The 56,939-nt window shown below is 42.2% G+C and carries 61 protein-coding genes and 11 pseudogenes (2 of these 72 cut by a window edge); 19 read left to right on the top strand and 53 right to left on the bottom strand.

Going from position 1 to position 56,939, the window contains the following annotated elements; genetic code table 11:
* Both JCM19039_RS07215 and JCM19039_RS07210 read right to left on the bottom strand, forming a co-directional pair.
* Positions 1 to 224, bottom strand: partial view of a GTP pyrophosphokinase family protein gene (locus JCM19039_RS07215; RefSeq protein WP_042425461.1) — the beginning only. The gene continues 442 nt to the left of window position 1, outside the view; only the first 224 of its 666 coding nucleotides appear in the window; the start codon lies at positions 222 to 224; its stop codon lies off the left edge, out of view.
* A gap of 10 nt (positions 225 to 234) precedes the next feature.
* On the bottom strand, positions 235 to 612 hold the full coding sequence (locus tag JCM19039_RS07210) for a hypothetical protein (protein ID WP_042425456.1): 378 nt from the start codon (positions 610 to 612) through the stop codon (positions 235 to 237).
* Between the two features lie 79 nt (positions 613 to 691).
* Between JCM19039_RS07210 and JCM19039_RS24275 the strand changes: the two genes are divergently transcribed.
* The 5 genes and pseudogenes from JCM19039_RS24275 to JCM19039_RS07190 all read left to right on the top strand — a co-directional run bounded on the left by JCM19039_RS24275 (position 692) and on the right by JCM19039_RS07190 (position 3,447).
* A complete protein-coding gene (locus tag JCM19039_RS24275) occupies positions 692 to 841 on the top strand; it encodes a hypothetical protein (protein WP_193744167.1) in 150 nt (49 codons plus the stop codon).
* The gene (locus tag JCM19039_RS07205) at positions 838 to 1,299 is read left to right on the top strand and encodes a CYTH domain-containing protein (RefSeq protein ID WP_042425450.1); all 462 of its coding nucleotides are present in this window, start codon (positions 838 to 840) and stop codon (positions 1,297 to 1,299) included. Before JCM19039_RS24275 ends, JCM19039_RS07205 begins: the two co-directional genes overlap by 4 nt.
* Before the next feature lie 69 nt (positions 1,300 to 1,368).
* Positions 1,369 to 2,007, top strand: coding sequence for a lytic transglycosylase domain-containing protein (locus JCM19039_RS23075; protein WP_152550121.1), 639 nt, complete (start codon positions 1,369 to 1,371; stop codon positions 2,005 to 2,007).
* 131 nt (positions 2,008 to 2,138) lie between these two features.
* Positions 2,139 to 2,524, top strand: a pseudogene (locus JCM19039_RS07195) (globin).
* A 17-nt stretch (positions 2,525 to 2,541) separates the two neighbouring features.
* The gene (locus tag JCM19039_RS07190; protein ID WP_052398589.1) at positions 2,542 to 3,447 is read left to right on the top strand and encodes a DsbA family protein; all 906 of its coding nucleotides are present in this window, start codon (positions 2,542 to 2,544) and stop codon (positions 3,445 to 3,447) included.
* A 197-nt stretch (positions 3,448 to 3,644) separates the two neighbouring features.
* On the opposite strand, the gene JCM19039_RS07180 is transcribed toward JCM19039_RS07190, so the two are convergent.
* The 5 genes from JCM19039_RS07180 to JCM19039_RS07160 form a co-directional block, all read right to left on the bottom strand.
* Entirely contained in the window at positions 3,645 to 4,091 is a 447-nt protein-coding gene (locus tag JCM19039_RS07180; protein ID WP_152550119.1) for a hypothetical protein, read from the bottom strand.
* A gap of 167 nt (positions 4,092 to 4,258) precedes the next feature.
* Positions 4,259 to 4,801: a competence protein CoiA gene (locus JCM19039_RS07175; RefSeq protein ID WP_042425441.1), complete on the bottom strand. Its 543-nt coding sequence runs from the start codon at positions 4,799 to 4,801 to the stop codon at positions 4,259 to 4,261.
* Positions 4,802 to 4,918: 117 nt separating this feature from the next.
* Positions 4,919 to 5,578, bottom strand: a complete 660-nt coding sequence (gene mecA, locus JCM19039_RS07170; protein ID WP_042403765.1) for an adaptor protein MecA — start codon at positions 5,576 to 5,578, stop codon at positions 4,919 to 4,921.
* A gap of 319 nt (positions 5,579 to 5,897) precedes the next feature.
* Positions 5,898 to 6,293, bottom strand: a complete 396-nt coding sequence (spxA, locus tag JCM19039_RS07165) for a transcriptional regulator SpxA (protein ID WP_042403763.1) — start codon at positions 6,291 to 6,293, stop codon at positions 5,898 to 5,900.
* A 310-nt stretch (positions 6,294 to 6,603) separates the two neighbouring features.
* A complete protein-coding gene (locus JCM19039_RS07160) occupies positions 6,604 to 7,761 on the bottom strand; it encodes a putative glycoside hydrolase (RefSeq protein ID WP_042425437.1) in 1,158 nt (385 codons plus the stop codon).
* A 187-nt stretch (positions 7,762 to 7,948) separates the two neighbouring features.
* Here JCM19039_RS07160 and JCM19039_RS07155 point away from each other — a divergent pair, with 187 nt between their 5' ends.
* Positions 7,949 to 8,926 carry a sodium:calcium antiporter gene (locus tag JCM19039_RS07155; protein WP_042425435.1) on the top strand — a complete coding sequence of 326 codons (978 nt, stop codon included), beginning with the start codon at positions 7,949 to 7,951 and terminating at the stop codon, positions 8,924 to 8,926.
* Here the strand turns inward: JCM19039_RS07155 and JCM19039_RS07150 are convergent.
* Positions 8,923 to 9,396, bottom strand: coding sequence for a peroxiredoxin (locus tag JCM19039_RS07150; protein ID WP_042425433.1), 474 nt, complete (start codon positions 9,394 to 9,396; stop codon positions 8,923 to 8,925). The genes JCM19039_RS07155 and JCM19039_RS07150 overlap by 4 nt on opposite strands.
* Before the next feature lie 277 nt (positions 9,397 to 9,673).
* On the opposite strand from JCM19039_RS07150, the pseudogene trpS reads away from it, so the two are divergent.
* Positions 9,674 to 10,652 (top strand): annotated as a pseudogene (gene trpS, locus JCM19039_RS07145) (tryptophan--tRNA ligase); the annotation flags it as partial.
* A gap of 249 nt (positions 10,653 to 10,901) precedes the next feature.
* Here trpS and JCM19039_RS07140 read toward each other — a convergent pair.
* Together JCM19039_RS07140 and JCM19039_RS07135 are read right to left on the bottom strand one after the other, a co-directional pair.
* On the bottom strand, positions 10,902 to 11,651 hold the full coding sequence (locus JCM19039_RS07140) for a DUF3603 family protein (RefSeq protein WP_042425432.1): 750 nt from the start codon (positions 11,649 to 11,651) through the stop codon (positions 10,902 to 10,904).
* Between the two features lie 73 nt (positions 11,652 to 11,724).
* Positions 11,725 to 11,958 (bottom strand): hypothetical protein, encoded by a 234-nt coding sequence (locus JCM19039_RS07135; protein ID WP_042425426.1) that lies wholly within the window; start codon positions 11,956 to 11,958, stop codon positions 11,725 to 11,727.
* A gap of 85 nt (positions 11,959 to 12,043) precedes the next feature.
* On the opposite strand from JCM19039_RS07135, the gene JCM19039_RS07130 reads away from it, so the two are divergent.
* The 5 genes from JCM19039_RS07130 to JCM19039_RS07110 all read left to right on the top strand — a co-directional run bounded on the left by JCM19039_RS07130 (position 12,044) and on the right by JCM19039_RS07110 (position 15,466).
* Positions 12,044 to 13,156, top strand: coding sequence for a DHH family phosphoesterase (locus JCM19039_RS07130; RefSeq protein ID WP_042425425.1), 1,113 nt, complete (start codon positions 12,044 to 12,046; stop codon positions 13,154 to 13,156).
* Entirely contained in the window at positions 13,098 to 13,715 is a 618-nt protein-coding gene (locus tag JCM19039_RS07125) for a CBS domain-containing protein (RefSeq protein ID WP_081834377.1), read from the top strand. Before JCM19039_RS07130 ends, JCM19039_RS07125 begins: the two co-directional genes overlap by 59 nt.
* On the top strand, positions 13,703 to 14,524 hold the full coding sequence (locus JCM19039_RS07120; protein WP_373975245.1) for a hypothetical protein: 822 nt from the start codon (positions 13,703 to 13,705) through the stop codon (positions 14,522 to 14,524). Before JCM19039_RS07125 ends, JCM19039_RS07120 begins: the two co-directional genes overlap by 13 nt.
* A 61-nt stretch (positions 14,525 to 14,585) precedes the next feature.
* On the top strand, positions 14,586 to 14,960 hold the full coding sequence (locus JCM19039_RS07115; protein ID WP_042425415.1) for a hypothetical protein: 375 nt from the start codon (positions 14,586 to 14,588) through the stop codon (positions 14,958 to 14,960).
* A gap of 8 nt (positions 14,961 to 14,968) precedes the next feature.
* On the top strand, positions 14,969 to 15,466 hold the full coding sequence (locus tag JCM19039_RS07110; protein ID WP_042425414.1) for an LCP family protein: 498 nt from the start codon (positions 14,969 to 14,971) through the stop codon (positions 15,464 to 15,466).
* 70 nt (positions 15,467 to 15,536) lie between these two features.
* Here JCM19039_RS07110 and fabF read toward each other — a convergent pair.
* The 14 genes and pseudogenes from fabF to JCM19039_RS07050 form a co-directional block, all read right to left on the bottom strand.
* Positions 15,537 to 16,773 (bottom strand): annotated as a pseudogene (fabF, locus tag JCM19039_RS07105) (beta-ketoacyl-ACP synthase II).
* Positions 16,774 to 16,804: 31 nt separating this feature from the next.
* Positions 16,805 to 17,740: a beta-ketoacyl-ACP synthase III gene (locus JCM19039_RS07100; protein ID WP_042425412.1), complete on the bottom strand. Its 936-nt coding sequence runs from the start codon at positions 17,738 to 17,740 to the stop codon at positions 16,805 to 16,807.
* Between the two features lie 168 nt (positions 17,741 to 17,908).
* On the bottom strand, positions 17,909 to 18,277 hold the full coding sequence (locus JCM19039_RS07095; RefSeq protein ID WP_081834376.1) for a hypothetical protein: 369 nt from the start codon (positions 18,275 to 18,277) through the stop codon (positions 17,909 to 17,911).
* Between the two features lie 66 nt (positions 18,278 to 18,343).
* Positions 18,344 to 18,508, bottom strand: a complete 165-nt coding sequence (locus JCM19039_RS24270; protein ID WP_193744165.1) for a hypothetical protein — start codon at positions 18,506 to 18,508, stop codon at positions 18,344 to 18,346.
* Between the two features lie 350 nt (positions 18,509 to 18,858).
* Positions 18,859 to 19,811 (bottom strand): annotated as a pseudogene (argF, locus tag JCM19039_RS07090) (ornithine carbamoyltransferase).
* Positions 19,812 to 22,973 (bottom strand): annotated as a pseudogene (locus JCM19039_RS27860) (carbamoyl phosphate synthase large subunit).
* Entirely contained in the window at positions 22,966 to 24,045 is a 1,080-nt protein-coding gene (locus JCM19039_RS07080) for a carbamoyl phosphate synthase small subunit (RefSeq protein ID WP_042425409.1), read from the bottom strand. Before JCM19039_RS07080 ends, JCM19039_RS27860 begins: the two are co-directional and overlap by 8 nt.
* 14 nt (positions 24,046 to 24,059) lie before the next feature.
* Positions 24,060 to 25,217 (bottom strand): acetylornithine transaminase, encoded by a 1,158-nt coding sequence (locus JCM19039_RS07075; protein ID WP_042425407.1) that lies wholly within the window; start codon positions 25,215 to 25,217, stop codon positions 24,060 to 24,062.
* A gap of 18 nt (positions 25,218 to 25,235) precedes the next feature.
* Positions 25,236 to 25,997, bottom strand: a complete 762-nt coding sequence (gene argB, locus JCM19039_RS07070) for an acetylglutamate kinase (RefSeq protein WP_042425402.1) — start codon at positions 25,995 to 25,997, stop codon at positions 25,236 to 25,238.
* A pseudogene (gene argJ, locus JCM19039_RS07065) lies at positions 25,994 to 27,230 on the bottom strand (bifunctional ornithine acetyltransferase/N-acetylglutamate synthase). Before argJ ends, argB begins: the two are co-directional and overlap by 4 nt.
* 15 nt (positions 27,231 to 27,245) lie before the next feature.
* A pseudogene (argC, locus tag JCM19039_RS07060) lies at positions 27,246 to 28,276 on the bottom strand (N-acetyl-gamma-glutamyl-phosphate reductase).
* 456 nt (positions 28,277 to 28,732) lie between these two features.
* Entirely contained in the window at positions 28,733 to 29,341 is a 609-nt protein-coding gene (locus JCM19039_RS07055) for an SCO family protein (protein WP_042425399.1), read from the bottom strand.
* Between the two features lie 13 nt (positions 29,342 to 29,354).
* Entirely contained in the window at positions 29,355 to 29,552 is a 198-nt protein-coding gene (locus JCM19039_RS26395) for a cytochrome c oxidase assembly protein (RefSeq protein ID WP_373975207.1), read from the bottom strand.
* Positions 29,527 to 30,279, bottom strand: coding sequence for a cytochrome c oxidase assembly protein (locus tag JCM19039_RS07050; RefSeq protein ID WP_255343638.1), 753 nt, complete (start codon positions 30,277 to 30,279; stop codon positions 29,527 to 29,529). The genes JCM19039_RS26395 and JCM19039_RS07050 overlap by 26 nt, the downstream gene beginning before the upstream one ends.
* Before the next feature lie 189 nt (positions 30,280 to 30,468).
* On the opposite strand from JCM19039_RS07050, the gene JCM19039_RS07045 reads away from it, so the two are divergent.
* On the top strand, positions 30,469 to 30,921 hold the full coding sequence (locus tag JCM19039_RS07045; protein ID WP_042425396.1) for a GNAT family N-acetyltransferase: 453 nt from the start codon (positions 30,469 to 30,471) through the stop codon (positions 30,919 to 30,921).
* On the opposite strand, the gene JCM19039_RS07040 is transcribed toward JCM19039_RS07045, so the two are convergent.
* From JCM19039_RS07040 to JCM19039_RS06970, 19 genes and pseudogenes are all read right to left on the bottom strand, one after another.
* Positions 30,882 to 31,313, bottom strand: coding sequence for a BsuPI-related putative proteinase inhibitor (locus tag JCM19039_RS07040; protein WP_042425393.1), 432 nt, complete (start codon positions 31,311 to 31,313; stop codon positions 30,882 to 30,884). The genes JCM19039_RS07045 and JCM19039_RS07040 overlap by 40 nt on opposite strands.
* An 11-nt stretch (positions 31,314 to 31,324) precedes the next feature.
* Complete coding sequence (locus JCM19039_RS07035) at positions 31,325 to 32,170, bottom strand: YitT family protein (RefSeq protein ID WP_081834375.1); 846 nt, start codon at positions 32,168 to 32,170, stop codon at positions 31,325 to 31,327.
* A 119-nt stretch (positions 32,171 to 32,289) separates the two neighbouring features.
* On the bottom strand, positions 32,290 to 32,580 hold the full coding sequence (locus JCM19039_RS07030) for a hypothetical protein (protein WP_052398588.1): 291 nt from the start codon (positions 32,578 to 32,580) through the stop codon (positions 32,290 to 32,292).
* 230 nt (positions 32,581 to 32,810) lie between these two features.
* The gene (locus JCM19039_RS23070; protein WP_081834374.1) at positions 32,811 to 32,960 is read right to left on the bottom strand and encodes a YezD family protein; all 150 of its coding nucleotides are present in this window, start codon (positions 32,958 to 32,960) and stop codon (positions 32,811 to 32,813) included.
* A gap of 75 nt (positions 32,961 to 33,035) precedes the next feature.
* Positions 33,036 to 34,109, bottom strand: a complete 1,074-nt coding sequence (locus JCM19039_RS07025) for a sulfate/molybdate ABC transporter ATP-binding protein (RefSeq protein WP_042425390.1) — start codon at positions 34,107 to 34,109, stop codon at positions 33,036 to 33,038.
* Between the two features lie 5 nt (positions 34,110 to 34,114).
* The gene (gene cysW, locus JCM19039_RS07020; RefSeq protein WP_042425387.1) at positions 34,115 to 34,921 is read right to left on the bottom strand and encodes a sulfate ABC transporter permease subunit CysW; all 807 of its coding nucleotides are present in this window, start codon (positions 34,919 to 34,921) and stop codon (positions 34,115 to 34,117) included.
* A complete protein-coding gene (cysT, locus tag JCM19039_RS07015) occupies positions 34,918 to 35,709 on the bottom strand; it encodes a sulfate ABC transporter permease subunit CysT (RefSeq protein WP_042425613.1) in 792 nt (263 codons plus the stop codon). The genes cysW and cysT overlap by 4 nt, the downstream gene beginning before the upstream one ends.
* Positions 35,710 to 35,766: 57 nt before the next feature.
* Positions 35,767 to 36,815, bottom strand: a pseudogene (locus JCM19039_RS07010) (sulfate ABC transporter substrate-binding protein).
* A 616-nt stretch (positions 36,816 to 37,431) separates the two neighbouring features.
* Positions 37,432 to 37,539: pseudogene (locus JCM19039_RS23665) on the bottom strand (CRISPR-associated endonuclease Cas2); the annotation flags it as partial.
* A 5-nt stretch (positions 37,540 to 37,544) separates the two neighbouring features.
* Positions 37,545 to 37,640 (bottom strand): annotated as a pseudogene (locus JCM19039_RS27855) (CRISPR-associated protein Cas4); the annotation flags it as partial.
* On the bottom strand, positions 37,630 to 38,487 hold the full coding sequence (gene cas7c, locus JCM19039_RS07000; RefSeq protein ID WP_042425384.1) for a type I-C CRISPR-associated protein Cas7/Csd2: 858 nt from the start codon (positions 38,485 to 38,487) through the stop codon (positions 37,630 to 37,632). The gene cas7c and the pseudogene JCM19039_RS27855, both read right to left, overlap by 11 nt.
* Positions 38,484 to 40,367 (bottom strand): type I-C CRISPR-associated protein Cas8c/Csd1, encoded by a 1,884-nt coding sequence (gene cas8c, locus JCM19039_RS06995; protein ID WP_042425380.1) that lies wholly within the window; start codon positions 40,365 to 40,367, stop codon positions 38,484 to 38,486. Before cas8c ends, cas7c begins: the two co-directional genes overlap by 4 nt.
* A gap of 6 nt (positions 40,368 to 40,373) precedes the next feature.
* Positions 40,374 to 41,084, bottom strand: a complete 711-nt coding sequence (gene cas5c / locus JCM19039_RS06990; RefSeq protein WP_042425377.1) for a type I-C CRISPR-associated protein Cas5c — start codon at positions 41,082 to 41,084, stop codon at positions 40,374 to 40,376.
* 414 nt (positions 41,085 to 41,498) lie between these two features.
* Complete coding sequence (locus JCM19039_RS27215; protein ID WP_307190194.1) at positions 41,499 to 41,888, bottom strand: hypothetical protein; 390 nt, start codon at positions 41,886 to 41,888, stop codon at positions 41,499 to 41,501.
* Between the two features lie 61 nt (positions 41,889 to 41,949).
* Positions 41,950 to 42,558: a helicase-related protein gene (locus JCM19039_RS27210; protein ID WP_307190193.1), complete on the bottom strand. Its 609-nt coding sequence runs from the start codon at positions 42,556 to 42,558 to the stop codon at positions 41,950 to 41,952.
* Positions 42,555 to 43,946, bottom strand: a complete 1,392-nt coding sequence (locus JCM19039_RS27205) for a CRISPR-associated endonuclease Cas3'' (protein WP_307190192.1) — start codon at positions 43,944 to 43,946, stop codon at positions 42,555 to 42,557. The genes JCM19039_RS27210 and JCM19039_RS27205 overlap by 4 nt, the downstream gene beginning before the upstream one ends.
* A 106-nt stretch (positions 43,947 to 44,052) precedes the next feature.
* Positions 44,053 to 45,075, bottom strand: a complete 1,023-nt coding sequence (locus JCM19039_RS06980) for a D-glucuronyl C5-epimerase family protein (protein ID WP_042425374.1) — start codon at positions 45,073 to 45,075, stop codon at positions 44,053 to 44,055.
* A 96-nt stretch (positions 45,076 to 45,171) separates the two neighbouring features.
* A complete protein-coding gene (locus JCM19039_RS06975; RefSeq protein WP_042425371.1) occupies positions 45,172 to 46,131 on the bottom strand; it encodes a dTDP-glucose 4,6-dehydratase in 960 nt (319 codons plus the stop codon).
* A gap of 14 nt (positions 46,132 to 46,145) precedes the next feature.
* On the bottom strand, positions 46,146 to 46,901 hold the full coding sequence (locus tag JCM19039_RS06970; protein WP_042425369.1) for an SDR family NAD(P)-dependent oxidoreductase: 756 nt from the start codon (positions 46,899 to 46,901) through the stop codon (positions 46,146 to 46,148).
* A gap of 153 nt (positions 46,902 to 47,054) precedes the next feature.
* On the opposite strand from JCM19039_RS06970, the gene JCM19039_RS27200 reads away from it, so the two are divergent.
* From JCM19039_RS27200 to JCM19039_RS23660, 3 genes are all read left to right on the top strand, one after another.
* Positions 47,055 to 47,285: a hypothetical protein gene (locus JCM19039_RS27200; protein WP_307190191.1), complete on the top strand. Its 231-nt coding sequence runs from the start codon at positions 47,055 to 47,057 to the stop codon at positions 47,283 to 47,285.
* Positions 47,278 to 48,135, top strand: coding sequence for a non-hydrolyzing UDP-N-acetylglucosamine 2-epimerase (wecB, locus tag JCM19039_RS06965; protein ID WP_307190190.1), 858 nt, complete (start codon positions 47,278 to 47,280; stop codon positions 48,133 to 48,135). Before JCM19039_RS27200 ends, wecB begins: the two co-directional genes overlap by 8 nt.
* A 73-nt stretch (positions 48,136 to 48,208) precedes the next feature.
* Positions 48,209 to 48,352: a lmo0937 family membrane protein gene (locus JCM19039_RS23660; RefSeq protein WP_152549170.1), complete on the top strand. Its 144-nt coding sequence runs from the start codon at positions 48,209 to 48,211 to the stop codon at positions 48,350 to 48,352.
* 49 nt (positions 48,353 to 48,401) lie between these two features.
* On the opposite strand, the gene JCM19039_RS06960 is transcribed toward JCM19039_RS23660, so the two are convergent.
* The 10 genes and pseudogenes from JCM19039_RS06960 to JCM19039_RS06920 form a co-directional block, all read right to left on the bottom strand.
* A complete protein-coding gene (locus tag JCM19039_RS06960; protein WP_042425367.1) occupies positions 48,402 to 49,403 on the bottom strand; it encodes a glycosyltransferase family 4 protein in 1,002 nt (333 codons plus the stop codon).
* Position 49,404: 1 nt separating this feature from the next.
* Positions 49,405 to 49,989 (bottom strand): glycosyltransferase, encoded by a 585-nt coding sequence (locus JCM19039_RS06955; RefSeq protein WP_042425364.1) that lies wholly within the window; start codon positions 49,987 to 49,989, stop codon positions 49,405 to 49,407.
* Positions 49,974 to 50,630: a glycosyltransferase gene (locus JCM19039_RS06950; protein WP_193744164.1), complete on the bottom strand. Its 657-nt coding sequence runs from the start codon at positions 50,628 to 50,630 to the stop codon at positions 49,974 to 49,976. Before JCM19039_RS06950 ends, JCM19039_RS06955 begins: the two co-directional genes overlap by 16 nt.
* Positions 50,631 to 50,825: 195 nt before the next feature.
* Positions 50,826 to 51,815, bottom strand: a complete 990-nt coding sequence (locus JCM19039_RS06945; RefSeq protein ID WP_042425360.1) for a hypothetical protein — start codon at positions 51,813 to 51,815, stop codon at positions 50,826 to 50,828.
* Positions 51,793 to 52,593 carry a cell wall metabolism sensor histidine kinase WalK gene (locus JCM19039_RS06940; RefSeq protein WP_042425357.1) on the bottom strand — a complete coding sequence of 267 codons (801 nt, stop codon included), beginning with the start codon at positions 52,591 to 52,593 and terminating at the stop codon, positions 51,793 to 51,795. The genes JCM19039_RS06945 and JCM19039_RS06940 overlap by 23 nt, the downstream gene beginning before the upstream one ends.
* Complete coding sequence (locus JCM19039_RS06935; protein ID WP_042425353.1) at positions 52,590 to 53,261, bottom strand: hypothetical protein; 672 nt, start codon at positions 53,259 to 53,261, stop codon at positions 52,590 to 52,592. The genes JCM19039_RS06940 and JCM19039_RS06935 overlap by 4 nt, the downstream gene beginning before the upstream one ends.
* Positions 53,251 to 53,955 carry a response regulator transcription factor gene (locus tag JCM19039_RS06930; RefSeq protein ID WP_042425350.1) on the bottom strand — a complete coding sequence of 235 codons (705 nt, stop codon included), beginning with the start codon at positions 53,953 to 53,955 and terminating at the stop codon, positions 53,251 to 53,253. The genes JCM19039_RS06935 and JCM19039_RS06930 overlap by 11 nt, the downstream gene beginning before the upstream one ends.
* 149 nt (positions 53,956 to 54,104) lie before the next feature.
* Positions 54,105 to 54,326: a rhodanese-like domain-containing protein gene (locus JCM19039_RS27195; protein ID WP_307190189.1), complete on the bottom strand. Its 222-nt coding sequence runs from the start codon at positions 54,324 to 54,326 to the stop codon at positions 54,105 to 54,107.
* Complete coding sequence (locus tag JCM19039_RS27190) at positions 54,310 to 54,468, bottom strand: rhodanese-like domain-containing protein (RefSeq protein WP_307190188.1); 159 nt, start codon at positions 54,466 to 54,468, stop codon at positions 54,310 to 54,312. Before JCM19039_RS27190 ends, JCM19039_RS27195 begins: the two co-directional genes overlap by 17 nt.
* Positions 54,469 to 54,486: 18 nt before the next feature.
* Positions 54,487 to 55,576: pseudogene (locus tag JCM19039_RS06920) on the bottom strand (AI-2E family transporter).
* Positions 55,577 to 55,775: 199 nt separating this feature from the next.
* Between JCM19039_RS06920 and JCM19039_RS06915 the strand changes: the two are divergent.
* The 3 genes from JCM19039_RS06915 to JCM19039_RS06910 form a co-directional block, all read left to right on the top strand.
* A complete protein-coding gene (locus tag JCM19039_RS06915) occupies positions 55,776 to 56,702 on the top strand; it encodes a TAXI family TRAP transporter solute-binding subunit (protein WP_238544958.1) in 927 nt (308 codons plus the stop codon).
* Positions 56,703 to 56,754: 52 nt separating this feature from the next.
* The gene (locus JCM19039_RS25285) at positions 56,755 to 56,850 is read left to right on the top strand and encodes a TAXI family TRAP transporter solute-binding subunit (RefSeq protein ID WP_238544957.1); all 96 of its coding nucleotides are present in this window, start codon (positions 56,755 to 56,757) and stop codon (positions 56,848 to 56,850) included.
* A gap of 83 nt (positions 56,851 to 56,933) precedes the next feature.
* A protein-coding gene (locus JCM19039_RS06910; protein ID WP_042425347.1) for a TRAP transporter permease crosses the window boundary here: on the top strand, positions 56,934 to 56,939 show its start. It continues 1,974 nt past the right edge of the window; 6 of the gene's 1,980 nt are visible here — the first part of the coding sequence; the start codon lies at positions 56,934 to 56,936; the stop codon falls past the right edge of the window.

Genomic DNA, 56,939 nt, shown 5'->3' with positions numbered 1-56,939 from the left:
CCAGCGATGTCTTGCATACGATTTTCAATCTCTGTGAGCGGGATTTTTTTTCGTTTTGCTTTTTCTTCAATGCTTGATAACGGTTTGACTCTGCCTGTAACAAATTCAATGGGTGTATGTTTAGATGAGCGTTGGTATTGGACGCGTAAACTGCGAAACTTCACCTTTAATTCCTCAACCGCTTGTCGATAGGGTTGCAAGAATACTTCCCAGTTTTCAATCATGATTCCACCCTCATTCTCTGTTGTGATTTAGAAAATGTTTAGCGACTGCTTCTTCCATCGCTTTTCCATAATTATTATTGTCAGGTATGTTGTCGAGAAGCATCTCTAATTCATCATAAAAATCCATCAGTTCAATGTCATCATTTCCTAAGTAGACAGGCAATTGTTTATGATGAATGTCAGCCAAAATCGGCCAAAAAAACTCTGGAAGATGTACTTTTTGAAACTCTCCATTGCATTCAATGACATATACGAATGCAAGTCGATCAGAATCTGCAAGCATTCTCATTGCCGCTTTACAATCGGACGAAAGCTGTTCTTCATTTTTCGGAATCATTTGTGCACGATGTTCAGTAATAAGAATTTGATCAATTTGAATATCGGACATGTTGACCACCTCTTTTTCTAATCTACTATTGTTAACGCTCTCTTCACTGTGCGATAATGCATTCGGAGGTGAGTCAATTATGGCACAGCACCATGAAGAATTTGAATTTGAAGGGAAACGCGCACTGACTGAACGTCAGTTTGAGCAATTATGTACAGAACATAAACCGAAGGCACACCGTTCATTACTCAGCACAATCATTATTTTGACACAGCCGACTTCCAATTGAAAGAACGAAACGCAGCGCTTCGAATTCGGTTAAAAGAAGACGAAATGACACTCACGTTAAAGATCAAAATGGAGGACGGTGCACACGAAAAACATGATCGTCTTCCCTTAGAAAGCTGGTCCACAGAAACACCACTTTCCGCTTTACCCGATGCAACGGTATTATCTTGGTTGGAAGAGGAATGGGGAATTTCCAAATCATCACTTCTGCATCTTGGTACGTTGTCCACTCACCGTGCAACGTGGAATTCTGATGACGGATCTTATTTCTTAGATCATAGTGAATACCTTGGGACAAGTGACTTTGAACTTGAATTTGAGGGAAGTTCAACGAGTCATGTGAACCTCGTCTTAAAACAACTTGCAAAAACATACCCATTTTTGTTGCAAAACGACGATCCTTCACCGAAAGTAAAGCGCTTTTTTGATCGAAAGCAATCTTTACAAGAAAAAATGTAAATCGACCTACGTTTTCTTCCAACAATCTGCTATAGTCAAAGTATACTATAGATGAGGGAGGATACTAAAATGAAAGTGATTCATCCTTTATCATTGCTACCGGCAACTTCGTCCCTTCCGTCAAAGCAACCTCAGTCAACAAGCGGTTATGAACATTTTGCTTCTGTGTTGTCGCACGTACAATCGGTCGGTAATGACCGTTTCCCATTTGATATGCAAATGGATCGTTCCCTCTACTTTGATGGGTCTTTCGTGTCTGATTTTGCAAATATTGAAGCACCCGAGCTACACCTCAACCATACATACGCATCATCAACATTACCACCGGGTCCGTTCAATCACCTTATTGAACAAAGTGCAAAAGAACATGGTGTAGATGCTCGACTCATTTACTCGATTATTAAACATGAATCCAACTTCAACCCACAAGCAACGAGCCATGCAGGAGCCCAGGGACTCATGCAACTCATGCCAGGCACAGCTCGAGGGTTACAAGTGACCGATTCATATGACCCTGCTCAGAACATTGATGGCGGCACCCGCTACATCAAAGATATGTTACGTCGTTACAACGGCGATGTGAGCTTAGCACTGGCCGCTTATAATGCCGGTCCTGGTAATGTCGACAAACATAATGGCATCCCACCGTTTAAAGAAACGAAGGCTTATGTTCCGAGAGTACTTGATACGTATCAATCTTTTGCATAGTCGTTTATTAAAAAAAGAAGGCAAATGCGCCCTTGCATCTGCCTTCTTTTTCTATTCGATAAATCATAGTATTTGCCGTCTCACTGTCTCGTTGCTACAATATGTTTAGAACTGAAATAAGGGGTATTTGTATGGAAAATGTAGGGGAGAAATCCTTATATGAAGAAATTGGCGGTGCTGCTGCGATTGACCGGCTTGTGGAGCGCTTTTATGATCACGTCGCAGAAGACCCGCAATTGTCACCAATTTTTCCTAACGACCTGTCAGAAACAAAGCGAAAACAAAAGCAATTTCTGACACAATTTACGGGTGGAGGACCACTGTATACAACAGAACACGGTCACCTAGATTGAGGGCGAGGCACTTGCCTTTTGAGATTACACCTGAACGAGCAGAAGCTTGGCTTGAATGCATGAAGCAAGCGATGGACGAAAGTGATCTTCCATTAGACGCTTCCGACGCACTCTTTCATCGCCTTACACTTACTGCGTCTCATATGGTGAATCAATCACATTAGGGAAAGGGGATGTTCCTTTGCTGACGGCTAAACAACATTGTGATACAAATTCAGGGATTTGCGGCAGTGGTGAAGAGGAACACACAGAGAAACGAGCATTTAAGAAGCTTGAACTGTATGTTTTTACTGATCCTCTTTGCCCGGCATGCTGGGGAATCGAGCCGACGTTAAAGAAAATTAATATGGAATACGGTGATCTAATCACCCTTCGATATTTTATCGTTCCTACGTCTACAAGTGCGTGGATCCATGAGCAGAACAATCGCTCACTTTCTGACTTGTGGGATGTGACCTCGAAAAAGACAGGTATGTGTTGTGATGGAGATGTGTGGCGTGAAAACCCTTTCTCCAACACAGAATTGCCCGCCCTAGCTGTAAAAGCTGCTGAAATGCAAGGAAGACAAAGTGGCATTCGCTATTTAAGACGGTTACGGGAACTGCTGTTTTTGAATAAGAAGAATATAACTGAGGAAGACGTTCTTGTTGACTGCGCAAAAGAAGCGGGTTTGGATGAGAGAGAATTCCACAATGATTTTCATTCAGATACGATCTCTCGGGCACTACGTTGTGACATGAGTACAACTGAAGAAATGGGTGTGCAGGAAGTCCCTTCAATGATTTTCTTTAACGACTGTATTGAAGACGCTGGTGTTAAGGTCTCTGGGCTTCATAGCTACTCCACTTATGTGGAAGTTCTTACAGATTTACTCGGCTTCCAACCGGAAGCAAACACCCCATGTACACTAGTGGAATTCCTTAAAAAATATCGATTTGTCGCTACAAAAGAAATTGCAGAAGTGTTTGATTTAACGACAAAAGAAGCGGTTTCAGAAATGAAGAAATTGCAATTACAGCAAAAAGTAGAATGCGTACCTGTCAAACATGGAGAGTTTTGGAGATATACGAATGGGACTGAAGACTAACAGCTCTTCAGTCTTTTTTTGTGTGGTCGAGCATAAAATAGACAAACTGTTTTTGGAGTTGATAAAAATGAAACAAATGCTGCTGGGCCTCTGTTTCGTATTTGTTTGTTATGTGCTGTTTTTGTTGTCTGTACTTCGCTTCATCACTTCTTCTCGCTGTCCCGTTACTCTTTGTATCCATTTTGTTCACGGTACATTTATTCAACGAGCGCAGGAGATTCAAGGGGTTTTCTTAAAAGTGATAGGCAAACGGGTGTATATTTGTCGATCTTGGCGATGTGCTCATCTGCAGACTTCGGAAAGGAAAGCTCGAGCGTTGGGAGCAATGGGTGATTGGGCTTCTGTCCATGCAAGAGTTGCAACAGCTGGACGTACTGACTCATAAGACGAATCGCTTGTCGCTCTGACAATCCTAACCATTTCATCACCTCGGCTAACTCGTCATTAATCCATTCATGTACTTCATGTTGCGCTGACTCAATCAAAGACAGCCATACATACGTTTGCCAAACGACAGGTGGCTCACTTACCCATACTTGACCAGGAACAAACCATCCACATTCAGCGGGGTGCAAGTAAAGTGGGGATTTATACCGATACAACCTCTCTTGTACGTGTTGGCTGAAAGCGGTTTGCAGTTTCACCTTCCCATAGCGTGATTGATGTTTATAAAGTAGTTGTGCTTTCGGCTCATTTATTACACTGAGATGATCGTGAATGAGTAGGGAAAAACCGGAAGGAGTCAGAGGAAGGGAAGACCAAGAAGCTATAAATTTCCGAGGAGACATGTACGCAGACAACGTCGCAATGTTCAGTTGTTGTCCAAGTACATGAGTTGCGGAGGGAACGAACCTGTCTGAAAACATGCCTCTTGTTGCCATTCTTGAATATAGATTGCCGTTGCTGTTCTTTTCATTAATTCTGCTGGAAGAACCCAAAGTACTTTAATTGATTGCGACTCATACGCTAACGTTCGCTCGCGAATCGCCGTTCTGTCCACTGGAGAACATTGCATTTCGAATACATAGTGCACCCCGCGATAACGAAACCACACATCTGCTCTTCGATCAATCATCGGTAACCATTTCTCAACTTCAACTTCTTCTGCAAACGTCTTCACCCATGCATACAATCGTTCCTTGCCTTCTCGATGTTCTTTCGTTTCTTCAGAACCTGCACAGCTGGAGTTTGAATAGTGAGAAAAATGCGGACGGTTTTTACCTCCTGCCCGATACAAAACCGTTTCTTCACAACTCGGACAATGCCATACCAACTGTTTCATCTTTTCATTAGGAACTTCAGTTTGGTCTAATAAACAAAACAGCTGTCTTTTTTCATCGTATGCTGTAAACATCTCCGTTCCTTTCTAACAAGAGTACCCAGCTTATTGTAAGTTCTCCACTGTCTACCTTAAGTCCTTTATAACGACAAAAAAAAGCAAATCCTTCGTTAGGACTTGCTCGTGAACGTATTATGAAAAGTACGTAGAAAGTACTTGTAAGCCATTCTCACTCACAACGGTCTTTCCATACTCACTAATACGATGAATAGACATATCTGACTCGTGTCCATACTCTAGGACACGGCTTAACAAATTATCTTGATCGTCTTCATCATAATAATCATCAAAAACGATGTGGAGATAATACGTATTCTCCATTGCATACACTTCGTTTTGAACGTGCTCTAACTTAACGGATTTACTAAGTTGTAAAAGATCCTCAAGGTCTTTAAAAGCAATGACAATACTTAATGGTTCGTCGCTACCTGCTCCGTCACGATCTTTCTTGCGTGTGCGAAGCTGTTCATCGAGCATATCAACGATGCTTTCATCAACATCATCGTCACGGTCTTTGCTCACTGGGATTTCAAGTTTCACATTGCCATCATTCATTTGACCCCGCGTAACAACAATTTCCAAACCTTTGTCAAATGCCTGTACTTGGATCCATAGCGGGCCTTCAATCTCGAAATTCTCATGGTCATGCGCTTCATTAATCATTTCAAAAAAGAACTCTTCACCGCGTTCCCGATTGTACCAAATTTCTTCGCTGTCAAAGCCTCTGTCTTCAATATCTGCATACGTAATATAAAACTTTATTGTAGTATCATTTATTCTTTCGATTTCCACAGTTTTTCCCTCCTCGGGTTAAAGTGGACCTTCACATTCTTATTCACACCGTTAAGCGAATTTAAACCTTCTTCTATTCTATACGAATCCCCTAAGTTTGTTAAGGATAAGTGTACCCATTCAAGAAAAAGAATGTGAATTCTAAGGTTGTTCATTTATACCATTTATCACTTTTAATTTCAAGAGATTTGCGCTTGAAAAATGGGTGTTTTATTAGTGTATCTTCGATTGTTGTCTGTTATGCCTGATTTATTTTAGTCAGTTTGGAAGTAAAAAATGAAGAAAAACTTCTGCCATTAAGGTAGAAGTTTTTCCGTTGTCAATTAACGAGCTTTTGTGCTTCTTGTAAGAAATACGTCCGAATTTGTCTCGGTAAAAAGCGGCGAATTTCCGCTTCATTGTAACCAACTTGTAGACGCTTTTCATCAAAAATAATTGGACGTCTAAGCAGCCCTGGATGCTCACTGATTAGCTCAAACAACTGTTGCAGTGGGAGTGTATCCACATCTACATTCAATTCTTGAAAGATCTTAGACCTTTTTGATACAATCTCATCTGTTCCATCTTCGGTCATTCGTACAATATCTTTCACTTCTTGTACAGAAAGAGGTTCCGAAAATATATTTCTTTCTTGGAACGGTATATCGTGTTCCTCTAGCCAACCTTTTGCTTTTCGACAAGAAGTGCAACTCGGCGATGTTAATAACGTCACCATGTAAGACCCTCTCCCTCAATGTAAGATCAATATTAAACTGATTAACATTCTCAAGTAGTCATGTATACTACGTCTATTGACGTTTCAGCGGACGTTCACTGCTATCGTGTCACATTAATTGTACAATAATAATTCTAATGTAGCAACTGAACGTTATGTGACATTCTTTACATATTATACTATCCATAAATGATGTACCCCGAATTAACAGACCGTAAACCTATAAACATAAAAAATACGCAATATATCATGAAAAAAGCCCTACTCTTCGTGACCTAAAATGTCGAACTTGATCGATTAGGGTTATAATTCACCCTTCTGTATATTGATTGCCAGCATTCCATAGTAAGTATTCATGAATATCATGATCATGTAACGCTTGTATTTGTGCTTCCACTTCATCCTTACCATAAGGAATGTAATTCCCTTCTCCTAGCCAGCTTGCCGTAAAGTCCTGAATCCACGGTCTAGATTTAGGTGCATTCTTAACCTGTGCGAGCACATCATTTTCCATTTGTGCATAAGCACTCGTTAATCGATAAGGCTCTTTATCTGGTTGTTCGATACCAAAGTGTGCAGTCCAGTGACTCGGATAAATCATCGAGCTAATCACATCAACATGCTCAGAGATTTGCGAGAAGTTTTGGCCAATGCCCGCGGCTTCGTCTACAGTTGCTGCATAACCAAAAATGTCGACTGACACATCGATATGAAACGGACGCAGCTCCTCTTTAGCATATTCTACAAAGTCCGTCACTGCCCGAACACGCGACTTGTCTCGACTCATACTTCTGTCGGTATACTCGCCCAAATCATACGTCAACAATTCGTCTCTCGTTTCAAACCCTTCTGGAAAGCGTACATAATCAAATTGAATTTCTTTAAACCCTAAGCGAGCAGCCATTTTTGCAATATCGACATTGTATGCCCATACATCTTCTCGAAATGGATTGACGAAGGCTTCATCTCGATTGTTTTTCCAAACTTGTTCGTCCTCTAAAAAAGACAATTCAGGTTTGTCCATTGCAAGTCGGGTATCTTTGAATACGACCACTCTGGCAATGGGATAGATGTTCTTTTCATTCAATTGTTTTAGTAACTCCTCCGGCTCATCAATAATATGCGATGATCGATGTTCATAAACAGAACCGCTCTCAGGTGTAAATGTGATGTTGCCGTAGTCATCTTTTACGTCAATGACCATTGCGTTTAGTTCGGATTCTTCTACAAGTTGAATCAATGAGTTTAACCGTTCACCACCTGCAGAGTGGGCAGATACGTATACACCTTTGACGCCATCATTCGATGGGGCAAACCGCTTCATCTCTGTTGGCAACTGTTTACGTTCTACCGCTCCTTGTTTTAGTACCGGATGTGGGTCGTTCGCAGCTTCTAAAAAACCAATGTCTCCTGCCAAAAATATGCTGCATACACTAATGACTATGGCTCCTACTTTGAACAGCTTCATGATTACACCCCTCGGACGCTCGACTCATAAACCTATTGTTCTGTTATTGGATGCATTTATGTACACAGCCCATTACTACCAGAATTTCTTAGTTAGAAGAGATTGTTGGAGTAAGTGGAAGTCACTGCTAAAAACTGAAAAAATGGGTATACTATAGGTCATCAGTGTTATGCAAAGGATGAATGCTATGGTTTTTATTTGGTTTATTATTGCGGTTATCGTTACTGTTCTTGCTGCTGTAAAAATTAGTACATACGCGGATGCCATTAGCCGTTTATCTTCTTTTGGCTCCTTGCTTATTGGCACCTTTCTACTCGCCGGGGCCACGTCATTGCCTGAAGTGACGACAAGCATTACAGCTGTTTACCTCGACAACCCCGACATGGCTGTTGGTAACGTACTTGGTAGCAACATCTTTAATATTGGTATTTTAGCTGCATTTCTACTTATTTATAGAAAAAAGCTCATCCTTTCCAATGTAGACCGTCAACAACAATACACGGCATACATCGGCTTAGCGATGACCGTTATCGTTGTGTTGGCTTTATTCTTCACGATTGAGATCCCGCTTCTCAACATTGGCATTGAATCCCTCCTCTTGCTATTGCTTTACGGACTAAATATATGGGTGTTACAAAAAACGTCTGGCGCAGCTGTTGAAGAGCACGACGATCAAAAAGACGATTATCAAGAAGAAAAATACACACTAAAAGGGGCAATGATTGGCTTCATCATTGCCGCAGTCATCATTCTCATCTCAGGTACAGTGCTCACCTTTGCCGGGGATCAGATTGCCGTCATTACCGGATTAGGGTCGAGCTTTGTCGGTAGTTTTCTTATTGCAACGACTACGTCGTTACCCGAAGTCGTTACCGTGTATGTGGCACTTTCCTTAAACAATCGCAATTTAGCTGCCGCCTCCATACTCGGAAGCAATTTGTTTAATTTACTCATTCTTTCTGTGTGTGACTTCTTGTATGACGGATCAATATTGCAAGCGGCATCCATGACCAACATCGTTACAGGGATTATTCTCCTCGTTAATAGCATCGCCATTGCAGGAGCGATTTACGTGGCAAGAAACTACCGAGAGCGAACGTGGCCAGCGATTGTCATTATCTTATTGTACTTTGTTGCTGTCATTCTCATGTACGTGTTTCGTTAAGAATTGGCAAATGCCGCGATGAGCTGTTCTAGGCTTGCGGGCCCGAAAAACCGGCTTACTTCTTCACCGTCTTTATTAACAATGATCGTCATCGGTACGCCAAGTACGCCGTATTGGTGACTGGCTAGCTGGTCGGGATCAAGCAATACAGGGAACGGTAATTGCTCTGCCACTTCTTCAACAACGCGTTCATTGCGTTCGTCATCTGTCATATTGACGGCGATGAGTGAAATGCCCGCTTCAGAGAACTGTCGTTTGTTCTCAGCCAGCATTGCCAATTCCTCTTGGCACACTTCACACCACGTTGTGAAAAATAACAGGAGAACTTGCTCCCCTTTGTAGTCATGGAGTGCAATCTCAGCCCCATCTGTGTCTTGTAACGAAAAGGCCAATGTTTCGGTGGAGCTGTAACTAAACAAAAGAAAAGCTGTACATAAAGTGACAAATACTTGCCTCGTTCTGCTTTGCAATGGTAAACCCTCCTATTATTCTGCTATACTTATGCTTTAAGGGAGTGGTAGAATGCGGGTGGTTACAATGGTTCTAGCAGTTTGTCTCCTCGTGTTTGTCATTGTTGACTACACAACCGGATACTCACTAAGACCCGTTGCCCTAGCCCTTCTTTTTATCTTGATCCCCACGTTCATTTATGACCGATGGCGGAACAGAAAAAAGGGTTAGTCACGATATGGTGCACGAATGTAGATTGAATAATGTACGGCTTATGGGAAAGGAATGAGCAAAAATATGAAAACCATTTTTTCTGGAATCCAGCCAAGTGGAATTATTACCCTTGGCAACTATTTAGGAGCAATGAAGCATTTCGTTGGCTTGCAAGAGGAGTACGACAGTTACTTTTGCGTTGTGGATCAACACGCCATTACCGTGCCACAAGACCCGGAGAAGTTGCGGGACCAAAAACGAAAATTGGCAGCACTTTATATCGCCTCTGGTATTGATCCGAAGCGGTCAACACTATTTCATCAGTCAGAAGTACCTGCCCATGCACAAATGGCTTGGATTATGCAATGCTTAGCATATATCGGGGAATTGGAACGAATGACTCAGTTTAAAGATAAATCTGAAGGCAAAAGCGGTGTATCTTCAGCTTTGCTCACGTACCACCGCTCATGGCTGCCGATATCCTTTTATATGGAACGGACGTCGTTCCCGTCGGTGATGACCAGCGCCAACATATTGAGCTGACGAGAACGCTAGCGGAACGATTTAACCGGCAATACAAAGACATCTTCACCCTCCTGAAACGCTCGTGTTAGGGAAACGAATTATGTCACTTCAGAATCCAGAAAAGAAGATGAGCAAATCAGACGCCAATCAAAAAGCTTTCATTTCGATGCTAGATGATGAGTTAACGATCGTTAAGAAAATGAAAAGTGCGGTGACAGACTCTGACAATGACGTGCGTTATGATGAGGAGAATAAGCCAGCCATTAGCAATTTGCTAACCATCTACGCTACGCTTACAGACGAAGACATTTCTAGCATTGAAAAAACGTATGTAGGAAAAGGCTATGGCGCATTTAAGACCGATTTAGCGGATATTGTTGTCGATAACATCCGCCCAATTCAAACGCGCTTTACTGAACTATACGAATCCGACGAAATTGATCACGTCTTGGATGAAGGTGCTGATCGCGCCAATGAACGAGCAACAAAAATGTTACAAAAAGCTGAAGAAGCTATGGACTACAACGCCAATAAACGTATAAAAACTCTTGACCTATCCTTGATCAAGAGGTTTTTATTATTGGTTCTTCGACCCTTTTCTCCATACATGACCGACAAACAGGCTGCCCCCGATTGTTCCGACTGCAAAAAGGATGACAAAAATTTGCATGATTGTATACGCCAAACCGTCCATATTACTTCCTCCCTTGTCCGTTAAACCTACGCTTCATTATAAGCAAGTTTTTTCCTGATGTAAACGGAGTCGTAACGATGTTTTGAAAAACGTCTATTTATGCATTTCACTTTCGTGCTGCATGTCCCATAACTTCTCAAAGAATGGTTGACCTTTAATTAACGATTCACATAGCGCATAATGATCTTCACTCCATCCGCCTCTCACCTCATCATACAGCCGGTCCCATGCTTCATCTTTACTCATCAGTTGAATGTCCAAATACTTATCCGGTGACCATTCTGTATACCAATAGCGAATTTCGGCATCAAAACCAGACGATTTTAATTGATCAATGGCCATAAACAGCAACTGTTTTAACTGTCTTTCTTTTCTCGTTAAACCGTGCATGACCGTAGGGTGTGGAGAAAGAATATGGTAATGCTTATCGATGTCCGTTAACTCATCTGTGTATTGTGGTTCTTGATCTTGCTCAATCGCTTCTAACGCTAATTTTTCTTGGCGTGGTGTTAATCGGCTTTTTCTAATCGGTGTTTCGTAACCGAGTGTGTCTATCGCTAACGAGCTTTTTTTGTTCGTTGCAATAAAGCAATAATCGAGCGGTAACTTAGACATGTTCTTTCTGAGTGCACTCTTTTTATATACGGCGTCCAAAAGTTGTCTAGGAATCTCCTCGAGGCTGTTTTCTAGTTGTAGAAACAAGCGATCTGTCACATATACCACTTCTGCTTGATCAAGTACTTCAATTCGGTCTTCGCTTCTCCATTCATGAAAAGGACAAATGTTGTATCCGTTCTCTTCTCCTTCGAACCAATTGACCCACACGTCACGTATTCGGGCCATATGGACTCCCCCTTCCTATACCGATAAAATTGTATCTACAGTATAGTCGGACTGTGAATTTTTTATTCTCTAGTCACTTCTTTTCAATAAGATTTGCTTGTTTTTTCTTTTTCTTACCAGTGAGTGAAATAAATGAGACGAGCAACCCTCCGAGCAAGAGATAGAGCTCGGCACGCACGCTAATGAATTCCCAAAACTCGTACAAACTATATCCGGATACAATCAAGTTGGAGTATGCGACCAAGCCTACACCGCCAATTGTTGCTATACTTATACCAAAGATTGCCATTGAAACGCGAAAGACCAAGCCGTCCGCCCCCCTTATTTCCTTTTAGTATATGCACGCTTTGCCCGACTCATGAGGAGGGCATGTCGAAACAGGAGTTGAACTTATGAAGCTAATTTCCACCCATACTCATGCTGACTTTGATGGACTTGCCTCCATGATTGCAGCCCAAAAGATACACACCGATGCTCACCTTTTGCTTCCTTCTCATGTGAGTCCAGATGTGCAACAGTATTTGGCGTTAAATCGGGATATGTTTTCTTATTATGAAGAAAAAGATGTAAATAGCGACGACATTCATACCCTTATTCTCGTCGATGTAAATGATGTAAAACGCAGTCCGAAAGTATTTCAAAATGCTTCACCGATGGAGATTATTGTCTACGATCATCATCCACAGAAAACAAAAATGAAAGGGACTCAAGAACAAACAGGGGCAACAGTCACCATACTTGCCGAAATGATTTTTGAAGAAGAAATTGTGCTCACTGAATGGGAGCGGACGTTGTTTGCAATAGGTTTATACAGCGATACAGGCTCGTTCACTTACGGCTCAACGACAATACGAGATATTTCTGTGCTACACAAGCTTTTTCAAGACGGAATTTCTCTACCTGTCATTCAAACCTACCACGGTGCGGTTTTAAACGCCGACCAGCAACAGTTATTAACAGAGCTCATGCAGGTGGCTCAAATAAGGCATCTACACGGGGTAACGATTGCAGTGAGTTGCATGAGCTCAAGTACGTACGTTCAAAACTTAGGTCTAATCGTTGAAAACTGGCTATCATTGTCAACGGCGGATGTTACGATCGCTATCGTTGAAATGAATCGCGCAGTCTTTCTCGTAAGTCGCAGCCAATCAGAGCGGTTCAGTGTGCAAACGCTCATGGAAGCTTTTGACGGTGGTGGTCACCCTAGTGCCGCCGCTGCAACCGTTAAAAAGACTGATCGGTCTTCCATATTCGAAACAGTGCTTCATTCTTTAGCGAATCATATCGACGACGCAGTGACAGCCAAAACATTTATGTCAACGCCAGTTAAAACCGTTTCCTCACAAATGAAGATGGCGGATGTAAAGGCGACAGCGATTCGTTTTGGGCACTCAGGATTTCCCGTCGTTGATGATGGCCAGCTTGTCGGCATGATCAGCGTACGCGATGCACATCGGGCGACGAACCATGGGTTTGGTCATGCCCCTGTCAAAGTATATGACTGAACAGGTAATCTCTTGCATAGCCAATACGCCCATTGAGGATGTAGAAAACCTTATGATGAGACACGATATCGGTCGTATTCCCGTCATTGAAGATGAGAAGCTCATCGGTATCATTTCTCGGTCAGATTTACTGAGTGCGTTATATGATGCCAAAAAGTCAAAAAACGTAAATGTATCTGAACGGCTCAATCAAATGCTCGGACCCGCACGCACACAATTTCTTCAGCACTTGGGCAAGGTAGCAGACGAAGAACAGGTGAACGTTTATCTCGTCGGTGGCATCGTCCGCGATGTGTTTTTAGATATTCGTAACTTTGATTTGGATTTTGTTGTAGAAGGAGACGCAATGGACTTTGCCAAAAAGCTTGCTCACAAATTCCAAGCGCCCGTTCATGAACACGAAGCATTTCAAACAGCTAAAGTATTTATGAATGATGAATGGATTGATTTTGCGAGTGCCCGTGCAGAATATTATGATGCCCCTTCTTCCTTACCTAAAGTAAGACGTACAAGTCTTAAAGAAGATTTAGGTAGCGTGATTTTACTATTAATGCACTAGCCATTCAGATTAATGAAGAACATTACGGGGCCTTATTGGATCCGTTTCAAGGGATTGAAGATATAAAGAAACAACAATTACGCCCTCTACACAACCTCAGTTTCATGGAAGACCCGACGCGCATTCTACGTGCAATTCGATTTGAACAACGCTTTGGATTTACATTAACGATCGAAAGTCGCCGGTTCATTAAAGAAGCTGAATCTTCCATTCAAGAGCTTACCGTAAATCGTATTCGAAACGAGTGGCAAAAGATGATTGCTGAAGGTCTTGTTACTGAAGCTTATGCCAGGCTGGAGGAGCTGAATGTATTGCAATCTTTTTTTCCAGGTGCACGATACAACGACCGTACAACAGAAGTGTTAGGATGTTCCATGCCCTCAGATCAAGATATCCTTTCAACGATCTTTCCACTCTACACGACCACTTTACCAGATCTAAAGCGGTTTGCCGTCACGAAGTATGAGCAACAACTCGTACAAGAATTAAGCACGTTGTTTGATTTGAGATTAGGTGAAAACACAACGTGCGGTGATCTGCATCGCTCAGTAAAGCAGATCAGCAATCATGCTCTACGACTCACAGCTTGTACGAAGACAGGTCACAAACATTCGCTGCTCAATCAATACGTACAAAAACGAAAAAATCTACCCGTACTCATTCAGGCAGATGATTTACTCGTGAGAGGATTTAAAAAAGGGCCGATCATCAAGCATACACTTCAAACAATTGAAGAATTGTGGTTCGATGACCAGATAGCGACACGGGAACAAGCGCTCGACTATATCAATTCATTAAGAAATTTGTAATAAGGATTTCATAAATGAAACATTTCTGTTATAATTATTAGTCGAGCAGAGGGGGAAAGCGATGAGGATGCTAAGAGGCAATGCCAACAAGGTTTATTTCCTTCTTGTTCTCACCACACTGCTAGTGGTCATTCCAATCGCTTATCAAGGTAATGGCGAGAATTTGGCTACCCTTGAACTTGAACATTCTTCACTACAAGCAGCGAATAGCTCAACAGAGACATTTACAGAAGAGCCATTCCAAGTATTGATCTTCAGTGAGGGGTCTGAAGGGGAAAAGGAACCAAGGAGCAGTACGATGATGCTCGCTCAATTTGATCCAAGTGATGGTGAAACGAGAATTGTATCATTGCTTAGTGACAGCTACGTGTCGATTCCAGCTATCAAGATGATACGCTCGGTGCTGTCTACCATCTCGGGGGTACTGATCTATTAGGGGAAACGTTGGTTGATAACTTCGACCTGTCTGTTGATTACTTTGCCAAGATTAACGAACAAGGATTTCTTGAAATCCTTGATATCATTGCTCCTGAAGGCATTTATCTTCCGAATAAAATGGTTGAATTAAACAGTAAAGAACTGTTACATTATATCCGTGAAGAAAATGGACAAACCGGCAAAAAAACAGCTCGACAAATGGATATTATTGAAATTCTTCACAGCCATTTGTACGAACATATGACAGTAGCGGATGCACCAACGATCATTAGTACACTTACAACAAATGTGCATACAAATGTGCCGACAGGAACGTTACTCGAATGGGGAAAAGAATATTTCACGCTTAAAAACCCTACGATCGAGACGATGACGATTCCCGTAGCTGAAAGTTATGATGACACATTGCGAGATGACGAACAAAACAGTCGACTCACATTCGATAAAGAACCTAATCGTCAAGCAATTGAAGAATTCTTACAATTGACTGATGATGAATTTTAAGCCCTAGCGGGCTTTTTTTTTTACATAAAAAAGGACAAGCACTCACTTTGCTTGTCCCGGAATACAGAGATTAATTTTCAAAACGTTTGAATACAAGTGTTGCGTTATGTCCACCAAATCCAAAGGAATTGGACATTGCCGCTGAAGTGTTGATCTGCTTCTTTTCATTTGGCGCATAATCCAAGTCACAATCTGGGTCTGGATCATGCAAATTAATGGTTGGCGGAGCTGCTTGTGCATCTAGTGCTTTTAGTGTGAAAATAGCTTCCACCGCTCCAGTTGATCCGAGCATATGACCGGTCATTGATTTCGTGGAGCTAATGACAAGGTTTTTGGCATGAGCTTGAAACACATCTTTAATTGCCGTCGTTTCGTATTTGTCATTGTAGGCTGTACTCGTACCGTGAGCATTAATGTACCCGATGTCAGTAGCCTCAATGCCTGCATCAGCGACGGCTTGTTCCATTGAACGCTTTGCCCCTTCTCCATCTGGTGCTGGAGCGGTCATATGATAGGCGTCTGCCGTTGATCCATACCCTAATACTTCTCCGTAAATATGTGCTCCTCGCGATAGTGCATGCTCGAGTGACTCTAGTATAAGAATTCCTGCACCTTCACCGATTACAAAACCGTCACGATTCGCATCAAACGGTTTTGATGCCGTTTTTGGGTCTGGGTTTGTAGTAATCGCCTTAGCTGCTCCGAATCCAGCAACAGCCATACTCGTAATAGGCGCTTCAGACCCACCTGTAATCATCGCATCGGCATCGCCTCGTTGGATTAACTTAAAAGCATCTCCAATGGCATTCGTCCCCGAAGCGCAAGCTGTCACTGTGCACGAATTCATGCCCTTTGCCCCGAAGTGATAGATACTTGCCCAGCAGCCATATCTGGAATCATCATCGGAACAAAAAATGGGCTCACCCGACGCGCACCCTTGTCCAGAAATGTGCGGAATTGAGATTCATACGTCTCCATACCCCCAATTCCTGAACCAATCCATACACCGACTCGTTCCGCATTGTCATCATTAATATCTAGACTTGCATCGTCGACCGCCATTTTCGCCGCAGCCATCGCAAATTGTGTGAAGCATCCATCTTCCGTGCATCTTTTTTGTCCATATAGTTCTCTGGTTCAAAATCTTTAACTTCACCGGCTACCTTCGTAGTAAAATGTTCAGGATCAAGCCTTGTCATCACGTCAATTCCACTCTCACCAGAAAGCGCCCGTGCAAATGAGCTTTCCACGTCATTTCCAAGTGGGTTAACCGTACCCATACCTGTAATTACGACACGACGTTTCATTTTCTTTCTCCCCTTTATGATTGAAAATCAGTTATCTTCCCCAATAAAGAGCGATGCCGCCCCAGACGAGGCCAGCACCGAAGCCGACCATCACAACTAAATCTCCATCTTTAATCTTACCATTTTTTAGCTCTTCAACAAGCGCAATTGGGATAGAGGCAGCTGAAGTGTTTCCATACTTGTGCACAGTCGCCGCCATCTTTTCTTTCGGCAGTTGCAGTCGCTCTCTTGCAGCCTCCATAATCCGGATATTCGCTTGGTGAGGGACGAGAAAGTCAACATCATCTTTTGTAAGATTAGCTTTCTCTACCAAATTCATGCAAGTATCCCCCATTTGCCGGACGGCAAACTTGAAAACTTCTCTACCGTTCATTTGAATAAGCGGGTCAGCTTTAATGTGTTCCGCTCCCGCTCCATTTGCACCTAATTCGAAAGATTGGATGCCTCGATTCGCAGAAACCGGACCTACGATTGCGGCTCCCGCTCCATCCCCAAACAAAACGGCTGTGTTTCGATCATTGAAGTCAAGAATCTTCGACAACTTCTCGGCACCAACGACTAAAACTTTATCATATGTTCCAGTTTGAATGAATTGACTAGCTGTAACAACCCCATACACAAACCCAGCACACGCTGCACCAATGTCCATAGCTGCAGCATTTTTGGCGCCTAGCCTTTCTTGAATGAGAGAAGATACAGAAGGAAATTTATAATCACCAGTGACAGAAGAAACGATGATTAAATCTAACTCATCTGCTGACATACCCGCATGAGCTAAAGCCTCTTTAGCCGCATGGTAAGACATATCTGACGTATTCACCTCATCATCGGCAAACACGCGTTGTTCAATGCCCGTTCTCGAACGAATCCACTCATCCGATGTGTCCAACGTTTCTTCAAATGCTTTATTCGAAACTTGGCGCCCTTTCGTATAACTACCAAGCCCATAAATCCCCGCTTGTCTCATCCCAGAACCTCCTCTATAAAACATTACACTTAGTATTATGACCTAGTCATAATTATAATGCACAGACAATGATTGTTCAACAAAAACCGTCGAACCCTACATATGACTTACATGACGGTGTGGCGTGCACGAGAAAAAACCGCAAGCGTCGCTTGCGGCCTCACTAGTTTATCGAAACCCGGGACCAAAATTCGGGCCAAAGTTCGGACCAAAATTCGGTCCGAAACCTGGGCCGTAATTCGGACCGTAGTTCGGTCCGTAGTTGGGCCCATAAAAATATCCGGGAGGGCCTGGTGGACCCGGTGGGCCCGGCGGGCCGGGTGGACCATACTTGCCGTAACCACCATAACCACCACCACCAAAACCTCCAAAGAATAACGGACCGACAGCCAAACCAGCTAGAAAAGGTAAAAATGGTCCAAACCGCTCATCGCCATGATGATGGGGAGATGGCGGTCGGCTCCGATCAAAGTTTCGATACTGAGGTGGGTACCTATATTGATTTACTCGCATCGGCTGAGCATACATTCGCGGCATTCTTCCCATCCTTTCTGATCGTTAACTAGTTTATGACCATCTTGAAATTGTGCGCCTGTCCGTGTCTCATGTTCTCAACTTAAAGAAAACAAACTCCGCAATAAACCCTAACGCAATAGACATGAGCAAGATCGCCCATTCTTCCCACGGTAAAGCAAATCCTAAAACGAAATACGATAATACCGTTACTACCCCAAACACGAGTAACCCTACTATTAATCTTTGTTGCATATTGTCAGCTCCGCTCTCTATATCGCATATATGTAAATCCACGTTTTCGTTTATGCAAACTCATTTACACTTCAAACCATGAGGTCATCATCTATTGTACTGATGTTCTCTTATAAACGCCAAACAAAACGGGCAATGATTAGCATGACGTTTTCATACAGCCGTAGAAAAGAAGATGAGGCTTTTAAATATTGAAAAGCCTCATTGCCAAAGCATTTACTTGTGCGCCTTACCACTTATTAGAAACCGTACATAGAGCCACGCCAACTCGTAAAACTCAACACAAAAAAACGCCCCGAACGCTCGTTTCACACGAACATCCGGGGTCGTTCACCGGTCATGCTATACAGTTATGTGGCCGGTACTTCCATTACACTAGTCAAAATGGCTTTTTGAACGTGCAAACGGTTTTCAGCTTGATCAAACACGACGGACTGCTTGCCTTCAAGCACCGATGCGGACACCTCTTCACCTCGATGCGCTGGCAAGCAATGCATAAAGATCGCACCTGGTTGTGCCTTCGCCATGAGCGGTTCATTGACTTGATACTTTTCAAAGATTTTTAGCCTTGATTGTTGCTCCTTCTCCGCACCCATACTCGTCCATACGTCCGTATAGACGATGTGCGCATCCGAAACGGCTTGTTCAGGATCGACGACATGTCGGATCGTTGCGCCTGTTTGCTCGGCCTGTTTTTGCGCCGCGTCCCAAACGTCAGTGTCTCCTTCATAACCTTGTGGTGTAGCCATCGTCATGTTCATGCCTAGTTTTGCAGCAATGATCATGAGAGAGTGGGCAACGTTGTTCCCATCCCCTACATACGTAATGTTTAGCCCCTTTAGACGGCCAAACTGTTCTTGGATCGTAAGTGCGTCCGCCAGTGCCTGGCACGGATGATAAAGGTCAGTTAGCGCATTAATAACAGGAACGTCACTCATCTCTGCTAGTTTTTGGACCATCTCATGATCGTTGGCGCGAATCATGATAGCATCCACATAGCGTGACATTGCTCTCGCTGTATCTTCAACGGGCTCACCACGCCAATTTGCAAATCTTCGCCGCTTAGAAAAAGTGCGTGTCCTCCTAATTGCGTCATTCCAACTTCAAATGATACGCGTGTACGGGTTGAAGCATTTTGAAAGATCATCGAGTGATTCCTTTAACCATTTCGTTGGGATTCATTGTTTTTTAGTTTCTTTTTAAGCAAGTTCGCTTGTTCGAGAAGCTGTTCAATTTCTTCAGTTGTGAAGTCTTTCCATGTGAGCACATCTTTGCCAGTGATGTTCGTTTTTGTTTGTTGCATCTACAGCCCCACCTTTTGTGATTGTTTTCCCTGCCAAATCGAAAGCGGTACACTTTCATGCTGGGCGGACATTGCATTTACAAATGCATTTAGTGTATCCGGAGATGATAGAATGTCGATTCGATTCTTCTTTGCGTGCTCACGTTCTTCGTGGAATTCTTTCGTGCCAACACTAGGCACACTTATATAGAGAAGGGCATCCGTTTGATGGACCCATTTGAAGAAGCTGATGTCCGTTTGGCTACTGTCAATGATGGAAAACCCTTTTTCTTTTAGACGATGGATCGTTTCCTCACATTGATGTCGCTGATCTTCCCCAATCTGACAATACACACTGCCTCGTTGCTTATAAGCTTTAGGAATTTGACCATCTTTCCAAGCAAAAGCTTGCGTCATCGCCTCTTGTATCGTTTTACCGAAACTTAATAATTCACCCGTTGATTTCATTTCTGCTCCTAACAAAGGATCTACCTGCAAGCTTTTCATTCGAGAATACAGGTGCTTTCACAGAGTAAAAGTCCATGTCCTCGAGCTGTCCGTTCGCGTCACCAAATACCGATTGCCAAGATTCTCCCATCAGTAATTGCACTGCGCGGTCAACGAGGTCGACTCCGGTAATTTTTGCAAAGATCGGTACCGTTCTAGAAGCTCGTGGGTTAATTTCTATCACATAAAGCTGTCCATCAACATCAACGAATTGGATATTAAACAGTCCAACAAACCCTAGATGATTAGCAATTCTTTTCGCATAAATATTCGTTAGTTCTTTCGTCTCTGTACGCAAAGAAAATGGAGGGGTTACGGCAATTGAATCGCCAGAGTGTATGCCTGCTCGTTCCACATGTTCAAAGATTCCAGGTATGAAGTGCTGAGCCCCGTCAGTCACCACATCCACTTCTAGCTCTGTACCTGCCATATAACGATCAATTAGAATCGGATATTGTACGACCCGTCCTTCGTCTTGCAAGTATGCAACCAATTCTTTTTGTGAAGTACAAATACTCATCCTTCACCACCGATGACATAGGAAGGGCGTAGCAATACCGGATAACCAATCTGTTCGGCTTTTCGGATTGCATCTTCTTCATCCATTCCGGTTGTACCTGGAATATGAGGAATATTTAACGACTGAAGAAGTTCATAGAAACGAGAGCGGTCTTCCAACTGATCTATAACATCAAACGACGCTCCGAATAGCGGTACGCCCGACGCTTCCAACGCCTCCGTTAATTTTACACCCGTTTGACCGCCAAGTTGCAACAGGACGCCTTTCACATCTTCTCGCTCGGCAACATGAATCACATCCTCAGCGGTGAGTGGCTCAAAATACAATTTATCCGCTGTTTCATAGTCTGTGCTTACCGTCTCAGGATTGTTATTAACCATAATCGTTTCGTACCCGAGCTTTTTGAGAGCATGTGCTGCATTGACAGAGCAATAATCAAACTCAATGCCTTGACCAATTCGGATAGGTCCTGACCCTACAATTAAGACAGAAGGTGCACTAGCGTCGCTTGAATCCCCCTTCGTACCCCACGTAGAGTAGAAATAAGGTGTCTCAGCAAGAAACTCTCCTGCGCACGTATCCACCTGATGAAAACTCGGGATAATGCCGAGTTCGGTCCGTTTCTCTTTAATGGCCTCGGCTGTCGTATTCATCGCTTTTGCAAGCCACACATCTTGGAACCCTGCCGACTTAAACGTATGAAGCGACTCTGTACTCACCGTCTCTAATGAAGCACTCTCTGCTTGTTGCTCTATTTCGATAAGGTAGATGAAATGATCGAGGAAAAACGAATCAATGCCTGTCATCTTTTGCAAATGAGCAGCAGATACTCCCCTTCTCAAAAGTTCCAACACATAAAAGAATCGGCGATCATCCGCGTGTTCGACAAGATCATAAAGCTGAGCAGTATCTATATGACTAACACCGTGTAACTTCAAACCATCAACACGAATCTCTAGCGAACGGACCCCTTTTTGCAAAGCGGCTTCCAAGCTCCGTTCAATCGCCATAACTTCTCCTGTCGCTTTCATTTGCTACCTAGCACGCGCTCAGCATCATGAAATTTATCAAACGGCCACCGAGGGAACTTCACAATCACATAGTCAAGGGCAGGTTCAAAACTGGCGTACGTATGTTTCGTCACTGGATTTTTTAACTCATGCAAGTGGTAACCCATGCCTAGTTTCGCTGCAATTCTTGCGATTGGATAGCCCCGTCGCTTTCGAGGCAAGTGCTGATGACCGACTCACACGAGGGTTAACTTCAATTAAGTAATACTGATTACTATTCGGGTCAAGGGCAAATTGTATATTGCAGCCACCGACGATGCCTAACGCACGAATGACTTTTAGTGAAGACGAGCGAAGCATCTGGTAATCGTGGTCGCTAAGCGTTTGGGACGGGGCAACGACGATGGAATCACCGGTATGAATACCTACGGGGTCAATGTTCTCCATGTTGCACACCGTAATGCACGTATCGTTTGCATCGCGCATCACTTCGTATTCGACCTCTTTAAAACCGGCTATGCTTTGTTCAATTAAGCATTGACGAATCGGGCTTTCTTCCAATCCTCCACTAGCGATTGTTCTGAGTTCATTTTCATTGTACGCCTGACCACCGCCACCACCGCCAAGCGTATAGGCAGGACGAACGATGATCGGATACCCAGCACCTTCGGCAAAGGCGACTGCCTCCTCTACGGTCGAGACAATCGTGCTTTCTGGTACAGGTTCACCGATGTCGTACATGAGCGAGCGGAACTGCTCACGATCTTCACCTTGTTGTACAGAAGCCATCGGCGTACCGAGCATTTCAACGTTGTATTTGGCAAAAATACCTGCTTCATGCGCCGAGAGTGCCAAATTCAATCCGGTCTGCCCTCCTACCGTTGCCAAAATGCCGTCAGGACGCTCTTTAATAATAATGTCCTTCAATGTTTCGAGCGTAAGTGGTTCAAAATAGACGACATCTGCACAACGCTCATCGGTCATAATTGTCGCTGGGTTGTTGTTAAGGAGCACCACTTCGCACCCTTCTTCTTTCAGGGCGAGACAAGCTTGTGTACCGGCATAATCAAACTCAGCCGCCTGGCCAATAACAATCGGACCTGACCCTACGACGAGGATTTTTCTAAGGTGTGTGTTTTTAGGCATAGAGGGTCACTTCTTTCTCTGTTTGAATCATTTGGAAAAATCTATGGAATAAAGGGTGACTATCTTTCGGTCCTGGACTCGCTTCTGGATGATATTGCACGGTCATAATCGGCAACTCATGATGTTTCAACCCTTCGATGGATTGGTCATTCACATTCTCATGTGTAACAACAAGAGAAGACTGGTCAATGGATTGTTCATCCACCACAAACCCATGGTTTTGAGCGGTCATATCTACTTTGCCTGTTTGTAAATCGATGACGGGCTGATTCGCTCCGCGATGACCAAATTTCAATTTCTTCGTATCTGCACCAAAGGCTAGCGCCATAAGCTGATGACCTAAACAAATCGCAAATGTTGGGTGATGAATGGCCACTTGTTTATACGTATCCAAGTGCTTTAATAATTGCTTCGGATCTCCTGGGCCATTTGAGAACAACACGCCGTCGAACTGCATCGATTTTACTGTGTCAAACGGGGTGTCATATGGCAAAACAGTCACTTTCGCTCCAAAAGCAGATAACTCTTTGACCATCGCATTTTTATGACCAAAATCATACAACCCAATATGAAGGCTTCCACCGCCGTATTGTTCAATAGATTTCGTGGAAACGTCCGGAACATACGAGACGCTCTCAATAGACGAATAGTTCGACCAGTCAACAACGTCCGGGTTTGTCGTAATGACCGCCCCCATTGCTCCTTCACTACGAATTGTTTTCACAATTGCACGGGTATCGACGCCTGTAAGAATTGGAACATCGTGTTGATCTGCCACGTCTGTTAAAGATGAATAGGACAGGTGATGATGCCCAACCGGGGAGCATTCCCCGACAATGATTGCTTTTGGTTGCCATTCATCACTTTGATCGGTATGATCTTGCATTCCGTAATTCCCAATGAGTGGGTATGTGAAAACAACAATCTGTCCTCGGTATGAAGGATCGGTGACGACCTCTTGATACCCGGTCATTCCTGTGAAAAATACCGCTTCTCCATACACCTCATTTTGTTGACCAGCCATTTCTCCTGTGAACACATCGCCGTTTTCTAATACGATATACCCTTTCATTGTCTCCATCTCCTTTACCTTGACACTTCTTTCAACACGTGCGTAATCATTTGTAGTCCTTGCTTAAGTTCTTGTGGATCGATCGTAAGTGCAGGTAACAACCGCAACACGTTTTTCCCTGCAACGAGGGTAAGAATCCCTTCTTCTTGCAACTTTTCGACGACCATGCCTGCATCACAGTCCAGCTCCAGACCGATCATTAACCCGCTCACCCGCACCTCTTTTATGATCGACAAGTGTTGTTGGGCGGTTTCCAAGAAGGTTTGCACCAGTCTCCCCTTCTCTTTAACTTCTGTTAACAGTTGATCATTGAGCAATGACAACGTTGCGTTAACCGCAGACATTGCGAGAGGATTACCGCCAAAGGTGGTTCCGTGACTACCTGCGCCAAAATAAACTTCCAGCCCTTTCCGGCCAATCATAGCGCCGACAGGAAATCCATTTCCGAGACCTTTTGCTGATGTGATAATATCTGGATTCATGCCATATTGTTGAAATGCAAAAGGGTACCCCGTTCTTCCGATCCCTGTCTGGACTTCATCAATAATGACGAGTGCACCATTCTTTTTCGCAATGTTTTCCACCGTTTGCAAAAAGGAAGCTGAACCAATATTGACGCCGCCTTCTCCTTGAACCACTTCCAAAAGAATGGCTGCGGTTTCGCTTGACACAATCTGTTCGAGTTCATTCGCATCGTTGAACGTTGCGTACGTAAAGCCTTCAGGCAGCGGATCATAACCTTCTCGTACTTTTTCCTGCCCGGTAGCGGTCATGCTTGCATACGTTCTTCCATGAAAAGACTGATGAAAAGAAACGATTTCACTTCTCCCAGTTGCTTTTCTTGCTAATTTAATGGCAGCTTCATTTGATTCCGCACCACTATTTGTAAAAAAAACATTGTGTAAGCCGGACAATTGACTTAACGTATCGGCTGCTTGTTGTTGAGATTTGTAATGAAACATATTGGAAGCATGCCAGCCCGTGTGTAACTGTTCTTCCACAGCCGCAATAATTGCGGGATGTCCATGCCCCATATTGACGGTTCCGATTCCGGTCATGAAGTCGAGAAAAACTTGATCATTTGCATAAATTTTACTTCCGTCCGCTCGATTCCACGTGAGGTTCCATCTTTTATATGTTGGAAATAGATGATTGGTTTCAGTCGTTTGCATGTTTATCTCCCATTCCCTTTAAACTGTCGGAACGACGGACTTGTGAATGGATGTTCCTTGTCCGGTTCCATCTGCGTTAATAATCGTCACCTTTTGTACAGCTCCCGTAAGTGAGGCAATGGCCGCTTGGACTTTTGGGATCATTCCGCCATAAATCGTTCCATCGTCAATAAAGGCGTGCACTTCTTCCTCGCTCACTGTAGGAAGAACTGCTCCTTCTTTCATAATGCCCGGTACATTCGTAACAAAGATTACTTCCCTCGCACCGAGCGACGACGCATAATGAGCGGCGGCAGTGTCCGCGTTCATATTCAGCCGACTGCCCTTTGGACCGGAAACAATTGGAGATATGACAGGCGTTAATCCCCGGGTCGTCAGTTGGTCAAGAAGATCTGTGTTCACCTCAACCGCTTCACCAACAAGACCTAAGGTGTTCTCATCTAACAACCTGGCTTGAATCATCGATCCGTCACACCCTGATAATCCGACTGTTTTTACTCCTGCTAGTTGCAACGCCGAGCACACTTTTGGGTTTACTTTTCCGTTAAAGACCATGTCCGCTACAGCGAGCACTTCAGGTGTGGTACGTCGTAAACCACCGACAAACGTCGATTCCACGTTCATAATATCAAGCATATCGTTCACATCGCTGCCACCACCGTGCACAACAACGAGATGATTTCCTTCTTGTTGATAGCGTTTTAAACGATCATAAAACAGTGGCGTTAGCTCATTAATTGTTGACCCCCCACACTTCACAACAATGTATCGTTTGCTCATGTGCGATACCCCGCATTAATTCGAACATAATCATACGTAAGGTCGCAGCCCCAAGCCTTTCCGTAGCCCTCACCTACATGAAGATCGATCTTAATCTGGATCGTGTCGTTTTGTAAGTAAGCACTGATCTCTTCTTCATCAAATGGCACAGGCTCACTTTTAAAAAGTGTCTGACATGGACCAATGCGAATATCAATCGTATCTGGATTGATGGGTACGCCTGCATACCCAATGGCACAAATAATTCTTCCCCAATTGGCATCTGCCCCGTAAACAGCTGTTTTACGAGATCACTTCCGACAATCTGCTTCGCAACTTTACCTGCACACTCATTTGTTGGTGCACCATTCACAACGACTTCAATTAATTTGGTCGCTCCTTCACCGTCTTTTGCAATCATTTTTGAAAGTTCTTCATTTACATACGTAAATGCACGAAGGAAAGCGCCCCAATCAGGATGATCCGGTGTTAACGATTGATTGTTTGCTTCCCCGCTAGCCATCGTGAGCACCATATCATTTGTCGATGTATCCCCATCAACGGTAATGCGGTTGTACGTTTGGTCGGTCACTTTAGAAAGTACTTGTTGCAAAACGCCATGCTCAATTTGAGCGTCAGTCGTTACAAAACCGAGCATCGTCGCCATATTCGGATGAATCATCCTGATCCTTTTGCCACACCGGCAATCGTTACGACCTTCCCATCGATTGGCACTTGCACACACACTTCTTTTGTCCCCGTGTCGGTTGTCAAGATGGATTCCGCAAAGCTCGACGCCTCTTCTTTACTGTCCGTTGGGACGAGTTGCTCCAATCCCGGAAGAATCTTCTCTAGTTTCATACGCTCACCAATAAGCCCTGTTGACGCAACCGCGATGTTATCTGCTTGCATGTTGAATACGTCCGCTGCTTTTTCCTGAACGGTGTAGGCGTCCACCAATCCTGCATGACCGGTACACGCATTTGCGTGCCCGCTGTTCACGACAACTGCCTGCACATGCCCGCCATCTTCGAGCACTTGCTTCGTCACCGCGATCGGTGCAGCTTGAATTTGGTTCAGTGTATAGACAGCCGCCGCCGGCACCGGTTGTTCACAGTAGATGATGCCTAAATCTTTTCGCTTTCTCTTCACTTTCGTATGAATACCTGTTGCTTTAAATCCTTTCGGCGTTGTGATGCTGCCGTCCGGAATTTTCGACCATACTTGATCAGTTACGAAACTCGTTTCTCCCATTTTCACACACTCCTTTTATGGAAACACAGGTAACATGAAGAGCCCTTCTCCTTCTTCATACTTTTGCATAATGTTCATATTCTGAACGGCTTGCCCTGCCGCCCCTTTCATGAGGTTGTCAATCACCGATACGACTGTAATTCGATTTGTCCGTGCATCAAACGAGAAGGAAATATCATTAAAATTACTCGAATGTACTTCTTTCGTCGAAGGAAAGCCATCTTTACGAATTCGCACGAACGGTTTGGAATTATAATATTTTTCATAGATTGCAAGAATGTCTTCCTTTGATAATGACTGGCACGTTGCATACATTGTCGCCATGATCCCTCTTGTCATCGGTACAAGATGAGGGGTGAACGTGACAGGTTGTGCGGCTGCATTCCATTCCGATAGTTCTTGTTCAATTTCTGGTGTATGTTTATGCTCATTCACTTTGTATATTTTCAATGACTCATTCATTTCCGAGAAATGTGTCATGGCGCTCGGGGTCTTTCCCGCTCCAGTCGTGCCAGATTTTGCATCAATGATGATCGAACTCATATCAAGCACGTTCTCTTTCACTAACGGCGCTAAACCGTTCAAGATTGCTGTCGGATAACAACCTGGATTTGCAATCAGTCGTGCATTTTCAATTTTTTCTCTATTCCACTCACTCAACCGTAAGCTGCTTCTTGGATGAATGACTGTTTCGCAGCGTTGCGCTCGTACCAAGCTTCGTACACTGAGCGGTCTTTGATCCGGAAGTCTCCTGATAAATCAATGACGCGCGCGTTACCATCTAGCAACCCTTCCATCAGTTCTGCCGCCACACCTGGTGGGGCTGAGACGAAAACGATGTCATAATCATCTGCTAACTGTTTCGTTTCAACACTCTTCAATATGCCTCGATAAATGTCTTGAATATGCGGGTAAAACGCTCCAAACGAAGTCCCTGCATAAGATGAGGAATAGACGGAAAGCTCTTCGACCCGACGGTGCTGCCGGAGTATTCGAACAAGCTCAATCCCTCCATATCCTGTTGCACCGACGATCGCCACTTTCATAATTTCTCACCTCTATTTATATTTATACAATATCTATGTTCATTATAAACTTGGATAAAAATTAATTCAAGTGTATTTTTATCAATTTAGATGAACGATGTTTTTACGACTCCTATACACAAAAAATGCCGAAGTAGCTTGAGTACGCCGACTTTTCCACTAGGTGAGGATGGTATCGATGCGCGCATAAATAGACGATGATTGAATCTTTTTGATATGCGTATGGGGCTTGGTGACTAGACATCCCACACCGATATACTCGTTAGGTTTACATCGAATCCTCATTGCAAGTATTTTTCGTATTACGATTTTTATATAGGATCAAACGCCCTTTTCCTAAACGTTTACGAACACTAACTCCTCTTACCACAACTGCCTAGTTTTTGACATTCACAAAAAAATCGGTCCACATAACCGAAGTTATGTGGACCGAGAAACTGTTGACTTATTCGAATACTATTCGTTTGTGAGTTCTTTTAAATCCTCTACAATTGGTGAAACATCGTCTGCTAACCCATCGTAAAAACGAATCACTTGATTGTTTGGGTCGACGATGAAGAAATACGTCGTATGCATAATATCGTCTTCAGCTGGTTGTACGACTGAATTAAATGTCTCGTTTGCAATTTGTTGGATGTCTTCTAATTCATATCCGGTCAAAAACTGCCAAACGTCAAAGTTCGCAGCATACGCTTCACCGTAATGTTCCAAACGTTCTGGACTGTCAAATTCAGGATCTACTGTAAAGGTATACAACGACGCATCAATGCCTTCTTCTTCAATACCGTCTTGGACCATGCCCATATTTGGGGTAAGCATTGTACATACCGAAGGACAACGAGTAAAGGCCATGTTCACAACGGAGTACTCACCTTCCATATCTGCCTCGGTTACTTCTTCTTCAAATTGGTTAACCGCTGTAAACTCAATCATCTCCAAGTCGAGGTCCGACGTATCCTGACCATTTTCTGAAGATGCCCCTCCAGTGTCATATAACCAACCACAACCGCTAAGTACAACAGCCAGTATGAATAGACTCGCTGTTTTTATGATCTGTTGTTTCAAAGTCCGATTCCTCCTAGCGCTCCCCGGTCTTAATGTGTGACGGAATATCACTAATCGTTAACTCGCCATCTTGATGGCTTTCTTTTTGCAGCCATTGTTTGAAGACAAAACCGATCGTTGTCCCATACACGAGCTCTTGTCCAACTTTCATAGCAACACCGCCAAGTTGCTGATCACTGTATGCGTCAAGTCCACCCAGAACCTGGACCACCAAACATCGATGCAGGAACAGCCGCCCCACCTGGAATACAGTACGCCATCACTTGTGCCCAAAAACTCATATCAGTATAGGTATCATAAAGTGCGGTACCAGAAAAAATAATTAGTGCACACGCAGGTGTAATGAGAATCCCGTTTCCAAAGATGTAAATAATTCTTCGAAAGTCGTGCAAGTATTGTTTACTCGGCAGAGGCGCAAGCATGTGCCACCACATCATAATTGCAGCAACGAACATGACCATCTCGTATACGCTGTGAACACCCGGGCGTAACATTAAAAAGTCAAACACTACCGGTATGTGATAGATCGAGAAAAGTGCATTAAAAAAGATGAGTCCAATAATTGGATGAAAAATTAACATACGCAAAGGTTGTACCTTCTTGTCCAACCAATTGTATACACCGGCTAGAAGCCATTTTGGAAGTGCAAGAATAAACAAAGGTACAGCTAAAAAGTACGCGAAAACCATTTGAATCATATGGATGGAAACCATCATGTGTCCTACACTGTAAAGCGGGCTACCCCAACCTAAGTACAAACAAACGAGTCCTGTCACAAACATTACATCTTGCTTAAAGGTTTGCTTGCCTGCACTCGTAAAACGAGCACGCCAACGTCTCGTAAGTAAAAAATATAATGCCCCTATAATAAGAAGCACTGCAATTAATTCAGGCGTCCATAAAGCTCTGAATGACAGTACTTCAAACACTTCACCCATCATACCCCTCCATTACCTTTGAGGTTTCTCTCACAATCTTATCACAAGTCATTCCTACTGTTTTGAACAAGATGTTACATTTTTGTGGGAAAACCAATTCGTTTCTAAATGATCATACCTATGCTATCATAATTGAAGTATTCCCTGCGAAAACAATTCAATGCAATGGGTATTTTGAGGAGGGGTGTCATGAACATTTATAAACTTGAAGAACATCATGATAACGAAACGATTCATCAAGCTGCCGATTTGTTAATGGGGCAAATGGAATCCATTGGTGGAGACGATGCTTACCAGAACATGTACGATATTTTACTACAGACACAGTCCCCTCACACGAACGCTGAACTCTTTATCGCTGAAGATGATGGAAAAATGATTGGCGCAGCCTACTTAAATACGCAATTCAGTTTGCGTAAAGGAGGCAAGTACATTTGGCTGAATGATTTATACGTACACGAAGGTCATCGTAATAAAGGTATTGCCAAAAAGCTGTTATTGGCCGTCATTCATTGGGCAGAGCAACATGGATTAAAGGGGATCGAATTAGAAACAGGTGTTAACAACATCGCAACCAAAAAATTGTACAACTCCCTCGGCTTCTATGATGTTGTTTCCAAGCGATACGGTTTCCAATTTTGACAAACAAAAAGCCAAGCGTATTTACGCTTGCGTGTAAATGTAACCGTTTGCTGTACCTTCTCTGAAACAGATGTCCCGTTCATTTTTTTTGCAGTCAAATTCACGACCCCTTGATAGGAATGTCCGTCCGTCAATAACCGGCTTGGAATTTTTTCTTCATATACAACCTCTTCGCCAGAAGCAACGTACACATCCTCCACAACTTGCATGTACATCCACTCCCGCTCAGACACATAAACCAACGCGTTGTCGTCCGCCGAATCATAAAGCCGAACGGACAATCGCTGACTCGTGGGAAAATAAAGGTGCAACGCGTCCTTCGTATCATTTAAGAGCGTTGCTCGAACAACACTACCGGCTTCTTCGTTCTCCACCACTACGCTAAAGTTCATACGCCCACCTCCTAGTCATCTTTACGGAATGAACCTAAGATTTCAGTTGTCGGAACAATATTCGTAAATGCTTCAGGGTCAGCTTCTTCTGTGATCTGTCTTAACGTATAGAGCTCATACCTTGTAATAACAATCATGAGAACTTCTTTTTCAGTAGCATCAAAGCCACCTTTTGCAGGCATTCTCGTAATCCCTCGCGTCAAATGCTCATGAATACGCTCACGTAAAATGTCCGCTTTTTTCGTAATAATTAACGCTGTACACTTTACATGTCTTGTGTGAACCATATCAATAATTCTAGACGATGCATATATCGAAACGAGCGTGAAGAGCGCTTGTTCCCAATCAAATGCAAACCCTGCAGATACAACAATCAATGCGTTCAAAATAAAGAAATATGCCCCAACTGGGCGATCACTCATTCTCGCCAATACGAGTGCAATAATATCCAACCCACCAGCAGAAGCACCGAACCGAAGTGGCAACGACGTACCGATAGCGACGATAATACCGCCAAACACAGCATTGAGCATAATATCTCCAGTCAGTCCTTGAACTGGGATGATCTCCAAAAAGAAAGACGTTAACGCAACATGCAAGAAACTATAAAACGTGAACAAACGGCCGACCTTTATCCAACCAAGGATCGCAACCGGGATATTCAACACGAGTAACAATACACCTGTAGATATCGGGATGAGCGCATTAACAAACTGTGCTACCCCTGTCAGGCCGCTAGCAAATACGTCTGCTGGAATCAAAAAGAAATTCAGGCCAAAAGCCGCAGTAGCTGCCCCGAAAATAATAATTCCAATTCGTTGCAATTCTGAAATTATCGTCGTTCGTCTTGTGATCACGTGCAGACACCTCAAGCTATTATGTAATCAAATGATGAGAAACATTACGTTGAAGTATACCTTATTGAACCTAAATTAAGCAAGGAAGGTAAATCCTTCCTTGCTTCTCATCCCTCTATTTAGTGAGGTTTAGGTTGGTCTTCGTGCTCTTTGTTGTAATAGTCAACCGAGTACGTCGACCCTTCTGCGACCATTTCATTGTCATTAATATCCATTGGGTCGGGATTCCCAATTCGTTGCTCTAGTGGAATGTCTGAACTTTTATTCGTTGCTGATCCGACCATCTTATTATATCCAGATTTCGCACGGTCCGCCCATTCTTTTCTTTTCTCAGGGTTACGTACCAAATATGTTGCACCAGCAGCCAAAGCAGCTACTGAAGATGTTAGAAAAATGCTCTTCTTACTCATCACTGCGCCCTCCTACAATTGTTGTTATCTTAGTACACATTTTTCCCTTATTAAAAAAGATTAAACTTCAAATTTTCATGAGTAAGGGCACTGAACTTCTTTCAAAAAGGGCAATCTGTTTCGAAGAGTAGCATGAATTTCTTCTCATCGTTAATAAGTAATCCGCATATCAACTTTTTCAATCATAATTCCCATAATAAAGGGTTACATATGGTGGCTGTAGTAATCATTCACTTCAGCCGATGCTTCTCATTTTTTTCTATTTGAATGACATTGCCATCTTGAACGGTAATGGTTACATATCCAAATTGAAGTCCAGTTAGCATTTCCTCTATTAATTCATTAATTTCATGGTATTGACCAATTTGATTACTTCCCATCTTTATCTCCTCCTACTGTTTAAGTGATTGATTTTATCTACTCATTACTTTTTCATAAACAATCTATTGTCAGTGTTATATACAGTAGTCCTCAGACTCAAAGGTCCTAAGTCGGTCGATACGAGCGTACATATGGTCCCCTACACGAATGGATAATTCATCAAATTTGCTTTTTGACAACTCAATTTCGACATTCTCTTTTTCACCATGTTTGCGTTTTGCTTCTATAAAAACTACCGGACCAACATGATGAATTGAAGAGATTGTAACCGCTAATTGATGTTCACTTGATTCAGTGTGTGAAATGGAGATTTCATGGGGGCGTATATAACCAACAATTTCTGCACCGATCGTGTGTGTCCATTCACTGACGAATGTCAAACCATCTATTGAGACTCCATCTTTGGTGACAACTCCATTTAATTCATTCGCGTTACCTAAAAAGCGATACATAAAAGGGCTGTTTGGCGACTCGTAAATGTTAATCGGTGTGCCTCTCTGAATTATTTCTCCATCCTTCAACACGACCACTTGATCAGCGACATCTAGCGCTTCCTCTTGATCATGAGTGACAAACAATGTCGTCACGCCTGTTTGTTTATGCAATGTTTTTAGCCATTTGCGCAACTCTTTCCTAACTTGAGCATCTAGTGCTCCAAATGGTTCGTCGAGAAGCAGAACCGATGGATTAATCGCCAACGCCCTTGCAAGCGCTACTCTTTGTTTTTGACCACCTGATAACTGGTTAGGATAATGATCACCAAACGCTTCAAGCTTCACGAGCCGGAGAAGCTCTTGTACTTTTTCTGTAATCTTTACATTAGGAAGTCGGCTTTTTCTTTTTCTCACCCGCAATCCATAGGCGATGTTGTCTTTTACTTTCATATGAGGGAATAAAGCATAATGTTGAAATACAAAACCGACACTTCGGTCTTGTGCACCTTCATGGGTCACATTTTTATCTTCAAAATAAATGTCCCCTTTTGTTACATGTTCAAGTCCAGCAATGATTCGAAGTAGCGTAGTCTTTCCAGAACCAGAAGGTCCTAGGAGTGCCAGTAGTTCCCCTTGTCTAACATTAAGATGAATATCCTTAAGGACTGGTGTTTTGCCAAACACTTTGTTGATATCTTTTATCGTAATAGACAACTTAATCACCTCAAATGTTGTTTTCGTTCCACTATCTGTTTAATTATTATCGTGAATATTGCGAATAAACTCATCAATAACGCGATGGAAAATGCGGAAGCAAATTGATATTCATTGTATAAAATTTCGACGTGTAAAGGCATTGTGTTTGTCGCGCCTCGAATTCTTCCAGATACTACGGAAACAGCTCCAAACTCTCCAATTGCTCGGGCACTACATAGAATCACACCATAAAGTAAGCCCCACTTAATTGCTGGAAATGTTACGTGATAGAACGTACGGAACCCTCCAGCACCAAGCGTGATTGAAGCTTCTTCTGCATCCGTCCCTTGTGCTTCCATCAATGGAATTAACTCTCTGGCAATAAACGGTAACGTAACAAACATCGTGGCAAGAATAATACCAGGTAGTGCAAAAATAACTTGCAAGTCATTATCTATTAACCATTCACCAAAAAAACCATTTACTCCATAGAGAATAATGAATATAAGCCCTGCAATAACAGGAGATATAGCAAAAGGAATTTCAATTAACGTAATGATAAATTGACGACCTCGAAACCGGAACTTTGTTAGAGCCCAAGCAGCAGTTAAACCAAACAATGTGTGCAATGGGACCGTAATGATTAAAACGATTATCGTGAGAAATATTGCATGCCTAGCCGCAGGTTCTGTAATCGAGTACCAAAATACATAGAACCCTTGACTAAAAGCGCCAATGAAAATAATAAGCAAGGGAAGAACTAGAAATAACGTTAAAAAAAGAAAGGCAGCAACAATGAGAATTGGCTTATAAACCTTAGATTCGGTCATGAAGAATGCGCCACCTTTTGCCCAATTTTCCTGGATAACCACCACTGAAGAATGTTAGCAGCGAATAAAAGAATGAAAGACAACAAGAGCATAACAGTCGCTATAGCCGTTGCACCCGCGTAATCAAACTGTTCCAACTTGTTCATAATTAGTAGAGGTACGATCTCCGTTTGCATCGGTATATTCCCAGCAATAAAAACAACGGAACCGTATTCTCCTAATGCACGAGCAAACGCTAGCGTCATGCCAGCTAAAATTGCTGGCAATAACAAGGGGAACATCACCGTCCGGAAGATCGTGAAAGGCCTTGCCCCAAGTAGGCCAGCGGCCTCTTCCGTTTCACGATCTAAGGAGCGAAGCACCGGCTCAACCATCCGGACTACAAAAGGTAACCCAATAAATGTTAATGCTATCGTTACACCGACCGGAGTAAACGCGACTTCAATGCCTAGAGGGGCTAACAAAGAACCGATCCATCCATTTTCAGCATACAAGCTCGTTAGTGCAATTCCTGCAACAGCTGTAGGTAAAGCAAAAGGAAGGTCAATAAGTCCATCCATTAATCTTTTACCAAAAAAATCATAACGAACTAACACCCAAGCAATCAGCAATCCAAATGCTCCATTTACAATTGCTGCGATAAAGGATGCCGTAAAACTAAGTCGAAGAGCCGAAAATAAGCGAGGATCGATAATGGCGTTCCAAAAACCCTCCCAACCAATTCCCATCGTATACCAAACCAATGCAATCAGTGGAATAAACACAATAAAACTCATGTAGAACATCATAAATCCAAATGTAAACGGAAATCCTGGTAAAGTGCGACTCAAAAAGGTTCCTCCTGACTATGGTGAATAAATTTGATCAAAAATCCCCCATCAGAAAAGTGCTTTTCTTGCGCTTCTGCCCAACTCCCGAATTTCTCCTCGATTGTAAATAAATTAACTTCAGGGAAATACTCTTCAAACTCACTTAAGATGGTTTCATCTCTTGGTCGATAAAAATGTTCTGCAGCAATTGTTTGCCCTTCTTCAGAATACAAATATTCTAAATACGCATTTGAAACTTCCCCCGTTCCCTTTTGTTCAACGGTCTTATTTACGACTGCAACTGGCGGCTCCGTCAAAATAGATACAGAAGGAGTGACAATATCAAAGTCATCGGCGTTTAGTTCATGGATCGTTAGCAATGCTTCATTCTCCCAAGCAAGTAATACATCACCAATGTCTCGCTCAATAAAGGACGTTGTAGATCCCCTGGCACCTGAATCAAGTACAGATACATTTTCATATATATCCGTAACGAACCCCTCAGCCTCCTCTTCTCCATAAGCCTCTTCTGCATATCCCCATGCGGCTAAGTAATTCCATCTTGCCCCTCCTGAAGTCTTGGGATTTGGCGTTACAACTTCAACATCGTCACGGATCAAATCATCCCAATCTTCAATACCTTTCGGGTTTCCTTCACGAACGAGAAAATTAATCGTTGACGTATAAGGAGATGAATTCTGATCAAAATCATCTTGCCAATCCGCATTTAACAGTTCTTGGTCTTGTAATACATCAATATCATAAGCGAGAGCAAGCGTAACTACGTCGGCCTGTAAACCATCCAGCACAGAACGCGCTTGGCTACCTGACCCTCCATGGGATTGATTAATAGATACCGTGTCGCCCGTTTCCTCATACCAATAGTCTGCGAACGCTTGATTATAATCATCATAAAATTCCCGTGTTGGATCGTAGGAAACATTTAAGAGTTCAATAGAATCTCCGTTTTCAGAGACGTCCCCTTGAACGGCTTCCTCACTCCGGTCTCCCTCAACTCCGCCCACATCACACGCTGCAAGAACAAATAAAACTACAAAACCAGAAATGTAAAAACCCCGATTCATAAAACATCCTCTCCTCACATAACTGATAATTCAAATGAAAATAGTATGATTTAAGAAAAAAAGACCAGACGTATAGAGTGTCAACCCATTCTATACGTCGGCCTTCGGTTGTCCGGTCAGCGCGTCTGATTTTCTTTTTTATCATACTATTCCTATTAGTTAACTATGTCAATGGTTCACCTTTTATTTTTTATTATTTTTAAAAATAAAACAAAAAGACCTATGTCTCAAGATCGAAAGCATTTTGAGTTGCTCAATGAGCAAACAGCGTTTCCAGCTCATTCCAATCCACGCACTCACACGGAGTGCGACAAGAATACGAAGTCTGTTGCGCAAAGTATCGTAATTTCAATCCACGCACTCACACGGAGTGCGACCTTTGGAACTAACCCACATCAAGCTGGGACTCGGAATTTCAATCCACGCACTCACACGGAGTGCGATGGCGGAATTTTCCGTAAAAAAGTCAAATTCCTCCTAAACCTAAAGTTTTTGCTTATGAAAATTAGCAAAATCCCCGTATTAGACCAAATCTAATCACACACTTTCACACAATTGACCGAAATACTGGTGCGGGTCACCTAGGGATTTTATGTTCGCTTAGGGTTCGCACCAGTTAAAAGATGAGCGGTTCTTCAATATTAATTGATGGTTTTGCTCCGATGTGTTCTACTTTTGATTTATAGTTTTTACCTAAGCGATAGATTCGCAAGCTATCCTCATCTACATTTGTTGTTCAATCTGAATGAGCACCCATTGCCGCTTGCAAAACTGAAAATGTTGCAAGCCGGATAGCATTAAATACTCTTCAATATTATTGTCCATGTAACACTTCTGGAGTGAGCCCTTCCAATTCATGTAACTCAACAGCATAATTGTCTTCATCGAAAGCCGTTGGTGTGTCGGTCTTCGCTTTGATTTGTAGAGAACGGTGCACTTTCGCAGAAGAATATTGTCCGAGCGCTGATGAATGTTCCCACCAGTAGACATTATGAACTTCCATGCTACCATCAGGACGAGCTGAAGACGTATCGTTTTCAAACAAGGTGACGAGCGCTTGTTTTATTTTCTCAGCGTCTTCATACGTAAACCCTGTTTTCTCTGAAAGTTGCGTGTTAATACTACCTTTGAACAGATAGACCCCAAAATCAACACGATGTTTCATACCCATTGTGTCTTCACCTTTTTTATCACCAGTGACAGAGTTCACACTTTTCGTAATTTGTGTACTAACAATATTGACTGGATCAATGCTCATAGCAGTATGTACTGAAACCGGTCCGCGAACACCTACTGATATTTTAGAATTTTTAAACGCAAACACTTGACCAAAGCTTCTAACGTCGATCCAATTTTCACATGCGATTATTGAGAATTCATCAACTGAGGCCTTATTATCTTTTAGCATTCCAGCTAATTTTTCATCAGATTCAGCTCTATCCTTTAAACTTCTAAATCCGTCATCTTTACGGTCTTCTGATTGAACAAATACTGATTGACCCATGTCTTGCAAACGATTTCTTATTTTTCTTTTTATAGCCACATCAGAAATTTCACCATAACCTTCATAATTTTGACGAGGTCGATTGCCATTTAAAGGATCTCCATTAGGGTTTGCTTTTGTGACTGAAATAACTACTGCAAAGTCAATCTTCTTATCTAATGTCTTCATTTTGTTGTCCCCTTCTTAATTTGGTTATAAAGTTCAAGGCGTTGACTGTAAAAACCAAGTGTAAATAGATCAGATAAAGGATCATTATTAAAATCTTCAAATTCAAATTTCTCCATCACTTGCTGCACTCTTTCTAGATGAAAACGAATCGTTGCACCTTTTCTGACGTAGTAAGGTTGTAATGATTGTTCAATTGTTGACCAAGTCCGAGTCGGATTGTTTACATAAGAATTCATGTACCTCATGGCGTTTGTTGCACGATTTGCTTCTAGCTCACCTCGTTCAAAAAAATCCGCCATTGCTAATAAGCGACCAAATAAATAACTTCGGTCTGTTGTTTCTGTGTTTAATGCCACATCCCAAAACTCCTCTCTATCCGAGTACCTTTTTCGTATTAATGCACAACTAATACTAAACAACTTTTCCCATTCATAAGATTTGTTAGCTTTATAATTAAGCCCAATCGGATTTATTGCTCGGTTATACGTACTTCTAACGATGTCTATAGGAATTGGTTTTTTATCAATAATGCAAGGTAGTATTCTTTCTATAAAACCTTTAACTATCTTGTCATTTACCCTCTGTCCGTAAGCTGCATAAGCAATATCCTCAGTAGTCGGAGCACCAACAAATGATTGCTCTTTATTACTTTCGTCTAAATATAAGTGTCTCCATGCACATGTTTGATGCCAGTATACTAAATTATCTAAGTAATGCTTCTTGTTCATATTTCGATAGTATACAATTGCCATTCTCCCTTCAGTAGCAGAATCCAAAATTAGAATGCTAACTTCACTTCTAGTATTAAGGTTATTGCTATATCCAGCAAAAGATTTGTATACTTTATTGGCAATATAACCCTTAATATCTGCTTTAGTTTCTTTCACCTCTTGTTTACTAGCTTCGTTATTAACATCTGTTCCATCATTAGGTACAGGCAATGGTTCGTCTTTACTTCCCCACACTGTGAGTACTCGTCCTTTGAAGTTCCTACTTTGTTTTTGAATGAGCCACTTTAACGCATTATGTGCTTTCTGAGAAACATCATAACCGACACCTACAGCTTCATTTTCTTTTTTAAACCTCCCTCTAAAACCGATCGTTTCGTTACCTGAGATTAATTTGGCTTTATCTCCAGGGTATCGAACTCCAGCGGGATGTTTGTCAATTAGAGGAGTCTCATTGCCTTTAACATAGCAAATACCCTTTTCTCCTAACTGATCATTGTAAAATGTTATAAATGACTCATACATCTTAGTATCTTTCCATACAGGGGTATTTAAGCTAGGAGATACTACATTGATTCTTATAAACGCACCAAATTGGTTATCAATGAATGTGAATATTTTAGGTTTTGTGTCAATTAAATCTCCATAATCACTTTTCCATTTTTCAATCAACTTGTTGTTCTCATCCACAAACAGCACGTTTTCGTCAATTAAATCCTCGATAAGGCTACCCTTTTTAAGATATTCATATATGCTCCTCACTTGTATCGTCGTGTTTTCTGACATAGCCCATTTTCTAAGATTATCCAGATATTTCTCGTGCGGTGTTTGATCTTTACCTCTATTCTTACCACCATATTTCTGAAAATCACCGGCTACGTACATAAGCTTGTCATGTAAAGGATGTGGCTCTACATTACTAGTACGTATTAACGACTTCTCAGTACAAGGAAGAACTGTGCTAACTTTTCCAATCACACTTGCTTCTAAAAAATCCCCTTCATGATCAATTGTTACTTCAATATGTGCTTGTTGTGTTGTATGCGCAATCGGTAATAAAGTATATTCACTTCCATCTTTCTTTTCTTCCCATACCCCAACCTGTTGTATATTCCGGTTGTATGTATTGTACAAATCATTTAACCAATTCATCGTTGATTATTCACCTCCAATTTGTTTTGTCAACTCCTCCACCGATGTCAAATTCTCATTACCAAATTTCTTTGCTTCCATTTTTTTTATAGACCGTACCAGATTACAATCTTCAGGATTATCGAATTTAATGCGGCCATTTATCATATCTACTTGCCATAGCCTGACTTCTAATTGATCCCTGCCTGTTTCATCAGGGTAATTAAATCCATGTACCATAGTCCCTAATTTGTGAGTTCCACTTTTATCATAACAACCTGTTCCACTTCCAAACTTGCATGGTTCAACATAGCCTTGACATTCGCGAGTACCTAGAAAAACATCTCTTCTTCCCCCAGCTTTTAATGAACGTTGTAATATATTAAAATGTTTTCCCTCATTGCGATCATATTCTAACTCAGGTCGATTGTAGTTAAATTTAAAATGTGCTTTCACTTGATATCGAACCCCTTTTAGATACGTATAATTAGCCAAGTCATTCTTACCTGTATAATCAACAGGCCTTATCCCTTTTGACTCCATTTCAATTGGATTCATAACACGAACTTCATCAATGTAGTAAATAATTGTTGGCTTCCAATAAATAGACATACAAATCCCCTTTAATGCTTCATATGTGGGCACGCTATAGGACAATTTTTCACCCCCGATTTTTGTAAGTGGGTCGGTAAAAAGTGCATAATCACCATAAACTTCAAATTCAATTTGATTTTTCATATCTCACCTCGTGTACCAACGCCTCTTCTACACTGAAAAGGCGTTGGTTTGCTTAGACCCTAATAAAACGCCATATCATCTCACCAACTACTTTAATAATAATCCCTAAAGTTATTTTCCCTAAAATATGTTTAATCCTTTGATTCACACGCTCCTCCTCCATGAGTAATCACAACATAATATGTTGATATGGAATATTTGTGTCGATTCCTTTCATTTATATTTAGTTATTTTATTTCTTGAATTCTTACTACATTCAGTTCTTATTTCAAAGTTTAATCATAATAATTACATATAATTTATTCGCACCTTGTGGTGCGTGGATTGAAATAAGAATTAAAATGACTAGCTCTAAAACCTTGAATGATGGGGAAGTTGAAAATAGTACATTAGATTCCTCAACTCCCCATTACCTTATAATTCAACACCATATTCTTCACTGTACCAATTCTCACGTAATTCCAAGACAGCATCGTCAAGATGAGATATAATCGCATTCTTATTTTTCAGATCATTTAATTCATGTTCAAATACATTGATCGTGTATTGTTGAGCTCGTTTTAAAGTATATGACAAGTCATCTATTATATTATTGCTTCCTAAATCAGCAATAATACTTTTACCTCCATTACTTTCATTGCCATAAGGAACAATAATTGAAGTGGTTTTTTGATCAATTGCAGTAAAATGCTTAGCAGCTGTCGTCATGCTACTTTTCTGTACTAGCGGGAAGCTATCTTTGTTATTTTCATTGTATTCCTCAATGAAATCACTTAAATCTGTATTAATTGTGATGCTCGTCATTGTTGATTCATACTTTTTTATAGTGTAGTTAAAAACCCCTTTTCTTTCTTCATAAAATTTCTCAAAAAAATTCTCTCATTGCTATTTCCCCAAACAAATTATGCTGATAACATGATGGTCGCTTCATATAGTACCTTATCATTCGTTTAGAAATCGCCTTACCAGCTTTTACATCGATTAACTTGTCTAAATCTTCTTCAGCATGGTCAATAACAAAAACATCTCTACTATCATCATCTCCATTTCTATTACAACGACCTGCTGCTTGAGCAATAGAGTCTAAGCCCGTAAGAGACCGAACAACACACTTGAAATCTACATCCACGCCCGCTTCTATCAGAGCAGTCGTAACACAAACAAACGGAATATTAAATTCTAGCTTTTTCTTTATTTGTTCTAACTGATCATTACGATGTGCTGGACACATTGATGTACTTAGGTGAAAGACTTGAATGTTTTCACTTTGTAACTTTTCATATAATTCCTTAACTACGCGCTTAGTATTAAGAATAATTAATGTGCTACCCCAATCTTTAATGCTTTCCATCGTCCACTCTACGAGTGAATCATTATTTATCTGCTTTTTAGTCTTATCCACTACATTAACGCGTTTAAATGACTCTCCAATTGCTGGTAAATTAGTTATGATTTCATCATTTTCATTTTTCACCAGTTTATATGCGATGTCCCCCAACGTTGTTGAGTCGCTGTACAAAGTAGTATTGATGATTGTGCGCGTTGATGCAGAAAATTAACTGCTTCATTAAATAATGACAAGCAATGTAAAGGAACCTTTTGAACTTCATCAAAAATAATAATTGAGTTGCTAAAATTGTGTAAACGCCTCGTATTCCGGTTCCCTTTCGCATAAAACACATTTAAAAACTGAACCATCGTCGTAAAAATGATCGGTGCTGAGAAATCTTCGGCAGAGAGTTTAAGCTTCTGTTTTTTTGTTACGTGTCCGTCTTCAAATTCATCGCCCTTATCACCGAGATCCCAAACGGTTTCATCAACGAGGTTTGAGTGATATTCTAAAACATCGTCGGCGGCATCGAGTCGACATCGAACTTCCTGAGCATTTTGTTCAATGATGGTTGTATAAGGTACGATGTAGATGATTCGATCTTTGCCATATTTCTCAGCATGTTTCAAGGCATAACGAAGACTTGCGAGCGTTTTGCCGCCACCGGTAGGAATGGATAGTGTGTAAATGCCAGAAGGCTTGTTCGCATACTTTTCACATTTCTCGGACATCTCTCTTCTAAGTACATTAATGGGCTCGTCCGCATTTTCTTTTTGTTTAAGAGACTTAAGATATTTCATCAACGTATGATAATAGCGTTTAAACTCTGGTTTTTCATGTGTGGTTATTGTTGAAGAAACGCCTAGTTCAAATTCCCTTGTATTCGTACGGTCTGCATCGACCAAGCAACTAAAAACGAACTTCGTAAGAAAAAAGCTTCCATCAATCGCATATGATCCAAATTGCTCGAGTTCTTCTACAGCTTTTACCACATACGCCTCAAACTCAATCTCAGAAATCACTTCTTCATAGAACCGCAGTTTGACTTCTTCGAATTGGTGTAACTTCTCTTTCGTGATCCGATTTAAAAATTGGGATTCATTATCAGGAGTAATGTAATCATGAAGATTACCGTGATGAGAAATAATGGCGTTCCCAACAACCTCTACAAGTAATTTTTCGTGGGGCGAGCTGTCTTTCGTATAATATTTCTCATAAAGGAGTTTTCCACCCGCGGTGGCATGGTCGACATCCCCTCTTTGAAAAATTGATTTCTCAGGTTCAAAAACCGCTTGATACAAATAAAGTTGAAAATCATCACTATACTTTCCTAAATCATGCAACAGTCCAGCTAAACCGGCGATATGCTTTACATTTAACTTTGAACCATACCCTTCAGATAAACACATCGTTTCCAATAAATGGTCTCGCACGAGTTGATCTTTTTCATCTCTTTCTCGATAATGAGCAACGAACATCGTACCCTCCGTTAATTCTTTTGACCTATTATTATGGTTCTGTTTTTTTGACATAATACCTCCTTAATTCTACAATTAATTTTAATTTTCGATAAATTAAGGTGAAATTTCACGTAACCAACGTCGCGAAAGTTGGTTACGTGATTTCCACTTGACTGAACTACACGCCCCCGCTCTCCCCTTTTAAATACCCTTTCCAACGGTGAAGTGTCGTTTCAAATTCATCGCTTTGCTGTATAGAGTTGAGTGCTTCTAGTAGATGAATGTGGGTAATGTGATACCCCCACTTTGCAATGTTTGGTGCTCCTGATGCGCCGGTATAGTGGGTCAAATCGTAAGCGGTACGGTTTCCTAGATCATAAAGTGATAGCATACGTTTGAGTGTACGCATTCCCGACTGGAACAGGTGATGAGCGTCTTCTTGATTAGAAGCGGTGTGCAAATCATAAAGCCCAATTAAAGAGAACATGAACCCATTTAAAATAAAACTTGATGGCGTTGTGGGGCACTCTTCATAAAAGTCATACGTTTCCTCAAACTGAGATCGCACACCGCCTTCAGCAACGTTTTTTTGAAAGAGTGGAACGACACGCACGGCTGCGTCTAAAAACCGTTTATCATCCGTCAAAAGTGTTGCTCGGCTTAACACGGACAATGCCATCCCTAAACCAATTGCAGAGTACCACGGGGCACGAAGTGTAGAGACGCGATGAGGAAGAAAAGGATGGTCAAATGTATACGCCCACCCTCCAAGCTCATCTTGGTGATCGACGAGCCAGTTGGCAACGAGTAAGAATCTTTCGCGGTATTCTTTGGCGTTGTTTAGTAAATACAAACTGTAATTTTGGAGTCCGTACAATGAGATTGTTGAAGGATTGTACACTGGATTACTACCGTGACTCGTTGTCGGTATACCCGCTGCATCAAAGGTTACTGCCCAATTTTCTACCCGGCTTAAGTCGTATCGAAAGTAGTTCCCTCTCGTTACATAAGGGGCAATCGTTCGTATTTTTCCATTCGTTAGACGGATGTCAAGCAGTCGTTCTCGACTCCAAAATGTTTTTTCTGTACCAAATGCTTGTTCGATCATTTGATAAGGCACATAGTATTCCCCATCAATTAACAATCCATCTGCTTCCCACTGCTCGTGTATGGAAACGCGAATGTTCGCTTTATCGGCCATAACAAAAACCCCTTTCTAAATAGCATACGCAAACAAAGGGGTTGTGGACGTGCATTCGTCAGGGGAGATGAACATATTTCTTGAAAAATGGGTAAATTACGTGTGCTTCTTCACCCAGTCAGCGCACGCCTTGATGCCATCTTGGAAGGTGGTCTTTTCATAATCCCCAATCATCGCTTTAAGCTTCGCTCTCGAGCCACGGTGGTCCCTCACGTCTGCTTTTCGATCAGGCTTTGTTTCAATCTGACCTGTGTAATTCATGACTTTCGCTATTGATTGTATGACTTCTTCAATCGATAATTGTTGGTCAGTAGTAATATTCACCGTTTCTCCTGCATCAATTTTTTCGTATACGTTTAGGACGAGTTGAACTGTATCTTTCACGTACACAAAGTCTCGCGTTTGTTTACCTGAACCGTGAATTTCCGGCGCTTCGTTCAGCAATATTTTTCGGATGGTTAACGGGATGACACCAGCGAGAGGACCGTCAGCATTTTGTCTCGGGCCGTAATTGTTAAACGGGCGGACGATAAACGCATCCAAGTCAAACATCTGTACATACGATTGAATCATAAGATCTGCAGCTGCTTTTCCAGCAGCATAGGTGGTCGTTGGAAGAAGCGGATGTTGTTCATCCATCGGTTCATATTGCGCAGTTCCATAGGCTTCAGAGGACGAGAAATGACAAAGGGTCTCAAAAGCCTGTTTTCGTTGAAGTTCTAGTAGACTTTTAATGACAAAAACATTCGTTAAATACGCATTGGCAGGATTCATAAATGAATAGTTTAATGCTTTTGTTGCACAATTGAATACGATGTTGGTTTCGTATTTTTCAATCAAGTACTCCAACGCTTCTTGGTTTTCTGCGTCATCGATGACAAACGTTGCGCCTCGTTTGATCGCCTGTTGGATGTTTGCTCGTTGTCCAATAAAAAGATTATCCATAATAACGACGTGTGCCGCGTCGTCTAGTAGACGATCAACAAGGTGACTGCCGATAAATCCAGCTCCCCCGACAATGAGAATATTTTTTCCTTTAATTGGTGCTCTTTTCATACGTTCACTTCCTTTCAAATATTTGAACGAGATTGGCCCCCGTCAACAGGGATCGTATTCCCGACAATCCAAGTGGCTTGTTCAGATGCAGCAAATAGTACGACACTCGCAATGTCAGGGGGTGTACCGATTCTCCCTGCCGGGATTTTCGCTTTCGCATAACTTTTAAGGAAATCTGGATCGTTCGTGACCCGTTTTGTCCATTCCTCATTTGGGTGATAAACTGCGCCTGGGGCGACGCCACAAACCCGTATGTTTTTTGCGATTGCTTCGGTACTAAACGCTTTTGTAAAACTAATCAGTGCTGATTTGGCTGCATTATATGACGGGTTTCCTCCTGATTCTCTACCGTAAATTGAGGCCACATTCACAATCACTCCACCCCCGTTCGTTTCCATCTCGCTCGCTGCGAGCTTTGCCAGATGAAGGGGCGCGATATAGTTGATTTGCATCGCTTGTTCAAAAGATTGAACAGGCGTATTCATGACCGTACTACCGATGCTCGCCCCAGCATTATTTATGAGAATATCAATGGTCCCTTGCTCACGAATAAATGTTTCCATTAAACGTTCACGATCGTCATACGACGAAAGGTCGCACACATAATAAGATCCACCGATATCCTTCGCAGCCGTTACTAAGTCGCGCTCGTTTCTTGCCGACACCCCGACGGTTGCCCCTTCGTGTATAAATGCTTCGGCAATCGCTTTACCAATTCCGCGAGAGCCTCCGGTTACGAGTACTTTTTTTGCTTTTACATTGAGTTCCATATACACCTCTCCAAAAACGTAGTCTCATGACTATATGATGTGCAGGCTTATTCCATACAACGGACGAAAAAACTAAAGGGAATGCTTCATTAAAATAGACATATATTTTCTACAGAGAATCGAGGTACGGAATGAAATTGGAGGGCGATTGTAGTGAAAATGATGACGGTCGTTGGGGCAAGACCTCAATTTATTAAGTCCGGTGTGTTATCGCGCTTACTGGAACAAGATGAAGACTTTCAAGAAATTGTTGTTCACACTGGCCAACATTATGATCCGCTAATGTCGGACGTATTTTTTAAACAGCTCGCTTTAAAAACCGACGTACCAGCTTGCGATTGGTTCAGGGATGCACGGTGCGCAAACAGCAAGAATGATGATTGAAATTGAAAAACTCATGTACCGAGAGAAACCTGACATGATGCTCGTCTATGGAGATACGAATTCTACGCTGGCAGGTGCGGTGACCGCCGCGAAACATCACGTGCCAATTGTCCACGTCGAAGCCGGACTTCGCAGTTTTAATCGGCAGATGCCAGAAGAAATCAATCGTGTCATTACCGACCATCTATCCACGCTGTTGTTTTGTCCGACAGATGAAGCGGTGAGGTTGTTGAAAAAAGAAGGCATTACAAATGGGGTTTATCAGACGGGTGATATCATGTACGACGCCGTGCTTTATTACAAGGACGATGCGGCAAAGTCCGACGTGCTCGCTCTCCAAAAGCTAAACGCAGGCAAGTATTATTTAGCAACCGTACATCGTGCAGAAAATACCGATGACCCTAAACGGTTAGCGGCGATTTTGGATGCGTTTGAAACCCTTGACGAACCTGTACTCTTTCCGCTGCATCCACGAACGAGAAAGAAAATTGACAGCACCGGTCTGCGCGCTTGTGAGCAACGAAAAAACATGATTGCCATTCACCCTCTCAGCTATTTCGATCTCCTACAAGCGGCTGCTTCAGCTAAAGGAATATTAACGGATTCAGGTGGTCTTCAAAAAGAAGCCTTTATGCTAAAAGTACCATGTGTGACGTTACGAGAAGAAACCGAATGGAAAGAGACGGTGAAAGCAAAGTGGAACACACTCGTCACCCCTGACTCACAAACGAAAATATCCGAGGCGGTCTCCCGTTTGCAAAAGCCTGCGAAACATCCGAGTCTCTATGGAGACGGAAATGCCGCCGAGCAGATGATGAAACATATAAAGTCATGGGCAAAACACGGGTAGAGCATAAAGGACAAACCGCTTCTCATATACATGAAAAAGGATTGAAGCCAGTAGAAACAGGGAGGAATTTGCGATGTTATGGACACTCGTCGGCATCATTATCATCTTGTGGCTTCTTGGGTTTGGATTTGAGGTTGGTGGGAATCTTATCCACATACTTCTCGTTGTTGCCCTCGTCGTCGCTTTGTTTAACCTCATTGGTGGACGAAGAGTTTAACCGCTTGAAGTTGAGAGACTTGCCGGCATCGGCAAGTCTTCCTTTTTTGTTACAGTGATTCGTACACTTGGATGTAACGATTTGCCACAACGTCTGGATGGTGATGACGTATCGCATAGTCACGTCCCGCGATTCCTAATTCTTTCCAACTATCCGGAGCCAATAGTAGCATCTCTAGCTCTTTAGCCAACGTGTCAGGATTGGCATTCACAATTGGAAAATCATCGGGGTAATGGTCTCTTACATCCGATCGAATGAAACAAATGACCGGTTTGCCAAGGGCCATCGCTTCTGTCGACAAATAACCAGGTGCACCAATAAGCAATTGATCAATGACAATGTCTGCTTGAGCAAGACGTTTTTTTGTGTCAGCATGAGTGGATCCTTCTAACAGTTGAAAATCGAAATCAAAGCCTGATTGCTTGAGCTTCTCCATTGTCTCCATCACAACCGCTGTACCTTTCAACACACGACTCGTCGGAGCATGCACAATGAGCGGACGTTCTTTGGCTGTAGGATAGCTCGGTGTTAACAAATCCGTATCCAATGTATGAGGGACGACATGTACATGTTGATACGTATTTTGAATATAGCCTTTTAACTCGTAATCTTGTACGAAAGCATGGTCGATATATTCAGCTAATTTCTTCGTGTTGTTCTCAATTTTTTCTTCTGTCCATTCAGGCTTTATTTTCACATAAGGGTTATTTCTTTGAGCTAAGGAAGCTTTGCGAACATCCGATCCATGATGATGAACGACCATCTTCTTTCCAGCTGCTTGAATCATATCCAAATCACTTCGGTCTGGAAAAAACGACTCTCCAAAGTGGAAATGGAACACATCAAACTGTTGTATGGCCTCACGTAAATAGTCCGCAATACGTGAGCGGTGTGTGTCGCGGTGTGTGTTTTGCAACTGCAAACATACATCCGGCTCAAAATGAAATGGGTGATCTTGGAAATGGCAAGATACCGCTTCGACACCTTTTCGTTTCAGCGCATCACAAAGAGCAATCATCGGATATCCATATGGAATGTGTAGCACACGCATACTACCTAACCTCCTCGTTTAAAAGTGACGTATAAACCGCCAATAAACGGTCTTCCATTCTTCCCCAACAAAAAGACACTTCCATGATGCGTCTCGCATTTTCACTCAATTGCTTAAGCACCTGTGAATTATTGTACAGCTGAAGGAAAGCATTGCGGTAATCTTCTGCAGATGCTTGTTTTTTGTGAATAACGTACCCGCATCTGTACTTTTCAAGAAAAGCCGCAAGATCATCACTTTCATTCACAACGACAGGCACCCCGTTCGTTAAATAGCTAAAGAATTTATTCGGCATGGCATATCGCTCATTCAGTGACGCATCGAGTCCATCTGAGTCAATCCAACCGATGTGAACATCTTTCATGTGCTCATGAATGTGAGCATAATCAACCCAACCTGTGAAGGAAATCACATCTACAAGGTGACTAGGAATTTCAAGATGCTCATTAAATCGCGTGCCTCCTAATATTTTAAATTGAAAGGGCATCTCTTTTGCACAAAGTTCAGAAATGGCCTTTATTTTTTCCCAATTGCCTTTTCGGTTACTTAAGTTGCCTTCAAAGCAGACCGTTAAACGGTCGGACAACTTTTTATTGGCAGGAGTGTACTCGGTAAGGGGGGAGAATTATAGATCACTTCTACAGGCACAGCCGGCTTCTCTGATTGATACCACTGCTTAATGGAATCCGATACGGTAATGATGTGGTCGACCTCATCCAACATCAACAGTAGCTTTTCATAGAGGTTCTTCTTTGTCGCTTCAGGATAGCGTTCACTTAACGGGTCCGGTGTGAGCTCATGGCTATCGTAAATGAGCTTAACCTTTTTTCCTTTATGTTCAAGCATTTTTCGTTTAATCCCTACCCCTGCAAACAGTGACAAATATTCATGAACATGATAGACATCTGCATTCTCTTTGAGTGCGAGTTGGATTAAGGGGTTTTGGAACGCTTGGTTCCAAACACTCGGGTCCTTTAATACTTTGCTTAACTGATGTTTGCAACTTTCTGCATGATAAGTGACGACTTTGATTCCTTCATACGTAAACACTTTGTTTAAGTAATGCTTTTTATAAGGCGTTCCATCCACCGCAAACAAATACCCTTGTTTACGCGGGACGATCATCGTTACTTGATAGCCTCTCTTTTGCAAACTCTTTGCTTCTTTACGAAAAACTCGGGCATCTTGAAATGGATGTTCAACGACGACCATGCACACTTTTTTCATACCATTCTCCTTCTCTCTATCAATCAATATCTTCGTTCTCCTTATCCTATGGACTTGTTCTGCTTTTGCATCCTCATTGCTCCTATGTCTTTTAACTATTTTTTTGCAGGAACAAACAGCTTGGTTCAATCGTTTCATGGGCCCCTTCACCGACTCATTAAAAAAACGAGCGCGTCGTAAGACGGCTCGTTCCCTTTATTTTGTATTACTAAGTGATTCGACGAACTGTTGAAGTTCCTCTACTTCTACTGCAGGATCTTCTGGATACAAACTGTAATATAGCCCTTCTTCCTCCCAAGATAGTGCATACCCTCCAGGAATTTCCCAAACAGAAATTGGAACAAACGATTCAAATGAATCAACTTGGTCATTTTCGTGAAGGTACTCATTCTTTTCTTCTGCAATCGTTAAAATCATATAGGGTGATAAATCAAGGAAATATTCTAGTGTCACTTCAGTAGAATATTGATACATCTCTCGTAAATCAATATCTTCATTATCGGAATGAATGCGCACAGATGGCTCAAACATCGCTTCTACTTCATCCTTTGATATCGTCTGGTCTGTCACATCGGTATAGATGACCTCAGCCGTATCTGGATACTGCAGGTCAAACGGATCTTCATTCCAATCTGGATTTTCTTCATAGACGAGCGCTTCTGTTTGCAAGCCACCACGTTCCCAACGTAGAATTACCCACGTCGACTGATCCACCCATAATTTAAACGATTCTTCTCCTTCCATTTGCAATTCGTATGTATCCCGACCGAGAATCGTTTCTTCTCCTGCGACACGAAAATCGAGCTGTTCAATGTCCTCTAAATCGTAAACATCATTCAAGTAATTGACCTCTGCCGGAGGAGATCCTTGGTTTTCGGAAATAAGAACTAACTCTTCTTCTTCCATATACGTAATGCTTTGGTCGGCACTTTCGACCGTTTTACTCACACCTAGACTTTCATGTATATCCATTCGATATGCTTCTTCATTACGCCACTCTTTGAGAAGAATCGTTTCCTCCAACTCATCCATCGTAAATGTAACTTCTGTTTCTAAATAGTAAGAAGTCGGTGTTTTGCTACTGTCTGTTACGTTGGACAAAATTTCTTGTGGGGGTGTGACTGCACAACCGGCCAATAAAAATGATGGTAGGAGTGCCGCACTATACACGACTTGTTTTTTCATGGGGAATCCTCCTTTTTTCGAATGTGGAAACGAGCATCGTCCCATACCCATCAACAGGAATGAACTTGATCTCGCCACCGTGTTGCTTCGTAATCATACTTGCGACACTGAGCCCAAGTCCTGAATGTTGACCTTGTTCTTTCGTCCGACTCGACTCGCTCTGATAGAACGGCTCAAAAATCCGATTCGCTTCTACTATGTCGATGGTTTCTCCTTGATTTTGAACTATGAGCACACCAAAATGTTGAAAATCCAAGTCCAATTGAGCGAAAAGCCACTCCGGTAATTGATCTTCATCTTGAAAAAGCAGATGGATCTCTCCTCCTATCGGTGTATGGCGAATCGCATTAGAAACTAAATTGTCGACGAGGCGCATCATATGATTCACATGTACGTCGTATGATCCGCTCATATTCACTTGTTTGTTTAGTGTGATTTGTTTGCTTGCACAAAGTTCATCGTAACCGTCGGTGAGCATCTCAAAAAACTCATCATCGTCTATCGTAACTTTGCGTTCCTTTACCGTATCGCTTTTGAGCAAGTTAAACGTATGCAAGTCTTCAATCAGCTGTTGCATATGAAGGGACTTCTTTCGAATGGTCGCCAAATAGTCTGCTTTCGTCTTAGACTCTAATTCCCGTTCTTGAAGTGACTCCGTGTAGGCTAAAACCGATGTGAGTGGCGTTCTTAAATCGTGAGAGAGTGCAGCAGTCATCGTTTCTTTCTCTTTTTGTTCTTGTTGCACGCGTTTACGCGCCTCATACGTCTCTTGCTTCATTTTTTCAAAATGCTGAATGAGCTCTCCAATTTCATCTCTTTTCTTGTATGAAATGCTTTCGGAGCTATCCACATGTTTGGCAAATCGATCCATATCAGCCTAAGCGCTTGAATCGGCTTGTTAATTCTACGATGCAACACGAACCAAATGAGTGCACTCATGAATAAGACGACAATCACACTCGCCCCAAATACGAGCGTTGATCGAGATTGAACGTAAGCAAGATGTTCCGTTCTTGGGATGCTCACCTCAAAAAAACCCACAATCTCATCATTAACAAAAACCGGCTCTTTCGTATGAAAGTGTGAATACGTCATCTCAGCGTTGTATAAGCCTTCATAGAGCGATGGCATCGCTTCTCGTTGTGTACCCGCCTGCACAGGGTTCGTTTGATGAACAATATAGCCATCCTCACGATACAGCGTGATGTCAGCGGTCTCTTCAACATCTTCTTCAATCCCCTCATGAGCACGGTAATCAAACGTGTACAATTCCGGATCAGTCAAAAAGTCGCGCACATCCTGATACTGTGAAACCAATTCCAAATATTCATTGAGGCTTTGCTGTTCATTCCAAGCTGTAATGATATTATAAAACGCATAAATAACAACAGCAGGCAATACCATGACGACGAAAAAGGACAAGAAAAGCCATGTCCTAATTTTCATTGTGGACGTCTCCAACGAAGCGATAGCCACTTCCCCAAACCGTCTCAATATATTTCGGATTTTTTTTATCTTCGTTCAATTTATCCCGCAGACCTTTCATATGAACGGTCACCGTTTGTTCATCCTCACACTCTTCGTGCCAGACGAGCTTGTAAATTTCTTTTTTCGTAAACATCTTGTTTGGAAATTGCAAAAACAGATACAAGATCTCAAACTCTTTCGGCGTTAAAGAGACAATTACACCATCGTTGGTTAACTCATTTTCCTCAGGGTACAGTCGATAGCGCGTTCCAAATCGAATATACGCTGGAAATTTTTGTTTGCGCCATTGCCGGTGCCTACGCAATTGCGCTTGTACGCGTGCGGATAATTCGTGTAAGGAAAAAGGCTTCGTTATGTAATCGTCGGCACCTAAATGTAAGCCACGAACTTTATCATCATCTTCTGCTTTCGCACTAAGAATGAGGAGTGGGATATCGCTTTTAAGACGAATGCGTTGACAAAGGTCAAACCCGCTCAGCTCTGGGATCATCAAGTCAATGATCGCCAAGTGATATTTTCCTTGTTCAAAATCTTGTAAACCTTCCTTACCCGTTGAAGCAACCGTCACATAGTGCCCTTTGGCTTGCAAATGGTCGCGTATAATAAAGGCAATCTCTTGGTCGTCTTCTACGACAAGAATGTTCGTCTCCATCAATATCCTTCCTATCTATCGCTTTGTTTCGCTTATTTATTATACGACATTTTCCAACATTCAACATCCATTATTTAGAAGTTTTTCTTGGTAGAGAAAAAAGAAAAACACCACATTCCACTTGTGCGAAATGTGATGCGTCTTTACAATCATGTGCGATATAACTCTTCTGTTTCCTTAATTCTCTTTTCTTCCCCTGTTTTTAACTCGCCATCCCAGGTGAGCATCCCACCGGAGAAATTGACGACACGTTCAAAGCCATTTTCCCTCGCAAATTTCGCGACATTTTGGCTACGTCGACCACTTCGACAGATGAATACGTGTGTTTTTCCCTTGTCCATTTCTTCAATACGCTCAGGAACTTCCGACATTGGCAGAAGCGGCACACCTGGAATGTGCTTCCTCGTACTCATCGGGTTCACGAATATCAACAATAACGGTTTCTTCATCTTTTAATACTTTTTTCATTTCTTCAACATCCCATTGAGGGATGCCTTCTTCTTCTGTCCTCAAATCACTCAACTCCTTATATTAGTCATCATGTACTTCTTTGTAACGAAGGCGAACTAAACGATACGTATGGCTAACAATTACTTTAAGCACAGCGTACGTCGGTACCGCGAGTAACATTCCAATTAATCCCGCGAAATTGGCTGCAATTAAGAGAATGAAAATGACGGTAATTGGATGTAACGCAAGCTTTCTTCCCATCACTTGTGGGGATATAAATAAACTTTCAAACTGTTGAATCAAAACGACTGCCCCTACGACAAGCAATGCCGTGAACCAACCGTCAAATAAGGCGACGATAACTCCTGGTGCCGTTCCAATCCAAGGGCCAATAAATGGAATTAAGTTCGTAAGCATGGCAATAATGGCCAAGATGAGCGAGTACTCTACCCCAATAATGACATAGGCGATATACACGAGCACCCCAACACAAAAGCTTACGATGATCTGTCCTTGAATAAAATTCGCAAGCGCACCGTCCATATCAGAAAGCACACGCTTTCCTTCCGTTCTCTGTTTAGATGGAAGAAAACGAAGCAAAAATTGTGGTGCTTTCTCTCCTTCTTTTAACATATAAAACAAGATGAATGGAACGAGACCAATGACAATGACGGCGTTGGTGATGGCACCTATAAAACCTACCACATTACTACCAATATCAGAGAGCTCATTCGTCAAGTAATTCCCTACATTTTGAATGATCTCTTCCAAATTAAACGAATTGTTCTCGTAAAATCTCTGCATCAAATCACTTTGCATAAAATCATTGTAAAAGTTTTGGGCCTGATTAATAAACCGTGGCAGCATATCGACCAAGCTGTTGAACTGCCGTTGAATTTCTGGACCCACCAAAATGACTGCGAGGGTAAACAGACCAAGAAATGCTAAGTAAATAATCGTAATAGCGAGCACCTTCGGCATCTTTTTGCCAGCAACTTCACGACCGGTCGGATAGATAGAACAGCACACCTGACAGCGCGATCGGTGCAAAAATGGTTTGGACGAGAATGACTAACGGTGTAAAAATAAAATCAACGAGGGTACTTAAATAAATAATCAAGAGAATTAGAGCAACTGCATATCCAATGCGAAAATACTTACCTGTCGGCATCCCGGCCATCACTCCATTTGCTATATAAGTATCGTGGCTCACTTGTTCTACCATTATACGGAAAACCAGCCAGCTTCACAAACAATTGCTAAGTCTGAGTCCGTTTTATTATATTTCTAAAACTTTGACAATAGTCACATTTTTTGATTAAATAGATAAGGATATACAAACATACAATCATAAATAGGGGGATCTTAACATGAAGAAATCGAAGCGTATTTTGGTTTCAGGCGTTTTCGTATCTGCACTCGCCTTTTCAGCAGCTTGCGACAGTGACATTGATCCGGATTCAGTAGATGAAGGCGATCTTGACGGTGGCGCTGAAACCGATGATTCAGAAACAGATGATGACACCGATGATACTGACGATACAGAGGAAGCAACTGGAGATGGAGCAGCTCTACAAATCGGGACCGGCTCAACTGGTGGAACGTATTATGCGCTTGGTGCAGAAATGGCAAACGTCATCTCTGACAATGCGGAAGGCATTACAGTGAACTCTGTAACAACGGGTGCATCACTAGAGAACATTGCACGAATTGAGCAAGGCGAATTAGATCTTGGTATGACTGTACACATTCCAGCACTTGATGCCATTGACGGCGTTGGTGATTTCGAACAGCCTGGTCCACAAGAAGATTTCGGCTATATGGGGTATATTTATCCTGAGACGAACCAAATCGCTGTAGCTGCAGATAGCGGCATTGAAACGATCGCTGACTTGGAAGGAATGACCGTTAACATTGGTCCACCGAACTCTGCTTCTCAAGCTGCATCCCTTCTTATTCTAGAAGCTTATGGACTTGAAGAAGGTGACTACGAAGCGTTAGAAGAGGGCTTCGGCGACGGTGCAGATATGCTCCAAGACGGCAATATTGATGCAACATTCGGACTGTTGGGATTACCAGCTGAAAATATTGAAGAACTAGCCAGTCAAATTGATGTCGACCTTCTCTCAATTAGTGATGAAGCACTTGATACTATTGAAGAAGACAGTGCTTATGAGCGAATTGTCATTCCAGCTGGGACCTATGAGTTCCAAGATGAAGACGTTAATGCCATTGCAGCTTATGCCGTTCTGATCGGTTCGATGTCGAACTGGATGAAGACACTGGCTACGAAGTGACTCGAGCACTTTACGAGAACGCATCTTCAATCACCCACAGCAAGGTGAGCATATGGAAGATGAAGATAACCTGTTGTTAGGTAGCGAAGGTTTACCGATGCACCCAGGTGCTGAGAGATACTTTGAAGAAGCAGGGTTGTTAAACTAATCAGATGATTGAGGGCCGAGCAAGTCTTTGCTCGGTCTCTCTTTATACTTAATGCAGATGCACACGAAGGTGGTGTCCATAATATGTCA

This window comes from Geomicrobium sp. JCM 19039 (assembly GCF_000698145.1).
Lineage (GTDB): Bacteria > Bacillota > Bacilli > Bacillales > Marinococcaceae > Geomicrobium_A.
The sequence above is the reverse complement of the archived record's forward strand: the minus strand, read 5'-3'. Positions and strand labels throughout refer to the sequence as shown.

What these genes read in the sequence shown, in the direction of transcription:
- JCM19039_RS07210 (WP_042425456.1), bottom strand. Translation starts at nt 612, where the DNA reads ATGTCCGATATTCAAATTGATCAAATTCTTATTACTGAACATCGTGCA.
- JCM19039_RS24275 (WP_193744167.1), top strand. Translation starts at nt 692, where the DNA reads ATGGCACAGCACCATGAAGAATTTGAATTTGAAGGGAAACGCGCACTG.
- JCM19039_RS23075 (WP_152550121.1), top strand. Translation starts at nt 1,369, where the DNA reads ATGAAAGTGATTCATCCTTTATCATTGCTACCGGCAACTTCGTCCCTT.
- JCM19039_RS07175 (WP_042425441.1), bottom strand. Translation starts at nt 4,801, where the DNA reads ATGTTTACAGCATACGATGAAAAAAGACAGCTGTTTTGTTTATTAGAC.
- spxA (WP_042403763.1), bottom strand. Translation starts at nt 6,293, where the DNA reads ATGGTGACGTTATTAACATCGCCGAGTTGCACTTCTTGTCGAAAAGCA.
- JCM19039_RS07160 (WP_042425437.1), bottom strand. Translation starts at nt 7,761, where the DNA reads ATGAAGCTGTTCAAAGTAGGAGCCATAGTCATTAGTGTATGCAGCATA.
- JCM19039_RS07155 (WP_042425435.1), top strand. Translation starts at nt 7,949, where the DNA reads ATGGTTTTTATTTGGTTTATTATTGCGGTTATCGTTACTGTTCTTGCT.
- JCM19039_RS07140 (WP_042425432.1), bottom strand. Translation starts at nt 11,651, where the DNA reads ATGGCCCGAATACGTGACGTGTGGGTCAATTGGTTCGAAGGAGAAGAG.
- JCM19039_RS07130 (WP_042425425.1), top strand. Translation starts at nt 12,044, where the DNA reads ATGAAGCTAATTTCCACCCATACTCATGCTGACTTTGATGGACTTGCC.
- JCM19039_RS07125 (WP_081834377.1), top strand. Translation starts at nt 13,098, where the DNA reads ATGCACATCGGGCGACGAACCATGGGTTTGGTCATGCCCCTGTCAAAG.
- JCM19039_RS07115 (WP_042425415.1), top strand. Translation starts at nt 14,586, where the DNA reads ATGAGGATGCTAAGAGGCAATGCCAACAAGGTTTATTTCCTTCTTGTT.
- JCM19039_RS07100 (WP_042425412.1), bottom strand. Translation starts at nt 17,740, where the DNA reads ATGAGACAAGCGGGGATTTATGGGCTTGGTAGTTATACGAAAGGGCGC.
- JCM19039_RS07095 (WP_081834376.1), bottom strand. Translation starts at nt 18,277, where the DNA reads ATGCCGCGAATGTATGCTCAGCCGATGCGAGTAAATCAATATAGGTAC.
- JCM19039_RS24270 (WP_193744165.1), bottom strand. Translation starts at nt 18,508, where the DNA reads ATGCAACAAAGATTAATAGTAGGGTTACTCGTGTTTGGGGTAGTAACG.
- JCM19039_RS07080 (WP_042425409.1), bottom strand. Translation starts at nt 24,045, where the DNA reads ATGAAAGGGTATATCGTATTAGAAAACGGCGATGTGTTCACAGGAGAA.
- JCM19039_RS07075 (WP_042425407.1), bottom strand. Translation starts at nt 25,217, where the DNA reads ATGCAAACGACTGAAACCAATCATCTATTTCCAACATATAAAAGATGG.
- argB (WP_042425402.1), bottom strand. Translation starts at nt 25,997, where the DNA reads ATGAGCAAACGATACATTGTTGTGAAGTGTGGGGGGTCAACAATTAAT.
- JCM19039_RS07050 (WP_255343638.1), bottom strand. Translation starts at nt 30,279, where the DNA reads ATGGGTGAAGTGTTTGAAGTACTGTCATTCAGAGCTTTATGGACGCCT.
- JCM19039_RS07045 (WP_042425396.1), top strand. Translation starts at nt 30,469, where the DNA reads ATGAACATTTATAAACTTGAAGAACATCATGATAACGAAACGATTCAT.
- JCM19039_RS07040 (WP_042425393.1), bottom strand. Translation starts at nt 31,313, where the DNA reads ATGAACTTTAGCGTAGTGGTGGAGAACGAAGAAGCCGGTAGTGTTGTT.
- JCM19039_RS07030 (WP_052398588.1), bottom strand. Translation starts at nt 32,580, where the DNA reads ATGAGTAAGAAGAGCATTTTTCTAACATCTTCAGTAGCTGCTTTGGCT.
- JCM19039_RS23070 (WP_081834374.1), bottom strand. Translation starts at nt 32,960, where the DNA reads ATGGGAAGTAATCAAATTGGTCAATACCATGAAATTAATGAATTAATA.
- cysW (WP_042425387.1), bottom strand. Translation starts at nt 34,921, where the DNA reads ATGACCGAATCTAAGGTTTATAAGCCAATTCTCATTGTTGCTGCCTTT.
- cysT (WP_042425613.1), bottom strand. Translation starts at nt 35,709, where the DNA reads ATGATGTTCTACATGAGTTTTATTGTGTTTATTCCACTGATTGCATTG.
- cas7c (WP_042425384.1), bottom strand. Translation starts at nt 38,487, where the DNA reads ATGAAGACATTAGATAAGAAGATTGACTTTGCAGTAGTTATTTCAGTC.
- cas8c (WP_042425380.1), bottom strand. Translation starts at nt 40,367, where the DNA reads ATGAATTGGTTAAATGATTTGTACAATACATACAACCGGAATATACAA.
- cas5c (WP_042425377.1), bottom strand. Translation starts at nt 41,084, where the DNA reads ATGAAAAATCAAATTGAATTTGAAGTTTATGGTGATTATGCACTTTTT.
- JCM19039_RS27215 (WP_307190194.1), bottom strand. Translation starts at nt 41,888, where the DNA reads ATGACGAGCATCACAATTAATACAGATTTAAGTGATTTCATTGAGGAA.
- JCM19039_RS27205 (WP_307190192.1), bottom strand. Translation starts at nt 43,946, where the DNA reads ATGTCAAAAAAACAGAACCATAATAATAGGTCAAAAGAATTAACGGAG.
- JCM19039_RS06980 (WP_042425374.1), bottom strand. Translation starts at nt 45,075, where the DNA reads ATGGCCGATAAAGCGAACATTCGCGTTTCCATACACGAGCAGTGGGAA.
- JCM19039_RS06975 (WP_042425371.1), bottom strand. Translation starts at nt 46,131, where the DNA reads ATGAAAAGAGCACCAATTAAAGGAAAAAATATTCTCATTGTCGGGGGA.
- JCM19039_RS06970 (WP_042425369.1), bottom strand. Translation starts at nt 46,901, where the DNA reads ATGGAACTCAATGTAAAAGCAAAAAAAGTACTCGTAACCGGAGGCTCT.
- wecB (WP_307190190.1), top strand. Translation starts at nt 47,278, where the DNA reads ATGATTGAAATTGAAAAACTCATGTACCGAGAGAAACCTGACATGATG.
- JCM19039_RS23660 (WP_152549170.1), top strand. Translation starts at nt 48,209, where the DNA reads ATGTTATGGACACTCGTCGGCATCATTATCATCTTGTGGCTTCTTGGG.
- JCM19039_RS06960 (WP_042425367.1), bottom strand. Translation starts at nt 49,403, where the DNA reads ATGCGTGTGCTACACATTCCATATGGATATCCGATGATTGCTCTTTGT.
- JCM19039_RS06950 (WP_193744164.1), bottom strand. Translation starts at nt 50,630, where the DNA reads ATGAAAAAAGTGTGCATGGTCGTCGTTGAACATCCATTTCAAGATGCC.
- JCM19039_RS06945 (WP_042425360.1), bottom strand. Translation starts at nt 51,815, where the DNA reads ATGAAAAAACAAGTCGTGTATAGTGCGGCACTCCTACCATCATTTTTA.
- JCM19039_RS06940 (WP_042425357.1), bottom strand. Translation starts at nt 52,593, where the DNA reads ATGAAGCAAGAGACGTATGAGGCGCGTAAACGCGTGCAACAAGAACAA.
- JCM19039_RS06935 (WP_042425353.1), bottom strand. Translation starts at nt 53,261, where the DNA reads ATGAAAATTAGGACATGGCTTTTCTTGTCCTTTTTCGTCGTCATGGTA.
- JCM19039_RS06930 (WP_042425350.1), bottom strand. Translation starts at nt 53,955, where the DNA reads ATGGAGACGAACATTCTTGTCGTAGAAGACGACCAAGAGATTGCCTTT.
- JCM19039_RS27195 (WP_307190189.1), bottom strand. Translation starts at nt 54,326, where the DNA reads ATGTCGGAAGTTCCTGAGCGTATTGAAGAAATGGACAAGGGAAAAACA.
- JCM19039_RS06915 (WP_238544958.1), top strand. Translation starts at nt 55,776, where the DNA reads ATGAAGAAATCGAAGCGTATTTTGGTTTCAGGCGTTTTCGTATCTGCA.
- JCM19039_RS25285 (WP_238544957.1), top strand. Translation starts at nt 56,755, where the DNA reads ATGGAAGATGAAGATAACCTGTTGTTAGGTAGCGAAGGTTTACCGATG.